This window comes from Bacillus sp. ILBB4 (assembly GCF_035064545.1).
GTDB lineage: Bacteria > Bacillota > Bacilli > Bacillales > Bacillaceae_H > Priestia.
This window is the reverse complement of the sequence record NZ_JAIQVD010000003.1, coordinates 1-56,877: the sequence shown is the minus strand read 5'-3', so window position 1 is coordinate 56,877 and position 56,877 is coordinate 1. Positions and strand designations below refer to the sequence as shown.

General features: G+C 37.1%; 59 protein-coding genes, 6 tRNA genes, 1 rRNA gene, 2 other RNA genes and 4 pseudogenes. 20 read left to right on the top strand and 52 right to left on the bottom strand.

All coding sequences use genetic code 11. The annotated features are described in order from the left end of the window. Window positions 1-101 precede the first annotated feature (101 nt). Entirely contained in the window at window positions 102-449 is a 348-nt protein-coding gene (locus LAV82_RS12150; protein ID WP_013058251.1) for a DUF6054 family protein, read from the bottom strand. A gap of 143 nt (window positions 450-592) precedes the next feature. Between LAV82_RS12150 and LAV82_RS12145 the strand changes: the two genes are divergently transcribed. Further along, window positions 593-1,012, top strand: coding sequence for a MarR family winged helix-turn-helix transcriptional regulator (locus LAV82_RS12145; protein ID WP_013058252.1), 420 nt, complete (start codon window positions 593-595; stop codon window positions 1,010-1,012). A 45-nt stretch (window positions 1,013-1,057) separates the two neighbouring features. Here LAV82_RS12145 and LAV82_RS12140 read toward each other — a convergent pair whose 3' ends face one another. Further along, window positions 1,058-2,221: a DUF5643 domain-containing protein gene (locus LAV82_RS12140; RefSeq protein WP_499716163.1), complete on the bottom strand. Its 1,164-nt coding sequence runs from the start codon at window positions 2,219-2,221 to the stop codon at window positions 1,058-1,060. 19 nt (window positions 2,222-2,240) lie between these two features. Then, window positions 2,241-2,753 (bottom strand): sigma-70 family RNA polymerase sigma factor, encoded by a 513-nt coding sequence (locus LAV82_RS12135; protein WP_098196793.1) that lies wholly within the window; start codon window positions 2,751-2,753, stop codon window positions 2,241-2,243. A 148-nt stretch (window positions 2,754-2,901) separates the two neighbouring features. On the opposite strand from LAV82_RS12135, the gene LAV82_RS12130 reads away from it, so the two are divergent. Both LAV82_RS12130 and LAV82_RS12125 read left to right on the top strand, forming a co-directional pair. Next, window positions 2,902-3,915 carry a S66 family peptidase gene (locus LAV82_RS12130; RefSeq protein ID WP_499716162.1) on the top strand — a complete coding sequence of 338 codons (1,014 nt, stop codon included), beginning with the start codon at window positions 2,902-2,904 and terminating at the stop codon, window positions 3,913-3,915. Window positions 3,916-4,057: 142 nt separating this feature from the next. Next, a complete protein-coding gene (locus LAV82_RS12125) occupies window positions 4,058-4,240 on the top strand; it encodes a hypothetical protein (RefSeq protein ID WP_499716160.1) in 183 nt (60 codons plus the stop codon). On the opposite strand, the gene LAV82_RS12120 is transcribed toward LAV82_RS12125, so the two are convergent. Next, complete coding sequence (locus LAV82_RS12120) at window positions 4,215-4,568, bottom strand: DUF4181 domain-containing protein (protein WP_499716159.1); 354 nt, start codon at window positions 4,566-4,568, stop codon at window positions 4,215-4,217. The two genes, LAV82_RS12125 and LAV82_RS12120, sit on opposite strands and share 26 nt — an antisense overlap. A 193-nt stretch (window positions 4,569-4,761) precedes the next feature. Here LAV82_RS12120 and LAV82_RS12115 point away from each other — a divergent pair, with 193 nt between their 5' ends. Both LAV82_RS12115 and LAV82_RS12110 read left to right on the top strand, forming a co-directional pair. Then, window positions 4,762-5,412, top strand: a complete 651-nt coding sequence (locus LAV82_RS12115; protein WP_013058258.1) for a DUF975 family protein — start codon at window positions 4,762-4,764, stop codon at window positions 5,410-5,412. Window positions 5,413-5,847: 435 nt separating this feature from the next. Beyond that, a complete protein-coding gene (locus LAV82_RS12110; RefSeq protein ID WP_211077654.1) occupies window positions 5,848-6,690 on the top strand; it encodes a C40 family peptidase in 843 nt (280 codons plus the stop codon). A 57-nt stretch (window positions 6,691-6,747) separates the two neighbouring features. Here LAV82_RS12110 and LAV82_RS12105 read toward each other — a convergent pair whose 3' ends face one another. Further along, entirely contained in the window at window positions 6,748-7,413 is a 666-nt protein-coding gene (locus tag LAV82_RS12105; RefSeq protein ID WP_499716158.1) for an MOSC domain-containing protein, read from the bottom strand. Between the two features lie 435 nt (window positions 7,414-7,848). On the opposite strand from LAV82_RS12105, the gene LAV82_RS12100 reads away from it, so the two are divergent. After that, window positions 7,849-9,024 (top strand): NupC/NupG family nucleoside CNT transporter, encoded by a 1,176-nt coding sequence (locus LAV82_RS12100; protein ID WP_013058262.1) that lies wholly within the window; start codon window positions 7,849-7,851, stop codon window positions 9,022-9,024. 342 nt (window positions 9,025-9,366) lie between these two features. Here the strand turns inward: LAV82_RS12100 and LAV82_RS12095 are convergent. From LAV82_RS12095 to LAV82_RS12040, 12 genes are all read right to left on the bottom strand, one after another. Further along, window positions 9,367-9,457, bottom strand: a tRNA-Ser gene (locus tag LAV82_RS12095). A gap of 114 nt (window positions 9,458-9,571) precedes the next feature. Further along, window positions 9,572-9,648: transfer RNA gene (locus LAV82_RS12090), tRNA-Arg, on the bottom strand. Window positions 9,649-9,657: 9 nt separating this feature from the next. After that, window positions 9,658-9,742: transfer RNA gene (locus LAV82_RS12085), tRNA-Leu, on the bottom strand. 10 nt (window positions 9,743-9,752) lie between these two features. Beyond that, a tRNA-Met gene (locus LAV82_RS12080) sits at window positions 9,753-9,829 on the bottom strand. An 18-nt stretch (window positions 9,830-9,847) separates the two neighbouring features. Further along, window positions 9,848-9,940: transfer RNA gene (locus LAV82_RS12075), tRNA-Ser, on the bottom strand. Window positions 9,941-9,955: 15 nt separating this feature from the next. Continuing rightward, window positions 9,956-10,032, bottom strand: a tRNA-Ile gene (locus tag LAV82_RS12070). Window positions 10,033-10,372: 340 nt separating this feature from the next. After that, complete coding sequence (locus LAV82_RS12065; protein WP_211077652.1) at window positions 10,373-11,224, bottom strand: tyrosine-type recombinase/integrase; 852 nt, start codon at window positions 11,222-11,224, stop codon at window positions 10,373-10,375. 123 nt (window positions 11,225-11,347) lie between these two features. Then, window positions 11,348-11,463: ribosomal RNA gene (rrf, locus tag LAV82_RS12060) — 5S ribosomal RNA — on the bottom strand. 52 nt (window positions 11,464-11,515) lie between these two features. Beyond that, window positions 11,516-11,780, bottom strand: an RNA gene (gene ffs, locus LAV82_RS12055) — signal recognition particle sRNA large type. A gap of 13 nt (window positions 11,781-11,793) precedes the next feature. After that, window positions 11,794-11,982, bottom strand: a non-coding RNA gene (gene ssrS, locus LAV82_RS12050) — 6S RNA. Between the two features lie 344 nt (window positions 11,983-12,326). Then, window positions 12,327-12,506, bottom strand: a complete 180-nt coding sequence (locus LAV82_RS12045; RefSeq protein WP_013058264.1) for a small acid-soluble spore protein H — start codon at window positions 12,504-12,506, stop codon at window positions 12,327-12,329. Between the two features lie 526 nt (window positions 12,507-13,032). After that, window positions 13,033-13,293, bottom strand: a complete 261-nt coding sequence (locus tag LAV82_RS12040) for an Rpn/YhgA-type helix-turn-helix domain-containing protein (RefSeq protein WP_211077650.1) — start codon at window positions 13,291-13,293, stop codon at window positions 13,033-13,035. A gap of 355 nt (window positions 13,294-13,648) precedes the next feature. Here LAV82_RS12040 and LAV82_RS12035 point away from each other — a divergent pair, with 355 nt between their 5' ends. Then, window positions 13,649-13,804, top strand: a complete 156-nt coding sequence (locus LAV82_RS12035) for a hypothetical protein (protein ID WP_013058266.1) — start codon at window positions 13,649-13,651, stop codon at window positions 13,802-13,804. Window positions 13,805-14,127: 323 nt separating this feature from the next. Here LAV82_RS12035 and LAV82_RS12030 read toward each other — a convergent pair whose 3' ends face one another. Further along, window positions 14,128-14,742, bottom strand: a complete 615-nt coding sequence (locus tag LAV82_RS12030; RefSeq protein WP_013058267.1) for a TetR/AcrR family transcriptional regulator — start codon at window positions 14,740-14,742, stop codon at window positions 14,128-14,130. A gap of 189 nt (window positions 14,743-14,931) precedes the next feature. Between LAV82_RS12030 and kynU the strand changes: the two genes are divergently transcribed. From kynU to kynB, 4 genes are all read left to right on the top strand, one after another. Then, the gene (gene kynU / locus LAV82_RS12025) at window positions 14,932-16,218 is read left to right on the top strand and encodes a kynureninase (protein ID WP_499716156.1); all 1,287 of its coding nucleotides are present in this window, start codon (window positions 14,932-14,934) and stop codon (window positions 16,216-16,218) included. Window positions 16,219-16,331: 113 nt separating this feature from the next. Continuing rightward, window positions 16,332-17,774: an amino acid permease gene (locus tag LAV82_RS12020; protein ID WP_098399936.1), complete on the top strand. Its 1,443-nt coding sequence runs from the start codon at window positions 16,332-16,334 to the stop codon at window positions 17,772-17,774. 39 nt (window positions 17,775-17,813) lie between these two features. Then, window positions 17,814-18,668, top strand: coding sequence for a tryptophan 2,3-dioxygenase (gene kynA / locus LAV82_RS12015; RefSeq protein WP_060745112.1), 855 nt, complete (start codon window positions 17,814-17,816; stop codon window positions 18,666-18,668). Window positions 18,669-18,700: 32 nt separating this feature from the next. After that, window positions 18,701-19,327: an arylformamidase gene (gene kynB / locus LAV82_RS12010; protein WP_013058271.1), complete on the top strand. Its 627-nt coding sequence runs from the start codon at window positions 18,701-18,703 to the stop codon at window positions 19,325-19,327. Window positions 19,328-19,434: 107 nt separating this feature from the next. Here kynB and LAV82_RS12005 read toward each other — a convergent pair whose 3' ends face one another. From LAV82_RS12005 to LAV82_RS11950, 12 genes are all read right to left on the bottom strand, one after another. Next, complete coding sequence (locus LAV82_RS12005; RefSeq protein WP_013058272.1) at window positions 19,435-19,638, bottom strand: 4-oxalocrotonate tautomerase; 204 nt, start codon at window positions 19,636-19,638, stop codon at window positions 19,435-19,437. Between the two features lie 78 nt (window positions 19,639-19,716). Next, window positions 19,717-20,505: a 2-keto-4-pentenoate hydratase gene (locus tag LAV82_RS12000; RefSeq protein WP_013058273.1), complete on the bottom strand. Its 789-nt coding sequence runs from the start codon at window positions 20,503-20,505 to the stop codon at window positions 19,717-19,719. A gap of 2 nt (window positions 20,506-20,507) precedes the next feature. Further along, complete coding sequence (gene dmpG, locus LAV82_RS11995; protein ID WP_013058274.1) at window positions 20,508-21,533, bottom strand: 4-hydroxy-2-oxovalerate aldolase; 1,026 nt, start codon at window positions 21,531-21,533, stop codon at window positions 20,508-20,510. Continuing rightward, the gene (locus LAV82_RS11990) at window positions 21,523-22,440 is read right to left on the bottom strand and encodes an acetaldehyde dehydrogenase (acetylating) (RefSeq protein ID WP_013058275.1); all 918 of its coding nucleotides are present in this window, start codon (window positions 22,438-22,440) and stop codon (window positions 21,523-21,525) included. Before LAV82_RS11990 ends, dmpG begins: the two co-directional genes overlap by 11 nt. 23 nt (window positions 22,441-22,463) lie before the next feature. Continuing rightward, window positions 22,464-23,243 carry a 2-keto-4-pentenoate hydratase gene (locus tag LAV82_RS11985; RefSeq protein WP_013058276.1) on the bottom strand — a complete coding sequence of 260 codons (780 nt, stop codon included), beginning with the start codon at window positions 23,241-23,243 and terminating at the stop codon, window positions 22,464-22,466. 24 nt (window positions 23,244-23,267) lie between these two features. Beyond that, a complete protein-coding gene (locus LAV82_RS11980) occupies window positions 23,268-24,737 on the bottom strand; it encodes an aldehyde dehydrogenase (protein WP_097812746.1) in 1,470 nt (489 codons plus the stop codon). Further along, a complete protein-coding gene (locus LAV82_RS11975) occupies window positions 24,734-25,207 on the bottom strand; it encodes a RidA family protein (RefSeq protein WP_499716154.1) in 474 nt (157 codons plus the stop codon). Before LAV82_RS11975 ends, LAV82_RS11980 begins: the two co-directional genes overlap by 4 nt. Next, complete coding sequence (locus tag LAV82_RS11970) at window positions 25,179-26,222, bottom strand: amidohydrolase family protein (protein ID WP_098449964.1); 1,044 nt, start codon at window positions 26,220-26,222, stop codon at window positions 25,179-25,181. Before LAV82_RS11970 ends, LAV82_RS11975 begins: the two co-directional genes overlap by 29 nt. Further along, window positions 26,207-26,755, bottom strand: coding sequence for a 3-hydroxyanthranilate 3,4-dioxygenase (locus LAV82_RS11965; RefSeq protein ID WP_013058280.1), 549 nt, complete (start codon window positions 26,753-26,755; stop codon window positions 26,207-26,209). The genes LAV82_RS11970 and LAV82_RS11965 overlap by 16 nt, the downstream gene beginning before the upstream one ends. A gap of 89 nt (window positions 26,756-26,844) precedes the next feature. Beyond that, complete coding sequence (locus LAV82_RS11960) at window positions 26,845-27,402, bottom strand: NADPH-dependent FMN reductase (RefSeq protein WP_075421902.1); 558 nt, start codon at window positions 27,400-27,402, stop codon at window positions 26,845-26,847. Window positions 27,403-27,457: 55 nt separating this feature from the next. Next, window positions 27,458-28,003, bottom strand: a complete 546-nt coding sequence (locus LAV82_RS11955; protein ID WP_499716151.1) for an FAD synthetase — start codon at window positions 28,001-28,003, stop codon at window positions 27,458-27,460. Window positions 28,004-28,090: 87 nt separating this feature from the next. After that, a complete protein-coding gene (locus LAV82_RS11950) occupies window positions 28,091-29,569 on the bottom strand; it encodes a 4-hydroxyphenylacetate 3-hydroxylase family protein (RefSeq protein WP_499716149.1) in 1,479 nt (492 codons plus the stop codon). Between the two features lie 375 nt (window positions 29,570-29,944). Between LAV82_RS11950 and LAV82_RS11945 the strand changes: the two genes are divergently transcribed. Beyond that, entirely contained in the window at window positions 29,945-30,577 is a 633-nt protein-coding gene (locus LAV82_RS11945; protein ID WP_499716148.1) for a Crp/Fnr family transcriptional regulator, read from the top strand. Between the two features lie 93 nt (window positions 30,578-30,670). Then, complete coding sequence (locus LAV82_RS11940; RefSeq protein WP_499716147.1) at window positions 30,671-31,330, top strand: Crp/Fnr family transcriptional regulator; 660 nt, start codon at window positions 30,671-30,673, stop codon at window positions 31,328-31,330. 265 nt (window positions 31,331-31,595) lie between these two features. Here LAV82_RS11940 and LAV82_RS11935 read toward each other — a convergent pair whose 3' ends face one another. Next, window positions 31,596-31,985 (bottom strand): carboxymuconolactone decarboxylase family protein, encoded by a 390-nt coding sequence (locus LAV82_RS11935; protein ID WP_061859386.1) that lies wholly within the window; start codon window positions 31,983-31,985, stop codon window positions 31,596-31,598. Window positions 31,986-32,093: 108 nt separating this feature from the next. Here LAV82_RS11935 and LAV82_RS11930 point away from each other — a divergent pair. Further along, a pseudogene (locus LAV82_RS11930) lies at window positions 32,094-32,477 on the top strand (MerR family transcriptional regulator). A gap of 368 nt (window positions 32,478-32,845) precedes the next feature. Here the strand turns inward: LAV82_RS11930 and LAV82_RS11925 are convergent. Together LAV82_RS11925 and LAV82_RS11920 are read right to left on the bottom strand one after the other, a co-directional pair. Continuing rightward, window positions 32,846-33,694, bottom strand: a complete 849-nt coding sequence (locus LAV82_RS11925; protein ID WP_211077648.1) for a sialate O-acetylesterase — start codon at window positions 33,692-33,694, stop codon at window positions 32,846-32,848. Window positions 33,695-33,932: 238 nt separating this feature from the next. After that, window positions 33,933-34,160, bottom strand: coding sequence for a hypothetical protein (locus tag LAV82_RS11920; RefSeq protein ID WP_013058290.1), 228 nt, complete (start codon window positions 34,158-34,160; stop codon window positions 33,933-33,935). Window positions 34,161-34,671: 511 nt separating this feature from the next. On the opposite strand from LAV82_RS11920, the gene LAV82_RS11915 reads away from it, so the two are divergent. Beyond that, a complete protein-coding gene (locus tag LAV82_RS11915; protein WP_013058291.1) occupies window positions 34,672-34,860 on the top strand; it encodes a hypothetical protein in 189 nt (62 codons plus the stop codon). 265 nt (window positions 34,861-35,125) lie between these two features. Here the strand turns inward: LAV82_RS11915 and LAV82_RS11910 are convergent, their stop codons facing one another. From LAV82_RS11910 to LAV82_RS11890, 5 genes are all read right to left on the bottom strand, one after another. Beyond that, on the bottom strand, window positions 35,126-35,611 hold the full coding sequence (locus LAV82_RS11910; RefSeq protein WP_499716146.1) for a tetratricopeptide repeat protein: 486 nt from the start codon (window positions 35,609-35,611) through the stop codon (window positions 35,126-35,128). Window positions 35,612-35,734: 123 nt separating this feature from the next. Further along, window positions 35,735-36,028 carry an RNA polymerase alpha subunit C-terminal domain-containing protein gene (locus LAV82_RS11905; RefSeq protein WP_035439088.1) on the bottom strand — a complete coding sequence of 98 codons (294 nt, stop codon included), beginning with the start codon at window positions 36,026-36,028 and terminating at the stop codon, window positions 35,735-35,737. A 163-nt stretch (window positions 36,029-36,191) separates the two neighbouring features. Further along, the gene (locus LAV82_RS11900; RefSeq protein ID WP_499716145.1) at window positions 36,192-36,899 is read right to left on the bottom strand and encodes a DNA alkylation repair protein; all 708 of its coding nucleotides are present in this window, start codon (window positions 36,897-36,899) and stop codon (window positions 36,192-36,194) included. 40 nt (window positions 36,900-36,939) lie between these two features. Continuing rightward, complete coding sequence (locus tag LAV82_RS11895) at window positions 36,940-37,311, bottom strand: iron chaperone (RefSeq protein ID WP_211077644.1); 372 nt, start codon at window positions 37,309-37,311, stop codon at window positions 36,940-36,942. Between the two features lie 142 nt (window positions 37,312-37,453). Continuing rightward, window positions 37,454-38,047: a YdeI/OmpD-associated family protein gene (locus tag LAV82_RS11890; RefSeq protein ID WP_499716144.1), complete on the bottom strand. Its 594-nt coding sequence runs from the start codon at window positions 38,045-38,047 to the stop codon at window positions 37,454-37,456. Between the two features lie 462 nt (window positions 38,048-38,509). On the opposite strand from LAV82_RS11890, the gene LAV82_RS11885 reads away from it, so the two are divergent. Then, window positions 38,510-39,418, top strand: a complete 909-nt coding sequence (locus LAV82_RS11885) for a DMT family transporter (protein ID WP_057273720.1) — start codon at window positions 38,510-38,512, stop codon at window positions 39,416-39,418. A 253-nt stretch (window positions 39,419-39,671) separates the two neighbouring features. On the opposite strand, the gene LAV82_RS11880 is transcribed toward LAV82_RS11885, so the two are convergent. The 3 genes and pseudogenes from LAV82_RS11880 to LAV82_RS11870 form a co-directional block, all read right to left on the bottom strand. Further along, window positions 39,672-40,463 carry an amidohydrolase family protein gene (locus LAV82_RS11880; RefSeq protein WP_499716143.1) on the bottom strand — a complete coding sequence of 264 codons (792 nt, stop codon included), beginning with the start codon at window positions 40,461-40,463 and terminating at the stop codon, window positions 39,672-39,674. Next, window positions 40,453-40,860, bottom strand: a complete 408-nt coding sequence (locus tag LAV82_RS11875; RefSeq protein ID WP_211077640.1) for a carboxymuconolactone decarboxylase family protein — start codon at window positions 40,858-40,860, stop codon at window positions 40,453-40,455. The genes LAV82_RS11880 and LAV82_RS11875 overlap by 11 nt, the downstream gene beginning before the upstream one ends. After that, window positions 40,860-42,086, bottom strand: a pseudogene (locus tag LAV82_RS11870) (MFS transporter). The gene LAV82_RS11875 and the pseudogene LAV82_RS11870 overlap by 1 nt, the downstream one beginning before the upstream one ends. A 104-nt stretch (window positions 42,087-42,190) precedes the next feature. Between LAV82_RS11870 and LAV82_RS11865 the strand changes: the two are divergent. The 3 genes from LAV82_RS11865 (at window position 42,191) to LAV82_RS11855 (ending at window position 46,199) form a co-directional block, all read left to right on the top strand. Further along, window positions 42,191-43,024: a helix-turn-helix transcriptional regulator gene (locus LAV82_RS11865; protein ID WP_211077638.1), complete on the top strand. Its 834-nt coding sequence runs from the start codon at window positions 42,191-42,193 to the stop codon at window positions 43,022-43,024. A 770-nt stretch (window positions 43,025-43,794) separates the two neighbouring features. Further along, entirely contained in the window at window positions 43,795-45,000 is a 1,206-nt protein-coding gene (locus LAV82_RS11860) for an MFS transporter (protein ID WP_499716142.1), read from the top strand. 305 nt (window positions 45,001-45,305) lie between these two features. Then, on the top strand, window positions 45,306-46,199 hold the full coding sequence (locus LAV82_RS11855) for a LysR family transcriptional regulator (protein ID WP_057234497.1): 894 nt from the start codon (window positions 45,306-45,308) through the stop codon (window positions 46,197-46,199). A 482-nt stretch (window positions 46,200-46,681) separates the two neighbouring features. Here LAV82_RS11855 and LAV82_RS11850 read toward each other — a convergent pair whose 3' ends face one another. The 10 genes and pseudogenes from LAV82_RS11850 to LAV82_RS11805 form a co-directional block, all read right to left on the bottom strand. Further along, window positions 46,682-47,572: an aldo/keto reductase gene (locus tag LAV82_RS11850; protein WP_499716141.1), complete on the bottom strand. Its 891-nt coding sequence runs from the start codon at window positions 47,570-47,572 to the stop codon at window positions 46,682-46,684. A 257-nt stretch (window positions 47,573-47,829) separates the two neighbouring features. Next, a complete protein-coding gene (locus LAV82_RS11845; RefSeq protein WP_499716140.1) occupies window positions 47,830-48,549 on the bottom strand; it encodes an SDR family oxidoreductase in 720 nt (239 codons plus the stop codon). Window positions 48,550-48,648: 99 nt separating this feature from the next. Further along, window positions 48,649-48,885 (bottom strand): annotated as a pseudogene (gene yraA, locus LAV82_RS11840) (cysteine protease YraA); the annotation flags it as partial. Between the two features lie 22 nt (window positions 48,886-48,907). Next, window positions 48,908-50,041, bottom strand: a complete 1,134-nt coding sequence (locus LAV82_RS11835) for a bifunctional cystathionine gamma-lyase/homocysteine desulfhydrase (protein WP_057234490.1) — start codon at window positions 50,039-50,041, stop codon at window positions 48,908-48,910. A gap of 1 nt (window position 50,042) precedes the next feature. Beyond that, entirely contained in the window at window positions 50,043-50,966 is a 924-nt protein-coding gene (locus LAV82_RS11830) for a PLP-dependent cysteine synthase family protein (protein WP_499716139.1), read from the bottom strand. 519 nt (window positions 50,967-51,485) lie between these two features. Beyond that, the gene (locus LAV82_RS11825; RefSeq protein ID WP_098548468.1) at window positions 51,486-51,821 is read right to left on the bottom strand and encodes an IDEAL domain-containing protein; all 336 of its coding nucleotides are present in this window, start codon (window positions 51,819-51,821) and stop codon (window positions 51,486-51,488) included. A 179-nt stretch (window positions 51,822-52,000) separates the two neighbouring features. Further along, window positions 52,001-52,414 carry an RrF2 family transcriptional regulator gene (locus LAV82_RS11820; protein ID WP_211077633.1) on the bottom strand — a complete coding sequence of 138 codons (414 nt, stop codon included), beginning with the start codon at window positions 52,412-52,414 and terminating at the stop codon, window positions 52,001-52,003. Window positions 52,415-52,583: 169 nt separating this feature from the next. Then, complete coding sequence (locus LAV82_RS11815; RefSeq protein WP_098548470.1) at window positions 52,584-52,718, bottom strand: BA3454 family stress response protein; 135 nt, start codon at window positions 52,716-52,718, stop codon at window positions 52,584-52,586. A 32-nt stretch (window positions 52,719-52,750) separates the two neighbouring features. Then, window positions 52,751-53,146, bottom strand: a complete 396-nt coding sequence (gene spxA, locus LAV82_RS11810) for a transcriptional regulator SpxA (protein ID WP_057234483.1) — start codon at window positions 53,144-53,146, stop codon at window positions 52,751-52,753. Between the two features lie 365 nt (window positions 53,147-53,511). After that, window positions 53,512-54,399 carry a YitT family protein gene (locus LAV82_RS11805; protein WP_016766672.1) on the bottom strand — a complete coding sequence of 296 codons (888 nt, stop codon included), beginning with the start codon at window positions 54,397-54,399 and terminating at the stop codon, window positions 53,512-53,514. A 1,088-nt stretch (window positions 54,400-55,487) separates the two neighbouring features. Between LAV82_RS11805 and LAV82_RS11800 the strand changes: the two genes are divergently transcribed. Further along, entirely contained in the window at window positions 55,488-55,910 is a 423-nt protein-coding gene (locus LAV82_RS11800) for an OsmC family protein (protein ID WP_057234481.1), read from the top strand. A gap of 874 nt (window positions 55,911-56,784) precedes the next feature. Here the strand turns inward: LAV82_RS11800 and LAV82_RS11795 are convergent. Then, window positions 56,785-56,877 (bottom strand): annotated as a pseudogene (locus LAV82_RS11795) (DUF3231 family protein); the annotation flags it as partial.

The window sequence follows — 56,877 nt, the reverse complement described above, 5'->3', positions numbered from 1 at the left end:
TTCTTATTTCTACAGTAGCTTTTGCATCTTTTCATTTCTCTACTCGCCCTTCGCTTCACAAAAAAAGCTGAAGAAGCTCATTGCCTTCTCCAGCTTTGCCTTTATCTTTGCGGTTCTTCTAACGTGTACGATGAGAGGGCGTTTTCTACCCATCTCACAAAATCCTTGCTTGCTCCCCAATCAATATTTAATATCCCTTCTGCGCTTCCTGAAGGAATACACTTTACTTTGTTTGGACCGGACACATTTTCTAAAATAATCGTTAGTGATCCCCTGCCGCCGGTGCGGAAAAAATAGCGTTCAAACACAAGCGTACAGATCTGCTTGCCGTCTCCGAGATCATAATATTCCTTGTATAATAAGTCACTTTCCGAATTATTTGCATTCACAAGCTTTTTTGCTCCATCAAAAGGAAGCAGCGTCGTTTTAAATTCAATTATCTTGTCCATCACTCAAGCCCCTTTCTATCGCAACAGATAGATACTACTTCTCTTTTTCTCTTTAAAAAACCTGCCCATTATCTTTATAAACAATATGGTACAATAGAAAAGAAAAGAAATTGTTTGAACGGAAAAAGGAGCACACAACCTCAATGAATACACGAGATGAACTTATCCAAAATGTGGTTTCAACGATGCGAAACCAAACGAAAAAAATGCAGCTATCGGTTATCCCTACTTTAAAATCATATATTCCTTTAAATGAATTTTTAGCGCTTCACATGCTGTATAAAGAAGGGAATCATATCGTTTCTGAGATTGCCGAGCATATGCACATCTCAAACAGTAGCATGACGTGCATCAGCGACCGATTAATGGAAAGAGAATTTGTTACGCGCGTACGCAGTCAAAAAGACCGTCGCGTTGTCTACTTATCGATTACGGATAAAGGAAAAGAGTTTGCAGAAGAAATGGAAAAAGTGCTCACCAAAGAATATGGTGAAAAGCTTGGACATTTTACGGATGAAGAATTACAGACGTTTCTTCGCTTGTTAAATAAAATGGATATCTAATAAAAAACCAGATGCTCGCTAAGCAGGCATCTGGTTTTTAGTTTGTTATTTGTTATTTACCTTCAAATTAAAGGCGTCCGAAGTTAAATCTTTTGAACTGTCGTTTTCGTAATCACTTACATACGGAACAAATCGAAGCATAACCACTCCTTTGTCGTTTCGGTACTCTTCGTCCATTTCTAGCACTCTGTCTGTTCCTCCTCCACTGCCGCTTTCAGAAAGATCTCTTCCATTTTGATCTTTTATTTTTACGCCCACGTTCGTTCCGTTTCGAATGCTTCCTGTTGACGATGTAAACGTATAGTGTAGCTTAATCGAAACAGGCGATACGCGAACTTCTTTGATGGACAATACGCCTTTTATTCCTTTTTCGTTAATCGGAATTTCTTTATTCAACGGATACACTTTTGTATCAGCGATGATTTTTGAGCCATTTACGCTTGTATGAACCGTCCAATTTCCTTTAATTTCCCCGTAGGAATCCCGGTAGTTCCCGCTTTTCGTCTGGCTAGGATTCTTTTCAAAATCAAGGCTCGTGAACTGAGCGCTGATTTGATAATTTTTATTTGGATCAATATGATCTAGCACATTGTAGCCTTCCACATCGATTTTCCCGTCTCCGTCCGTGTCCGCTTGCGTTAGTTTTAAAGCGTACAGATAGCTCCAGCTTCCGTCTTTGTTTTTGATTGGTTCCTCTCTAATACTCGAAGCCGAATCAAAAAACGACATATTGCCAATTTTCACGCGCAGCTCTCCTGGTCGAGTTGGCGTGTTTTTGTTAAGACCTAGTCCCGTTTTTCTAAATTCATCTGCGCTAATCGTTAACCCAAGCAGCAACTGTCCGTCATCAAGCATCAGCTCATTTACTTTTACTTGAATGCCTTGGTCCGTTGCCGTTTCATTTACCGTTTTTTTATAGCTGCTCAAGCTGCCTTCAGGCTTGTTCATAAGCAGCTCGATTTGCTGGCCAATTTGCTGACTGATTCGCACAGCCGATGCCCATACCGTTTCGTTTTGCATCATTACAGGCGTCACAGCAAGCAGCAGCACCGCAGCGGCAATCAGCGGACGCGCTTTTTTTCGCGCCGGCTTTATTTCACGTTTTAAGCGTTTTTTCATTCGCTTTTTCTCGCTTGCCGTTAGCTCAATTTCTTCATATTCATCAAAATCTACAGAAGATCCGTTTAATAAGTCATATTGATTTTTCATCTTTGTCCCTCCTTATTTCTCATTTAAAAATCGCTTTTAATTTTTTTCGTCCGCGCGACAGCCGGTTATATAAATTGCTGATGGTGGTCTGCTGTTTTTCAGCAATTTGCTTCAGCTCGACTTCCTGTAAGTAATACGCTTTAAACAGCTCGCGGTCTCCTTCACTTAAGTGGCCTAAAAGTTCTTCCACGTCGTCTGTTTGAATGTTATGAACTTCTGATGTTTCACCCACTCCCGCTTCGCTAAGCGATTCGTGCTGCGTTTTTATGTATTTGCGCTGATAGTCAATGGCTTTGTACTTAGCAATAGCCGCAACCCAATTTTTAAACGTGTTTTTCTCCGAATCAAAGCGATCAATATGATGCCACACCGCTAATAACACGTCGTTTACACACTCTTCTTCATAACTTTTCAGCATGCCTAGATGCTTGCGTACAATGGCCGTAATTAACCCTCCGTACTGATCGATTAACAGCTCTAATCCTTTTTCTTTTTTTCGCGTTATACACGCAACAATCCAGTCATCTTCCATGACATTGCTCCTTTCCGCTTGCTTTTACATCTATTAATACGGATTCTTTTTACAAAACCTATCAATCTTCCTAAATTAAATGAAAAATAAGCTTGTTCAGTATTTCTCTCGCTGGTAAAATAAGCTAAAACCTTTGAAGGAGGCCGCTATGATTACCTATCCTTTTCTTACATCCAACCCAAACATCGGCATAACCGCACCTTCTTCTGGTGTACCTCAAGCTCTTCATTCCATGTTTTCTTTATCGTGTGAACGCATGAAGGAAAAAGGCTTTTCTGTTATACCGGGAGAAACCGTGTGGACGCAGCATAAAGCAAAATCCGCTTCTCCTAAAAAACGTGCAAATGAACTTCAAGCCATGATTGCTGATGAAAACATTGATATCATTATGCCTCCTTGGGGAGGCGAGCTGCTGATTGAAATTCTTGAACATCTCGACTTTACGAAATGGACAGCAAAATGGGTGCTTGGCTATTCTGACACCAGCGTTCTTTTGCTGACTATTACACTTAATACTGGGATTGCAACGGCTCATGGAACCAACTTTGTGGACTTGCGAGGAGAATACTGGGACCCAACAACTGCGATGTGGCAGCAGGTGCTGACGACTAAAAAAGGAGAAAGCGTGGTTCAAGTTTCTTCTGATCGCTATCAAAAAGAATGGCAGCATGACAACCCGTCACCATGTGTGTTTCATTTAACGGAACAAACCGCTTGGAAGCATACAGAGTTAAGCGACGTGCACATCGAAGGGCGTCTGCTTGGAGGATGTATTGACGTAATCAGGCACTTAGTAGGAACTCCTTTTGGAGACGTAAAAGCTTTTCGAGAAAAACATATTCCTGCTGAGCCCGTCATTTGGTACTTTGACAACTGTGAACTGACGACGGCTGACCTTCGCCGTTCACTTCTTCAGCTTAAGCTAGCGGGCTGGTTTGATAACTGCTCGGGTATTTTATTTGGCAGAAGCAGCGCTAATAAACCCGTTGATTCCTACACCGCTGAAGATGTGTATCGCGACCTTGCCTCTGACTTACATATTCCAGTTATCTATGACATCGACTGCGGCCACCTCCCTCCTCAGCTCACGCTTATTAACGGCGCGTATGCTCGTGTTAACGTAGAGAAGAACAAAGGCACAGTCGTTCAATACTTTACGTAAAAAAAGAAGCTTGTATAAAAGTAGTTTGATTGAAGGGAGATCCGAACGAACTTGATTCTTGATGGAGAATCCAATTCGTTCGGATTTTTTCATGGGTATGGTGAACGTAGGCTTGTTTCATATATATAGGTGCTTCTAGTGATTGATTGGAGAGCAAGACGAAGACTCCTGCGGGAAAAGCGGAACAGATGAGACCCCGCAGGAGCACACGCGACGAGGAGGCTCACCGGCCGCCCGCGGAAAGCGAAGTCTTGCACGGAAATCAACAGCGGTTCATTTCGTTATGTCTCAATCTTGTTTTACATATCTGTCATCAGTAATATAAACGTCCCAAATAAGAAAAAAGTTGCACCAAACCACGAGTGGTAGTGCTCTTTTTGCTTTCTTTCAAACTTCCATTCTTCGAAACCTCGAAGCACGTACAGGAGAAACAAGAAAAGAAACATAGAAACGGAGGTGTAGGCTGGAGGTATAACAAAGATCAGCACTAAAAACGAAGCAAGCATCACCATTTCAATTGTAATAAACAGCGGAAGCCTTCCTTTAAAGCTTCTCCAATAACTTTTTGTCATCTTTGTATGCAGCTTTTTTCGCAGGCAAAAATCTAGAAAGACATAGACGACTGCCAGAATCAGCAAATACACAAGCGTCATTTTCATTCCTCCTTCCCACCGAAAATATCCTTATACTTCCATTTTAAAGGACTTTCCACAAATTTCAAGCGTCTAAAAAATCTTTACACAACTTATTAGTGCAAGCATTCATATATTCAAAAATCGCTAATATATTGACTAATGTACAGGTTAAATTCTCTGTATAAACTCACCTAGAGGGGGACATCAAGTTATGAGAATAAAAGAAGTGAAGCAAGGTGCACTCGCAGCGTTGAAAAACCGCTGGGGATTTGCCGTACTGCTTACGTTCGTTACGTATCTAATTGCTGCCGGTATTCCAGGACTTATTGACTTTTTAATCAACGGATTTCCAAGCGGGTCTGAAACCGAATACTCTCAGTCTACATTAGCTAATATTGTATCCCTGCTGCTCGTACCGCTCTTTTTCTCTTACTACTGGGTACTATTGCGTCTGGTGCGAGGAGAAAGTGTACGTGTAGGAAACGTGTTTGATTCGTTTTCATCTGCGGGATTATATTTTAGAACCCTCGGACTTTACTTGCTAACGATTATTTATACCGTGCTATGGAGCATTTTATTAATCATTCCTGGCATCATCAAAAGCCTTGCCTATTCACAGGCTTACTACGTATTCCGCGATAACCCAGATTATTCAGTCAATCAGTCTATTACTGAGAGCAGACGGTTAATGAACGGCTACAAGTGGACCTACTTTTTACTTGTTTTAAGCTTTATCGGCTGGGGAATTTTAAGTATCATCACGCTTGGCATTGGGTTATTATGGCTTGTTCCGTATGTAACGACTTCGCTTGGGGTATTTTATGAAAAGCTAAAGGCAAATGAAACTGAAGTCGCTGAATAAACGAAAAACCGTATTCGAGTTGCGAATACGGTTTTTTTATTTAGTTTTGGTATTCTCTATATACATTAGCTGAAATTTGTAACCTGTTATTTACTAAATGAGCTAGTAAATTATATTACCATCGAACTATATCTCCTAGAAACAGCAGCTAAACAGCCGCTGTCTTTTTAATTCCCTCTCTTTTTTAACATAAAAATAGAAAAGTTCCATAACCTTTACATATTTTCTAATAAATCTATGAACCTCCTAAACATTTCTACCTGGATAAATTTTCAGAATTATTACAGAGAAGGTGACAATTCTACTTATATCGCTCTTTAATATTAAAACTATGTTACAAAATGTCGTAATTTGGAATTAGATGTTTACTTTTCCTGTCAGGATTGATAGACTCACAGTTGTGAATAAAACAAGTTATGGAAAGGGAGAAAGAACATGCTAAAGAAAGCAAATCGTACAGTTATGAATATGGGGTTAGCAGCATTACTTGTTCCCGCTGCCCTAACATTTAGCACAACTTCAGCAAGTGCTAATGACGGAGGCGCTGCACCAGCACCCGTACAAGAAAAGGTAACGCCAAGCGTACCTCAACAACAAGCAACTACTACTACTACTAATCAAAAAGTCATCGTAAACGTGAGTGCGTTAAATATTCGTCAAGGAGCTAGCTTTTCATCTCCAGTCGTTGGAACTGCAACACAAGGTCAAGAGTTTGCTATTTTAAAAGAAGCAAACGGCTTAGTTGAAATTGCACCAAACAAATGGGTTTCAAAAAGCTCAAGCTACGTAACAATTGCATCGGGTAAACCAAGCGCAAGCCAAGTAAAAGGTGTAAGCACATCAACTCCTTCTACTTCTACAGCATCTGCATCTGCAGCAAAAGAAACTAGCACACCAGCACCTGCTCCAACAACAAGCACGGCTTCTGGAAGCACAGTAAATGTTGCACGTAGTTTAGTAGGATCACCTTACCAATGGGCAGGAAACACACCAAGCGGATTTGACTGCTCAGGCTTTATCGCATACGTGTTCAACCATAGCGGTCACAGCATTTCACGTACAAGCGTAGCAAACTACTGGAACATGGCGACAAAAGTTTCGTCTCCACAACCAGGAGATCTAGTATTCTTCCAAAACACATACACAAGCGGCCCATCTCACATGGGAATCTACATCGGAAACGGCCAAATGATTCATGCTGGTTCACACGGTGTAGCTGTAGCTGACCTAGATGTTTCTTACTACCAAGATCATTTCTTAGGATACGGACGCTTCTAAGAAAAAAATGCCCTCTAATCGTTAGATACGTTCTAACGATTAGAGGGCATTTACTTTTTATCGCTGCGCGACGGAAAGCGCCTTTTCAATACACGTTTGAAATTTATGCTTCCAGTCTTCAGCTAGCTCAGCCACTTCTAAAGCCCGCTTCATCCCTTCTACATCTTTTGAACGATGGAAATATAAATCAAGCGTAAACCAAACGGATACTTGGTTTGGATGAGCTTCAATCAATTTCACTTCTGCACCTTGCGTAATCGTACCTTCTTTCAGCACGCGGCAAAGGTATCCGGTATAGCTTGTCTCAATCATTCGTTTTAAAATCCCTTTAACGCCCGTTCGCTTTGTAATTGTGTCGCATGGATTTCGCCCTTGAGTCACTTGAATAACGGCGTCTCCTACTTGATAAATGTCTCCAATGCATACTTCTTTTTCAAGCATGCCTGCAACAACAAGATTTTCTCCAAACGCAGACATTGGCAGCTCCGTATCAAACTCTTCGTTCCATTTTTTGTAGTGCTCATACGGATACACGCACACCGCACGATCCGGACCGCCGTGATACTTTAAATTCGCTACGCCGTCGCCTTGAAACCCTTCTTTTGCTAAAAACGTTTCGTCTACTTGCTTCTTGCATATGCCTGTGCGCATTTCTTTGTCAGGACTGTATGCCATTTGTTCAGGCATGCCGGTTGCTAAATGAATTATTTTACGTTGATTCATTCGTGCCTCTCCCTTCCCCGTTTTCCCTTACTAATTACGTCATATTTTACCACATTTTAAAGATGGCGCTCTTATTTTTTTGTGTATTCCACTAAAATCTTGGCAATATCATGAAAGTTTAAAAAATATTTCACAATTATATTAAAAATATCTTCATTTCCTCTTTTTCTTTTGTTCGAAATGATTTAAGATAGTAGAGGTTGTCGAAATATAAGTTATTATGTCAGTTCTGCATGTTTTTTTACATATTAGCACATAGTAAATATTATTTTACCATTACGTCATTTTTTACAATGGCCTAAAAAATTTTGCCCATTTTTACTAAAACTAGCGTGAAAGTCCTGATTTTTATATAAAATAGAGGCCGATTTACATAGTCATTTCTATGCACGTCCCTCTTTTATAAATATAGAGTACATGTAAGGAGAAAAGTAAATGTCAATTTTAATGGGAATTATCGGAATTGTAATTGTCTTAGCAGTTGCGTTCCTCATGTCAAACGACAAGAAACTTATCAACTACAAAGGCATCGCAGTTATGCTGGTTATTCAGCTCGCTATCTCTGCTTTTATGATGAATACATCGATTGGTCGCAAGGTGCTTGACTTTATTACGAGTGTATTTACAAAGATCTTATCATTTGGTAACGACGGAATTTCGTTCGTGTTTGGAGATCTTGCAGGAAAAGGCATTTTCTTTATCCAAACGTTAGTTATGATTGTATTCGTTTCAGCATTATTAAGTATTTTAAACTACTCTCGTATTTTACCCTTTGGGATCAAATATATCGGAGGACTTGTTTCAAAAATTACCGGGCTTCCCCAAATTGAAAGCTTCACAGCCGTGAACGCAATGATTTTTGGTGATACAACGGCGCTAATTGCGGTGAAAAACCACATCGGAGGTTTAACACCAAACCGTTTATTTATCGTTACAACAACGTCTTTAGTATCCGTTTCTTGTTCAATTCTAGGCGCATACATGCAGATGATTCCGGCGGAATACGTATTAATTGCCCTTCCGCTAAACGTATTCTCTGGCTTAATCGTTTCTTCTATCGTTGCACCTGTAAAAGTAGAAGATGAAAACGAAGTCGATATTAAAGCGCCTGCTAAGCAAGGCACGCTGTTTGAAGCAATCGGTGACGGAGCACTAGACGGCGGACGCGTTGCGTTAATCGTAGCAGCGATGCTTGTAACGTACGTTGGTCTTTTAGCATTAGTGAACTACGTATTAAACGGCGTAATCGGATTAACTGTTCAAGACATTTTAGGCTATATCTTCTATCCAATTGCCTTTATTATGGGTATTCCGGCAGATGAACTAATGAGAGCCGGCGGCGTAATGGGAACAAAAGTAGTAGCAAACGAATTCGTTGCCATGCTTGACTTCCAAAAAATGATGCCTCACCTTTCTGAAAAAACGGTCGGGATCGTATCAGCTTACTTAATCTCATTTGCAAACTTCAGCTCAATTGGTATCGTTCTTGGTACGATCCAAGCAATCAACGGCGAACAAGCTTCAAGGGTTGCCAAGTTCGGCTTAAAGATGCTGTTAGTCGCTACAATGGGGTCGATTTTAACAGGTATTATGGTTGGATTATTTATTTAATGGAAAAGCACTCACTTGTGGTGAGTGCTTTTTTTGTTTGGTTGTTCTTTTTGGGTTATAGCTGGAGCGTTTCTACAGTGTTGAAATTTATTAAATATCTCTGTTGACATACTCCGAGTTATCGGCACTATTATCAAATGCTTTTTATCTTCATTCTAATAACATTTAAATTAGTTTTACATAATGGATTAAAGCAATATCTCTTATCCAATAAAAAGACAGCTTGCTTTATCAGCAAACTGCCTTTTTTGTAATGACCCGTCCGGGATTCGAACCCGTGTTACCTTTTTAAAAGGATAATTTCTTGACCACTTGGCCAACGGACCAGATAAAATTATAAAATGGCAGAGAAGAAGGGATTCGAACCCTCGCACCGCGTTAACGATCTACTCCCTTAGCAGGGGAGCCCCTTGAGCCACTTGGGTACTTATCTGTATGGATCTTCCATTGAAATACTGTGGAATAATAGTAGGCCTAAGTGGACTTGAACCACCGACCTCACGCTTATCAGACTTAGGCTCTACCAAAATGAGCTACTTCCCGTTTATGGCGCGCCCGAGAGGAGTCGAACCCCTAACCTTTTGATCCGTAGTCAAACGCTCTATCCAATTGAGCTACGGGCGCTTCCTAAAATGGTGCGGATGAAGGGACTTGAACCCCCACGTCATAAGACACTAGATCCTAAGTCTAGCGCGTCTGCCAATTCCGCCACATCCGCATGTGAAAAATGGTTGCGGGGACAGGATTTGAACCTGCGACCTTCGGGTTATGAGCCCGACGAGCTACCGAACTGCTCCACCCCGCGATAATAACAAAGATATAATGGAAGAGGAAGAGGGATTCGAACCCCCGCGGGCTTTGACACCCCTGTCGGTTTTCAAGACCGATCCCTTCAGCCAGACTTGGGTATTCCTCCATATTTCAGGTTCAATGGTGGACCTTGTAGGACTCGAACCTACGACCGGACGGTTATGAGCCGTCTGCTCTAACCAACTGAGCTAAAGGTCCTTTCTAAGCTCTCTATTAGAATGTGGAGCCGGCAATCGGATTTGAACCGGTGATAAAGGTATTGCAGACCTTGACTATGCCACCAATAAGTATGGAAATTATTTATAGTCAGTCACATTTATCCGTATGTTACCCCTTCATATGAAACATGGACTAGTAATTTAATAATTAATATCTGTTTCGCTACCAACAAAAATTATTTTATCTTATAATTTCGTAGAAGTCAACATCTATGTAAGTTTTGTTTTAATACTTAATTTTGCAATTATTAAGTAGGAACATACACCTAAATAAAAAAACTCTGTAACAAGAATCATGATTCTTGTTACAGAGCTTATTTTTATAAAAAGGTTTGCGTAATCGCATTTTCTAAATCTCTTGTAGAAGATTTTAGGTATCGTTTTGTAACATTCACATCAGAATGGCCTGCTAATTCGGCAACTGTTGCAATATCTATCCCTTTCTTAACTAACTCATGACAGAAAGTATGGCGTAATTTATGAGGATTTACATTATATTTCTTTAACATGTACTGAACCGTACGTGGAGACATTCTTCTATCAAAATTAGAGACAAATAAAGCTTCATGATTAGAATCAAGTGAATCAATATATTTCTTTAAACTATTCCTTGCTTCTGTAGAAAGAGGAACAAATCGCTTTTTATATCCTTTAGCATTACGGATAATTAAAAAACCGTCAGATTTGTTAATCTCTACGTCTTTATGATTCAAAGCACAAATTTCTGATACTCGAACCCCTGTATGTAATAAAGTGTATACAATAGCAATATCACGAAGGTTTCCTTGTTGCTTTACTTCAGATAAAAGAAGGTCAAGCTCACTTGCTTCTAATGACTGTGGTACAGCCTCGTTGTTTTTCTCTTTTCGTTTACGTTCAATATTTTGAACAATTTCTGGTTTTTCAAGAAAGCGTGCAAAAACGCTAATTGTGACAAAAGCTTTTTCTATAGTCGACGCACTTTTATTATTAGATTCAAGGTTAATCATATAAGTTTGGACATTATTTTTTGTTACTTGATCTAAGTTTCTACCTTCACTTAGAAGCCATTCATGAAATTGGTTTAGCACTGCTCGATAGGTTTTAATCGTATTATCAGATTTGCCTGATTCTATTAACCATTGGCTAAAGTCATCAATCAACGGAATAACTTCTAGGCTATTTTTTTTCACTCTAAATCCTCCTACATGTACTAATAAATTACATAAAACATAACATTTAATTTCGTAGAAATCAATTTAAACGAAATTAATATACAAAAAACAGCCCATCATTGATATGATGAGCTGTTTTTTGCCTGACAACGTCCTACTCTCACAAGGACAAAGTCCCCACTACCATTGGCGCTAGAGAACTTAACTTCCGTGTTCGATATGGGAACGGGTGTGACCTCTCTGCTATCGCCACCAGACCTATTAAAGATAGTTTTCTTAACACTAAATAAAAATTGCTAAGTAAAAACACCGTGCACCCGTCATTGACATGATCAAATAAGCGTTACTTGTACAGTTAGCTCGACCGGGTTGTGCTGCAACACACAGAAGAATCTACTTATGGCTGCTTCCTTCCGGATCTGACCATGTTCATAGGTTTCTGTTGTGCAGGACCTAGTTGTCAACACCACTTGTCCAAGTCAGACCTTACCTGACTCATACCTCTGTTAGGAATTAAACCCTGCTAAGGCGGATTGCAGGTTACAGGGCACCGCCATCTCCCCGTCTAGCACGGTATGTATAGTTAAGGGATTCCCACCTATGTCGTCCTCCCAATCTGTTTTGTGAACCCGCGATCTCGCAGGTGGGTTTCCGCATATTAACGTTCCAGCGATCCTGTGTCAAAGACAGGCATGGCATCAGTCAACAAATGTAGGAATCCCAAATAAACAGTACGGTTCAAAACAAATAGGGCATAACGTGCATCGTAGGATAAGTATTTAATGTGTTTATTGATGATATAGATTATCCTACAATAAAATTTCGTAGAAGTCAACATAAACGAAAAAATAACTTCTAACCCTCAACGTTTTCTTATTTGCTTGATTTACTGTTGTTGGGAAGGGATTTCTTTGAAAGATGGAAGTTATAAGGAGTCGTGTTTCATTATATTGAGTCCTCCATTTAAAAGTGAAGTTCATTACGGTTAGATTTTTATACATCCTTGATCTAACACTACTTTTCTAATGTGGTTATTTTTTCTTCTTATTCTCTCTCCATAAAAATAAGAGAAAAATAAAAAAAAGCCTAAATAAAATGGCTTTTTTATTCTAAGAGTAAATTATTGTTCTGTTAGTTCAGATATAGAAACACTTTGCTTATTATTTGGTTCATCCAGGTTATGAATTGTAGCTACCCCATTTTGTTGGTCTACATGCTCAATGTAAATGCTTTTCCCGTTATATATTACATTGGCCATGTCCACTGAATCGGCAATTTCTTGTGCTCTTTGTGCATCCATCTTTATCTAGCCTCCTTTTTATTTATGACAGTGAAAGTATTTGTTTTTAATTAATTTTTATGCATTTAATTCCTCTATATAAAATCAATTTTAATTTTTCAAATGAGACATAAAGCAGTAAAAAAACTATCTCCTTTATTATTTGAGATAGCTTTTCATTTTATTATTCAGTTTAATCTTCCTCTGGAATCTTAATTAAAATGGCTATAGCTATTGTTGCCAAAAATATAACTCCTAAAGTTAGCAATAGACTCGTACTCATATGCCTCATCTACCCTTCTCTCTTCATCCCTATGATTCCATTTTAGCAGAGGAAATTAGGTAATAAAACTGGAAATGATAGCGTTTTACTAAAAATTTTATACATGTTAAAATAATGTAGTTGTTTTAACTCAACCAATGTATTCAATTTTTTGCTTGAGTAGAGCAAGCTACCTCTTTCCTATTTTGGGGTAGCCCTTTTTTTATCGTGATAAAATAAAATTTTGTTTTGGATATATTCCTTCCTACCCTCGGTTTACATTCGTTATTTACGAATCTGTTCAATCTCTTCTTCTGTAAGCTCAGTTAATTCAGATATTGTTTGATTATCCATACCTTTTTGTAGCATTCTTAACGCTACTCTCTTAATAGCTCTTTTTTTCCCTTGTTTTTCAGCTTTTTTTAATGTCAATGTTTCATCTACTTGGAATTCCTGGTTTACTTCATACGTCATTAACATTTCTGGCTCTTCAGTTACACGTGCCCATTCATTCATCGCATTTTTCAAAGTTTGATCTTTCTCCATTACAACTTCCTCCAAAAATGAGTAAAATCTTCATTTCCTGACATATTAAACAACAGTAATTGTTTTACTAATTATGCGTCCTTTTTACGATACTATTCTCACTTATTCCAAAATCAAATTAATCCCATAAAGCTTGTCCGTCCACCCTAAAACTAAAAAAGAATAATTACTGCATTAGGTAAGACGTAGGTAGTAATGTAAAATGTGCTCGGTTGTTTATATGCTAGGGTTGGCCTAGTGACAAATAGGGCTTCAATTCAGAAACAACTAACAAATTTTTTATTTAATTTATATGTTTTTCTTATAGTTGCACATATTAAAAACAATACTAGATGAAAGCGAGATGAGATAAGTAATGTCAAAACAAGGGATACAGAAAAAGAATCAGACAAGAGAGCAAGTAGAGAAGCAAGATAAAAGAAATGATGTTGAATTAGGCAATGAATTTCAAACTGGCAACACAAGTTCCCAGAGCCAGAAAAAAAGTGGACGCCAAGTAAATAAAAAATAAATTTAACCTTTCGAGGATAATAAGAAACCTCAGTTCAAATGTATGACTTGAACTGAGGTTTCTATTATAGATTGAGGAAGACTTATGTGCAAAAGAGGCACCAAGCTAAAGAGAATTTGAATTCTATTATGAAAACAGAATTCAAATAAAAAGAAAGTATCTCACATTAGATAATCGTTAAGTAATGAGGAAATATTTTTTTGGAACCCTCTGTCCAAAATCAAGTCAAATTCATTCATCGACTATTTGGATTAGCTTTATAGAGTTGAATATTAACGGGATATTATATACTATTTCAAACAAGTGCAATTTACGCACCGAAATTATAAATAGAGTCCTTTAATATAAATAGATGCGATATTCTTAGCAATTTGTTCGACAGGATGCTCATATTCATTACGAACAATTTCCCAAAGGTACATTTCATTAGTGAAAAACCACCCTCTTGCTACTAACTCGTTATGTACATCTTTACGTGCTAATCCATTGCGCTGCGCATAGGCAATGTCTTCTGAAATTCGTTGAATAAACTTTTCCCGAATGTTCTTCCATTTCTCTGAAACGAGAGGAGAAATACCAATAGCCTGCTCAAACACTTGCAGCATTTTTTGTTCATCCTCAGCCATTTTTAAAAACTCGTTCGTTTGTTTATGAATCATTTCTTCTGCTTCATTTACAGATGCGGGTAAAAATGCAGCCTCGGCAATTTCATAAAATTTCTCCATAACATTCTCCATTAATACAACTAAAAAGTCTTCTTTTCCTTCAAAATGAACGTATGCAGTACCATACCCAACCCTTGCCTTTTTTATTATTTGAGTGATAGTTGCTTTGTGAAAACCTTCTTGTATAAATACTTCTCTTGCAGCTTCTAATAATTTTTGTCGAGTCTTTATTGAACGTAAATGCCGTTTATCTTCAATATTATTTTCATTCATTAAGGCTCCTTCCTCCCTATCCGTTTTACTCTCTAGGATATAGAAGTTTTCACAAAACGAAAAGTAATAAAGAGAATTTATTACAAAAATTATTTTTTTAATTTTCAAAATTATATTATTGACACTGTGTCATATTCTTTGTTACGATTCTTCTAGGATACATATTAAGTAATGCAGAGGAGGAAAATTATGCAATTAAATACCTTTAAACCCACATTAGAGTATGCCAAACAGTTGGATCAAGAAGACTCCCTTTCAAGTTTTCGTGACGAATTTTATTTAAAGCCTGATTCCATATATATGGATGGAAACTCATTGGGGCTCCTTTCTAAAAGAGCTGAACGCAGACTTATAGAAGTATTAAATGATTGGAAAGAACAAGGAATTGATGGATGGACTCAGGGGAAACACCCATGGTTCTCCTTGTCCGAAAAATTAGGTGAAATGAGTGCGCCGTTAGTTGGGGCTTCTAGCGAAGAAGTCATTGTAACTGGTTCGACAACAGTTAACCTTCATCAGCTTGTAGCTACTTTCTACAATCCAAAAGGAACGCGCACAAAGATTTTAGCTGATGAATTGACCTTTCCATCTGATATTTATGCGCTTCAAAGTCAGCTGCGAACCCACGGATACAGTCCAGATACTCACCTTATACGTGTAAAAAGCCGCGATGGCCGTTTTTTAGAAGAAGATGACATTATTGAGGCTATGACCGATGAGATTGCTTTAATTATCTTACCAACTGTACTCTATCGCAGCGGCCAAATATTAGATATGGAACGATTGACGGCTGAAGCACACAAACGTGGAATTTTGATTGGATTTGATGGCTGCCACTCTATTGGTGCAATTCCTCACTCATTTAGTAAATGGGATGTGGACTTTGCATATTGGTGTAATTATAAGCACTTAAACGGTGGACCTGGCTGTGTAGGCGGTTTATATGTAAATAAAAAACATTTTGGAACAGCACCTGGTTTAGCAGGCTGGTTTAGTTCAAAAAAAGAAAAGCAGTTTGATATGGAGCACACATTAACACCTGCTGATTCAGCCGGTGCTTATCAAATTGGAACACCCCACGTTTTAAGTCTTGCTCCTTTAATTGGATCGCTAGAAATTTTCACTGAGGCTGGTATAGATAATATTCGAGCTAAATCTCTTAAAATCAATCATTATTTAATGTATTTATTAGAAAAAGAGCTGAGTGACTTCAATTTTACCCTTGGAAGCCCTAGAGAAGATAAAAAGCGCGGAGGGCACGTAAGTCTTGAACATAAGGAAGCAGCGCGCATTTGTAAAGCATTAAAAGAGAATGGTATCATTCCAGATTTCCGCGCTCCGAATATTATTCGTCTGGCTCCTGTTGCTCTTTACACTTCTTATACAGAAGTCTGGAAAGTAGTACAAACTTTGAAAAAAATTATGAACGATAAAGAATATGAAAAATTTAAAAATGAACGTGAAGTAGTGGCGTAAAAGCTAAACTACTTGTTTTTTTAACGAGAAAAGTAAGCGCTCTCTAAATCTTAAGGAAGCTATTGTAGATATGCAGCAAAACCATTATTTTGAAACTATGAAGGAGATGAAATATGAAAACCCACAATACTCAATTGCCAAACAAAGATGACGCAGAAAAGGGATTAAAACGAAATCTAAAAACAAGTCAATTGACAATGATTTCGATGGGCTGTGCAATTGGAACTGGACTATTCTTAGGCAGTGGACTTGCGATTCAAACAGCTGGACCTAGTGTATTGGTTAGTTATGCCTTAGGAGCTTTTGTTGTATTACTCTTAATGGGGTGTTTGGCAGAAATGACAGTGGCCCACCCTACCTCTGGATCGTTTGGAACAATTTCTGAAAAATATGTACATCCCCTGGCAGGGTTTTTGGTTCGCTATTCATATTGGATAGCCAACGTTCTCGCCGTTGGAGTAGAAGTAAGTGCAATAGCCGTGTATATGAAGTACTGGTTTCCAAGCGTTCCGGGTATTGTCTGGATTTTAGTGTTTGCTGCTATACTAATCTATGTAAACGCAACTAGTGTTAATACGTTTGCTACTTTTGAGTATTGGTTTTCTATGATAAAAATCAGTGCAATTGTGGGCTTTATTCTTTTAGGGTCCTATGTTCTATTTGGAACAGATGCACGCCCTAATATGGGTACAGATAATTTTGTAAATGATGGTGGATTCCTTCCTTTCGGGTGGTGGGGAATGTGGGTAGCTGTCTTTATTTCCCTCTTTAGTTTCTTAGGAACCGAAATGATTGCAGTTACAGCTGGAGAAGCAAAAGAGCCTGATATAGCCGTTCCGAAGGCTTTAAAAGCAACTGTGTTTCGTTTAACTACTTTTTACGTTTTGACTATAGGCATCATGTTAATGATTGTTCCATGGAAGTCAGCTCAAGTTGATAAAAGTCCATTTGTGAAAGTAATGGAAATTCTGAATATCCCGGCTGCCTCTGGAATTATGAATTTCATTATTTTAACGGCTGCCCTATCAGCTATGAACAGTCAGTTATATGCTTCTACACGTATGATGTTCTCTCTCTCTCAAAGTAAACATGCACCAGCTTTTTTAGGGAGACTAAGTAAAAAAGGTGTACCGCTATGGGCCCTTGCTGTATCAACCCTGGGCATTTTTCTTGCGGCAGCAGTTAATGGACTGCTCCCAAGCTCTTCATATGCCTTTATGATGGGTATTTCAATGTTCGGAGCTATGTTCACATGGCTTATGATATTTGTTTCTCACCTCTACTTCCGAAAAAAATGGGAGAAATCTGGTGGAAGAAAATTACCGGTAAGAATGCTTGGCTTCCCCTATTTTACGATTTTAGGAGCCATCTTATTACTCGGTTTAATGATTACCACTTGGTTTACAGATTTTAAAATTATGCTTCAGTTTGGAATTCCTTGGTTAGCATTCTTATCCATTGCTTATTTTATCTCTAAGAAAAGAAAAGTTAACCATCATTTTGCAGAAGATATGGCTAATAGCAGCTTGAAAGAGGAATTAGAGGAATTACGTTAACGTTCAAGTTATTTTACATAAAAACAAGGGGGATACAACATGAAAACGACAAATAACAAGGCACCAAATGCAGTTGAACTAGAGAAAGAACTTCAAACGGACTTTCAGAAAGCTATGTCATATGGAGATTACCTGCACCTTGATAAAATATTATCTAGTCAGCATAGACTTTCTAATCACCATGATGAAATGCTGTTTATTGTCATCCATCAAGCTAGTGAACTATGGATGAAACTAATTCTACATGAGGTAACAGCTGCTATTCAGTGCATCCGTGCTAATAACCTGGAACCTTCATTTAAAATGTTATCACGCGTTTCAAGAATTCAGCAGCAGCTAATTCAATCTTGGAGTGTTCTCTCTACCTTAACACCGGCAGAGTACATGGAATTTAGAGATAAATTAGGTCAATCTTCTGGCTTTCAATCTTATCAAAATCGCCTGATAGAATTTGCTTTAGGAAATAAAAATGTCCATACACTATCTGTTTACCAGCATGACGCGGATTTATATCAAAAAATGCAAACGGCTCTTCATGAGCCTAGTATCTATGATGCTGCTATTCATGCTCTTATGAAACGCGGGTTGCCAATAGATCAAGAAGTTTTACAAAGAGATTGTTCACAGCCTTACGAACCGAATGCCAGCGTAGAGGATGCATGGCTTACTGTATACCGTAACGTTGATCAGTATTGGGACTTATACGAATTAGCAGAAAAATTAGTTGATATCGGAAATCAACAGCAAATGTGGCGATTTAGTCATATGAGTACAGTAGAAAGAATTATTGGAAACAAACAAGGTACAGGAGGATCTTCTGGAGTGAATTACTTAAAGAGAGCTCTGGATCAGCACTTCTTCCCAGAACTATGGAGCCTGCGAACGAAGCTATAAATATTCTATAAAAAGATAGAGAGGTAGTAAGAATGAGCAAATGGATTGATATTTCACAGCCTCTAGACGAAAAAACAGCAGGATGGCCTGGTGATACTCCCTTTTCTTATGAAGTGAATTGGAGTAAAGAAGAGACCGGTTCTGTAAATGTTGGAAAAATAACAATGAGTATCCATACCGGCACTCATATCGATGCACCTTTTCATTTCGATGATAACGGAAAAAAGGTTATAGATTTGGACTTAGATTTATATATTGGACGTACAAAAGTTGTCCATATCCCAGCTAATAAAAGCATTGGAATAAATGAATTGTCAGATGTTACTTTAAAAGGTATTACACGCTTATTGATTCGAACAGACGCGTGGCAAGACCGAAGTGTTTTCCCGGAAACCATTCCTTACATTGAACCAAGCTTAGCTCCTTACCTTGCTAAGCTTGGCATTCGCCTGCTAGGCATTGATCTGCCTTCAGTAGATCCACTCGATAGTAAAGAACTAGCGGCTCACCATGAACTTGCATACCATAAAATTCATATTTTAGAAGGTGTTTTACTAGATAAAATCCCTTCAGGAGACTATGAACTAATCGCAGCTCCTCTTCCTTTAGTTGAAGCTGATGGAAGTCCTGTGCGCGCGCTGCTGAAAAAAATCAACTAACTTAAAGCGACTATTAAAAGAACGATTCTTTTTCCTTAGATAGTTTGCGATGTATACAAAAAAGAGCGGTATATAAATATACCGCTCTTTTATTATAGCTAATCAACTTATTTCTTCTTATTCATATCTATTTCTTTCCTTGATACTCCTGCAATTCCCCAGTGCGAAGATGGAACCTCGTTGACAATGATCCTTACTCTCTCCTTTTCAACGTGAAGGCTGTTAGAAATTGCTTCGGTTACTTCTACTAACATGTTTTTAATGTCTTTTTCTTCTCTTCCTTCCAAAAGGTGAACTTGTACAATCGGCATACTATCGACTTCCCTTAAAGTTTTCTATACAACAAAGGGCCTTTATGTTCAGATGAAATAATTATTAAAAAATTCTAGTTAGCTGCAGCTGAATGATACGCTGCCTAAATCAGCGAACTGTGCATGGATACTATCACCTGATCTAAAAGAAATTGCTTCAGATACCGCTCCAGTTAATACAATATCCCCTTTTTTCAATCCCTCTTTATGTTCACCTAGTTTATTAACCGCCCAGGCGACAGCTTTAGCAGGGTGTCCTAGCACGGCAGCACCCGCGCCTACCGTAGCAACCTCTCCGTTTTTAGACATCACCATTCCGATATTAGCTAGATTCACTTGGTCAGGCTTTATCCAATTGCTCCCTACAATAAAACGTGAAGACGAACAGTTATCAGCTACTACATCAGGAAGAGTAAATTTAAAATCCAAGTAACGGCTGTCGATAATTTCAAGAGCTGGTGCAACATATTTTACTGCTTTTAAAACATCTTCTTCAGTTAAGTTGGTTCCACAGAGGTCTTCCCCCATTAAAAAAGCAATTTCAGGCTCAGCTTTTGGGTGAATCAGCTGATTAAATACTATAGGTTCCCATTCAAGTCCCAACATGTCGCTTGTTAAGTATCCATAAATCGCTTCATGTACCCCCATCATTTCCTGCTTAGCCTTACTTGTTAAACCAAGCTTTACACCTACTCGTTTTACACCGTCTTGTACTTTTCGTTCAATCAATTGTTTTTGCAAGCTGTAAGCGTCATCAATTGTCAAATCAGGGTAGCGTTCCGTCACTTTTGTTACTTCATACCCTTCTCTTTCTGCAGATAAAAGATAGTCAACGATTTCTAAATTTGCGCTTTTCGTTAAAGGCATTATCACATTTCCACCTTTCTTTGAGCTAACTCAGCAGCCACGTCTAGAATCATATCTTCTTGACCGCCGACTGCTTTTCTTTTACCAAGTTCAAGTAAAATATCACGTGAATCCAAATTAAAACGCTTTGCAGCACGCTCTGCATGAAGTAAGAAACTAGAATACACGCCTGCATAACCCATTGCGAGGCTGCCTTTTCGAATCTCTTGAGAGCCTGGCAGGATAGGTCCTACTACTTCTTCAGCCAGATCCATTATTTTATATAAATCAATACCTACATCTATTCCTAAACGGTTTAACACGGCTATCAATGCTTCAGTTTGAGTGTTACCTGCTCCGGCTCCTAAACAACGAACACTTCCGTCTATTCTCGTGGCGCCTTCTTCAATAGCAGCAAGCGTATTTGCAACAGCTAACGAAAGGTTGTTATGAGCGTGAAAACCTACTTCAACTTGAAGAGAGTTACGCAGTGCTCTAACACGTTCACGAACTTCATGAGGCAAAAGAGCTCCTGCTGAATCAGTTATGTAAACTCCTTGTGCCCCATAGCTTTCCATTAGCTTTGCTTGCTCCACAAGCTTTTCTACGGGTGCTGAATGGGCCATCATCAGAAAACCGAAAGTTTCCATCCCTAGTTTCCGAGCATATTCAATGTGCTGTGCAGAAACATCTGCTTCCGTCACATGTGTAGCTACTCGGACTAAGCCTGCCCCAAGGCTATTTGCTTGCTTCAGCTCATGTACCGTTCCAATTCCCGGAATTAAAAGAACAGCAACGGTGGCTTGTTTCGCTTCTTCTACCGCAGCCTCAATTAATTTCATTTCGTCAACGAGAGACTTTCCGTATTGCAGAGTCGAGCCTCCTAACCCGTCTCCATGACTAACCTCGATATAGTGCATCCCTGCATCGTCCAGCGCTTTCGTGACACTTTTTACTTGGGCTTCTGTAAACTGATGTTTGACTACGTGACTTCCATCTCGGAGGCTGACCTCTGTAATCTTAATAGGCTGATCACTGTTACGTTTCATTCGTTATAGCCCTCTCTTTCTTTATTCCTCCATATAAGCTCTCTTCGATTTTATAGCGGGCATAATCTTCCGCAACCTTCGCTGCAGCAGCCGTCATAATATCTAAGTTACCGGCATAAGAAGGAAAATAATCTCCAGCTCCAGTTACCTCTAAAAAGACTGTTACTTGATCACTATCAAATAATGGTTCTTGCTTTAAATTATAGCCTGGTACATATTCTTGTACTTTTTTGACCATATCCTTGATAGCCTTTTGAATAGCTTCTTTATTCACATTTTTCACTTTACAATAAATTGTATCGCGCATTAAGATAGGTGGATCAGCCGGATTTAAGAGAATAATAGCTTTTCCGCAGTCTGCACCTCCTACCTTTTCAATAGCTTTTCTTGTGGTAACAGTAAACTCATCAATATTTGCTCGTGTTCCTGGTCCAGCGCTTAGGCTAGAAATAGTAGCCACAATTTCTCCATATGTTACATCTGCAACTTGGTTGATTGCATAAATGATAGGAATCGTTGCTTGACCGCCGCATGTAATCATGTTTACATTTTCTGATTCAAGATTTTCTCCAAGGTTAACAGGAGGACACACAAAAGGTCCTTTGGCAGCAGGAGTTAAGTCGATAACCATTTTTCCTAAGTCTTTTAAAATCTTTGAATGTCTAACGTGAGCCTTAGCCGATGTAGCATCAAACACAATTTCTGCCAGATCTGGATTTTCAGCAAGGGCTTTTATTCCATTGCTGTATGTTTGATATCCTGCTTCTCTCGCTCTTTTTAGACCATCTGAATCCGGATCAATTCCAAGAACAGCTGTTAACTCGATAAATTCGCTGCGCTGAAGCTTATACATCAAATCGGTCCCAATATTTCCTGAGCCAATAATTGCGGCTTTTACTTTTTCCACTACTCTTCACCTTCTTTCCGGTATTATTCAAAACGTACGGATACTGAACCAAGAGAACCGAATTCTGCTTTTACTACATCCCCGCTCGCAACTGGTACTGCTGAAGATAGAGCCCCTGGTAAGATTAATTCGCCGGCTTTTAAACAAATATCGAAATCAGATAGCTTATTTGCCAGCCATGCAACCGCATGTGCCGGATGTCCAAGGGCAGCTGCTCCAGCTCCTGTTGCGACGAGCTCTTTGTTTTTATAGAGAAGCATACTAGTCGTACGTAAATCGGCTTGTTCAATTGTGGAATATTTATTCCCTACCACTACTTTGGCAGAAGAGCCATTGTCTGCAACCGTATCCACTAATTTGATTTTCCAATCGGCAATACGGCTATCGATTACTTCGATGGTCGGCACGACGTATTTCGTTGCCATTAAGACATCTAAATAGGTAACGTTTGGCCCTTTTAAATCTTCTTCTAGAATAAATCCAATTTCCGCTTCAATTTTTGGAGCCACCATTGAATGAATGTTGATTATTTCATTATCCGTTACTTTCATATCATCAAATAAGTGTCCATAATCAGGCTCACTAACTCCTAACATATCTTGCATTGCTTTACTGGTTAGACCAACTTTTTTACCAATAATTTTTTTTCCTTCTTCCAGCTTTCTTTTTACAATCTCTAATTGAATATGGTAAGAATCAGCTACTGATAAAGCAGCATGTCGTTCTGTAATAGGAGAAATTGGCTGATTCGTCTTTTCTGCTTCTAAAAGTTCTTCTGCAAGCTCACTAATAAGTGTACGCATCCGTTAATCACCTCTTTTATAGAGTTAAAGTTTCATCGTAATTGTTTTGGCTTCGGTATAAAATTCAAAGCTGTGCCGACCGCCTTCACGACCAATTCCACTTGCTTTTGCTCCACCAAATGGCGTTCTTAAATCACGAATATACCAGCAGTTGATCCAAAGTAATCCAGCAGTAACTCCAGAAGCAACGCGTTGTGCTCTTCGTAAATCATTTGTCCAGACAACCCCTGCTAATCCATAAATAGAATCATTGGCAATTTGAATTGCTTCCTCTTCTGTTTTAAACGGAATGACAACAAGTACAGGACCAAAAATTTCTTCTTGAGCTACACGCATTTTGTTATCTACATCGTAAAGAACAGTCGGCTCATAAAAATTTCCTGTTTCTAAACCTTCTACTCTTTTTCCTCCGCATGCCAGCTTAGCTCCTTCCGCCAAACCAATTCGAACATATTCATCGACCGTTTCTAAGTGACTTTGTGATACAAGTGCTCCCATGTTTGTCTCTTCACTCAGAGGATCGCCTACTTTAATCTTTCTTACCTCCGCTGTGAACTTTTCAAGAAACTGCTTATAAATGCTTTCTTGTACAAGTAAACGAGAACCTGCTAAGCATATCTCTCCTTGATTTCGATAGATTGCTTCGATAGATCCTTTTACTGCTTCATCCAAATCCGCGTCTTCAAATACAATATTGGCTGATTTGCCTCCAAGCTCCAGCGAAACAGGAATCAGGTTTTCCGCTGCATTTCGCATGACCGTTTTTCCTGTATTACTTTCTCCTACAAACGAAATACGACGAACGGATGGGTGAGTGGACATAGTAGCCCCTACCGTATTCCCTGGCCCCGTAATAATATTCAACACACCAGGAGGTAATCCAGCCTCGTTAGCAATTTCTCCAAGCATCACTGCACTTAATGGTGTATAAGAAGCAGGCTTAATAACCACTGTATTACCGGATGCCAAAGCAGCGGAAGCTTTCCATGTCATCTGCATAAACGGTAGATTCCAAGGGATAATGAGGCTTGTAACTCCCGCTGGTGAATACTTGGCATAGGACATTACATTATGCTTTTCGTAATGCTCATGCACCATATATTTAGCCATCTCAGCAAAAAAGCGGAAGTTTTGAGCTGCTCGTGGAATATCAAACTCTCGACTTTCTTTAATAGGTTTGCCTACATCTAGCGTTTCTAAATAAGCTAGTTCATCTACTTTCTCCATAATTAAGTCAGCCATTTTACAAAGGATGGCAGAGCGCTCTTCAACAGGCATCTTGCTCCAAATACCGCTTTCAAATGCACGTTGAGCTGCGTCGATAGCGCGCTTTGCATCTTCTGTGCCGCCATTAGCTACAGAAGCTAATTTCTCATTCGTTGCTGGATTAAAGGTATCAAAGGTTTGACCGGATAGGGCATCTACGTATTCTCCATTAATAAAAAGCTTTGCGTCTTTTACCGTCATTTTTTCAATAACTGCCTCTTTACTCATCGGATATCCTCCTCATCCTCAATCTCTAAAATCATTTCAATTTCTACAGCTGTGTTATTGGGGAGCTGGGCCATCCCTACAGCTGAACGGCCGTGTTTCCCTTTATCCCCAAATACTTTTACGAGTAAGTCTGAAGCGCCATCCATTACTTTAGGCTGGTCCGTAAAGTCCTCTGTACTATTTACAAAACCAAGAATTTTAACGACACGCTTCACTTTGCTTAACCCGTCTAACTCATAACTTACCGCACTCAATACATTCAGCATGGATTGCTGAGCGGCCTTATATCCATCTTCAATTGTTAAATCCTTGCCTAACTTGCCGTGATATTGATCTACACCTTGGCCAGCAGTAAACAATAAATTACCTGTTCGTACACAGCTGACGTAGTTTCCTACTGAAGGACGAACCTTTGACAGCGTTAAGCCAAGTTCTTGTAATCTATTCTCTGGTGTTTGTACTGTTGGCATAAATGTCACTCCTTTTTTCTTGCCCAATGTTTAGAAACTTCGCGGCATTTCCACCTAGCATATCTAACCTTTGTTGTTCCGTTATATCCAGCGTTTCATCCAGAACTTTTCCGGGAACAACTTCACGCAGTAAAAATGGATAATCCGATCCCATAAAGATTTTTTCATGTCCAAAACGTTCAATCATGTACTTTATGTTCAGTGGATCGTAGTTTAACGAATCAAAATAAAATTGCTTTGCATAGTAACTAGGAGGATGTGTTGTCAGCCTGAGGTGCGGCCATACTTCCCACCCTTTATCTAATCTAGGAAGAATATAAGGGAAAGATCCTCCTCCATGTGCAAAACAGACTTTTAATGTAGGAAATTTCTCCATAATGCCGCTCCATAGAAGAGTTGCAGCCGCTAGTGCTGTTTCACTTGGCATTCCTACCGTATACATAAAGTTATGGTTTGGCATTCGATCGCGGCCTAACGTTTCCCACGGGTGAATAAAAATGGGCACTTCCCACCTTTCAGCCATTTGAAAAAACTCAATGAAAGACGGATGGTCTAAATTTTGACCATTGACGTTTGTCCCAATTTCAATTCCATGCAGTTTTAATTCATTCATGCACCGTTCCATTTCTTTAACAGCCGTAGGTCCGTCTTGCATAGGAACCGTCCCTAACCCAACAAAGCGGTCAGGGTACTTAGCAACTGTTTCTGCAATAAAATCATTTTGGATTTTAGCCATTTCTAATGCATGTTCGGGCTGAGCCCAATAAGAGAACGTAACAGGGATAGGAGATAACACTTGAATATCTACTCCTTCTTTATCCATGTCAGCTATACGTTTTTCAGGGCTCCATACTTGGTCCGTTACGTCTCTGAAATTTTTCCCTCCAACCATAATTGATGCGCCGCATGTGCATGTGCGTTCTAGCACAGGCCAGCGCTCACCGCCATATTTTTGAGCAAAATCAGGGAAACTTTCCGGAATGATATGTGTATGAAAATCTATTCGCATTTCCATTCACTCGCTTCCGGTGCCATGACATGATTACACTTTTTACATGTGCGTAATTCTAAGCTGCTGTTGAACTCCTGAATGGCTTCTTTTACTTGAACTTCAATATTGGTTAGCTGAACTTTCACACGATGCATCTCCGCATCACATTCATCACAGAACCATACAAAGTCTTCTAACTCCCCTTCACTTCTGTTTCGCTCGATAACGATACCGATTGTGTCTGCTACACGATGTGGAGAATGCGGAACGTTTGGAGGAAGTAAATACACTTCTCCTTCTTTCACCGTTACAACTTCACGCTTGCCTTCTTCATTAATGATTTCAACATAGCAATCACCTTTTAATTGATAAAAGATCTCTTCAGAAGGATCTACGTGGAAGTCACGGCGTTTATTGGGTCCTCCCAAAACCATAAACATCAATTCTGAGTCTTTCCATACCACTTTATTGTTTACAGGTGGTTTTAACTGGTCTTTATGCTCTTCGATAAACTTCCAAAGATTTAATGGTTTAGATGATTGAATAGTATTTGTCATTGAGATAATCTCCTTTTAATAAATTTTAATTTTCAAAAAATAAAAGTTATTTTGACTACACTTGAAAATATTAAAATCTTAAAATGTGATTAATTCAGGATTTCCAGCTCGCTTACTTTTAGTTTTTTCTGCATGTAGACGACTTCATTTGCTAAATTCTTAATGCGACCTAACACTTCCGGATCGGCTACTTCATTCTTTTGATTAAAGTGAGTCGTATGAGCGTATACATAACTCGGTGCCACAAAAGCACGAAAGTAACCCGCAATAGGCTTTAACTGATTTTCAATGACTAGATAATGCTGATAAGTCCCGCCTGTGGCGATGAACCCTATTACTTTATTTCGAAAAACCTGGGGATGTATTAAATCAAATACATTCTTAAGAGCACCGGTGATTGACCCTTGGAAGATAGGTGAACCAATTATATAAAAATCAGCGCTAGAAATAATTTCAATGACTTTTTTAGTATCTTCTGAATAAGCAGAGGGATCGCGGCCATCACAAAATTGGATAGTGTAATCTCGTAAATCTAAAAATTCAATTTCGATGTCTGGATGCTGCAATTTAGCTTCTTCAAGCACTTGTTGAACAACAGCACCTGTTTTAGAACCTATAATCGTGCCTGATATGCCTAGTAATTTCATTTTCACTTTCCTCCTTCTAAAGAAGTCTCATACTTATCTTCAAACACTCATTTTTTTATACATATTCCTTTTGTAAAGACCAGCCTAATAAATCATTTGATTGGTCAATTGCACCTTGCTGGAGTAACTGACGAATTCTAGTAGAAGAGATTCTTGTTCCTTCTGAACAACAGACAGGCGGGATGATATCTACTAGGAAGTGCTTTGCCAGCAGCTTGATATCTCCTTCTCTATTTCGGCCGAAACGAAAATCGTTGCCTACTATGATCTCCAATGGATTAAGCTTTTTTAAGTTGCTGATAAAATCAATTGATGGGCGCTTAGCGTATAACTCATCAAAATGGATAATAACTGCGTAGTCTACTCCTAACTCAGCTATCAGATGTACCTTTTGGTCAATAGGCGTTAACACTTGATCACTTTGAAAATGAAAGCGAGGAGGAGGATCAAATGTATAAACAACGCTAGGTACCTTTAACGCTTTGCTTCGATTTACAGCTCGCTTAATTACTGCTTGATGTCCTTGATGCACGCCATCAAATGCACCTATAGCTATTACTGATGCTGGTAAAGTTAGTATTCCATCCTCATACCTTTGCATCTTTACACCTCCCTTATTAAGAACGTAATCAACCTAGGCTCTGTATCTATTAACAAAGTTTATTTTTATATAAAAGGATTATGGGTATCAGCTGTTTGTTACTTCTTTCTTTTTAGCTTCTGTATTTAATGCAGCATCCACCATCGCAAATGAATGGCTGCGCTTATAACTATTGTAGAAAATAGCTCTTTTACGGATTGGATCTCCTGTATAGTATCGCTCGTATTGTAGTAACCTTTGGCCAAATGCTTCTCCACATAGATCCCACGCTAATTTAAATAAGTGAACACGGTCTATAGCAGGTACTCCTTCTCGGCCTCCATAATAACGATTTAAATCCTCTCTTAATTCAAGATTTTCAAAATCCGCTCCTGTAGGAGACATAAGCAAACCGCCTGCACCAATTGTTTGCATAACTTCAATAGCACGAGGGTACATTTTAGGAAGCAATCCACGAATTGTTTCTAAAGCCGTTTCATTTGGAAGAGCTTCTCCTTTTTCATTAATCGTATACTCATACTCTGATGTCCGAAGCAAAGCTCTAATAGATTCTACTGACTGTACCAATTCCCCTAAGCTCTCTTGAACGTTTAGATATCCGTCTACACCGATTGCATCCGCTACTTTACAAGCTACTTCCGTTGCAAATTGGAGTTTAACTAATCCTCTTACGCCAGATTGATGTGCCGGTTGCTGGGCGATTCCTGTTTTAGGATAAAGAAGATTTGCAGCTTCAATATTGTTATATAAAAACACTCGGTTCCAAGGAATCAGCACATCATTAAAAATCAATACCGCATCCATCTCTTCAAATCGAGAGGCTAGTGGATGATCAAACACTGATCTTGTTCCGTCTTGCATAGCTTCCCGGCAAAGAATTCGAAGTCCCGGTGTATCGATTGGCAGCGCAAAAGCAAGTGCATAACGTTCATCTCCAGGTTTAAATCCTGGGAACGAATAAACAATAACTTCATCGGTAATAGGTGAAAGTGTAGCTAGCATTTTAGCTCCTTTTACAACAAGTCCATCTGGTGTTTCTTTTACAGCACCTAAATGAGTGAAGAGATCTTGTTGTTCATGTGAGGCTTTGCTTCGGTCGTTCTGCGGGTTGATAATAGCATGAGTTAAAAACAAGTCATTATCACGAATATAACGGTAATAATCTCTTATATTTTTGCCCCACTGTTCATTGTAATGATCTAGAAAACTAGCATTATGAAATAAAGAAGTGACTACAACATTTAAGAAATCCGGTGTTCTTCCCATCAGTCCAAAGGTAGCTTTTGCAAATGCTTCAAACACTTCTCGGCGAGCTACTAAATCTTCGTAACTTTTAGGAATTAAGAAGGCATTTGATATTCTCTCTCCTGTTTCTTCGCAAATATGAGTGATTTTCTCTTGGTAAGCCGGGTCATGCTGCATATCGTACAACTTCGCAATTTCTAAAATAGGCTGTTGAAACACCTTTTCTTCAAATACATTTGTAATTTTTCTGCCCCCTAACCAAATTTCTGGCTGGCGTGATTTTAATGCATCAATATATTGAGCACCTGTACGGATCCCCATATTTGTTCATCCCCTTAAGGTTTAATAGTAATTAATTGAATTATAGTATTTGATTTTTTTCAGGGGTGTAGTCTCGTTAACATTTTTTTGGAGTTTTTTATTTTTGGAATAGACGGAGTAGCTCAAATAAGAAATTTATATTATTGCATTTACGCATTTTTCGCTTTAAGATATTGTAGAAAGCGTAACGTTTTTATAAAAATATTGGCTTATTAAAAAAGAGAAGAAATAAAGCGCATATTGTTGTAAGCGCTTACTTATTTTTGTTTTTATAGCAAAGCAAATAAAATGCCCTACCCTATAGTGTGTTACTTGATCTTACAATTGTCTTTTCAATTTTTTAGGCGTATCTTATATTTTGGTTAAGGAGTGAGTATGATGGCTATTCTCTTCAATCACGAAAATAATTTCAAAAACTACTTAATGTACGGAAAAAGGCAATATATGAAACAAAAAAATGTGGTATATGAACAAGGAGACATAGGAGAAGGATTTTATTACTTGGACAGTGGATTAATTAAAGTCCATACCTCTACCCCATTAGGAAAAGAACGCGTGTTAAACATTGTATTGCCAGGTCAATTATTGGGAGTTCAAGCAATGGACCAACAAGCTCATTTCACTACTGCTACTACAGTAAAAGATTCCGTACTATATTATTTTAGTTATGACGATTTCAAAACACTTATAACTCTCCACCCGCCCATACTAAGCCTTATTACAAAGAGTATTATTCAAAAAATGCATATCCTAGCTGAACAAATTAATTTACATACATTAACTACCGAACAGCAAATCGCCGCTGTGCTCTTAAACATCTATCATGACTTTAAAAACTATGAAATTCCTTTAACACAAAAGGACTTAGCAACGTGTACCGGTTTAACAAGGATTACGGTTTATAAAACGTTAAAAAAATGGAAAGAAAAAAAACTAATAGATAGTAAAAATAAAAGATTTTTAATTAAGAACCCGGATCTGTTAAAAAATTATCTCTTTCATTCATAAACGCTTTGGTCACATTATTAAAGTAAAGAATAATGCTTCATGTATGAAATGTTTCTATACGTTTAAAATATACTTTTATAGAAAGGTGATTGAATGGTAAACCTTCGATACATATGGCGTCCCTTTTTAAAGTATGGACAGATGATAAAATTAGAAGAAAACACCACGATTTATTATCAAGGAGAAGTTGGTAAAGGATTTTATTATTTAGATAAAGGCAGTGTAAAGATTACTCTCTTAACTGAGAAAGGAGTAGAACGTACGGTTAACTATGTACCTGAAGGCATGTTATTAGGGGAAAACGGTATTAATAAAGAGCCTTATTTAACAACTGCTGTAACCACAACTCCATCCGTTTTATATTATTTTACTAATGAAGCAATGTTAAAAATATACGAGGAGGAACCGAAAGCAGTCATTCTCTTTACAAATTCTCTTCTCTATAAGTTTAGACTGCTAGCAGAAATTATTACGTTTCTTAATCTCCCCGTTGAACAACAGATGGCTCATTATTTATTAAAGCTCGTAAAAGAAAATGAGGAATTTCCCTTTAATCAAACATCCTTTGCCCGCTACGTTGGGACTTCCCGCATTACTGTAAATAAAATCATGCAAAAATGGAGTAAAGAAAAATGGATTGAGCTGTCTAATCAAAATATCTATATTAAAAACATCAGTAAACTTAAAGAAATAAGAGATCAAAACAGCAAAAATATAGGAGATTTAGATATGCTAATGCTGCCATTAATGTGATTATAAATACACTTGTGATGTTGCTTCGCACATAGAAGGTATGGAGGAAAATACAGGGAATGTGAAAATATAATTTAATAAAAAAGAAGTTACCTTTAGGTAGCTTCTTTCACTAAAAAAGGAGTCTATTTATTCTAAGGTTAACCTCATATCACAAATCGTGTTTTTCGGAGTACTACTACGATTTATTGTGGTTTATCCTAATCAAGACGTACCTCTGTTTAAAAGTTCAATTAAAATCGACTTGCCTTATATACATATGCCTTTATTTCAAAGTTACGGTTAATTCTCTTTCTGTAAAAACTTGTTTAGCAATAAAAATAGCATTTAACACTCTAGGAAAGCCAGTGTATGGAATACAGTGAGTAATGGCTTCTACTATTTCATGTGGTGTGAGACCTACATTAAGCGCAGCGTTGATATGAACATTTAATTGTGGTTCACACCCTCCTTGTGTCGTGAGCGAGCTTATCGTAACCAGTTGTTTTTGCTGCAGGTTAAGTCCTTCTCTTGTATAAATATCTCCAAAGGCAAATTCAATGACATATTTCCCAAGGTCTGGAGCAATGTCTTTTAATGATTCAATTACTCGTTTTCCACCCTCTCCATCTACCTCCATTAACGTTTTCCAACCATTTTCGTAACGTTCATTCATCAACTGAATCTCTCCTTACAACTGAGTTATTTTATTTACAAGTTAGATATTACGCTTTAGAGCGCGCTCTAAAGCAAGCATTTTATTTCTCATGTTATAATAATTAATATGGAAAATTTATTCAGTATTCAACAAATAGCAAGTATGACCGGTCTTTCTACACATACTTTGCGTTATTACGAAAAAATTGGATTAATAAAAAATGTGCAAAGAGCCCAAACCGGATATCGGCAATATACAGATTTTGATCTAGCTTGGATTCAGTTTTTAATTCGTTTACGTGTTACAGGAATGCCTATGCTTAAAATGAAGCAGTTTTCTGATTTGCGATAGAAAGGAGATTCTACTATTACGGCAAGAAAGGAATTGTTAGAGAAACATTATAATGATGTCTTAGGCAAGATAGAGGAACTAGAGTTAAATTCGCATAGAATTGAAGAAAAGATTGCGCACTATAAAAAATTAGAGACAGTGGAAAACCAACAATCTTAATAACTATAAAAAAGACCTTGAAACACACCTTTCAAGGTCTTTCTTATAGCACCTAATATAACATTAAACAAAAAACGCTGAATTTATATATGTAGCAGATTTGAAATATTCCCACCTAACACTCTGTCTGCAACTTCTTCACTAGTTGCATTTGAAAAATTTGCGTGTCTTGAATACGGGCTTTTTGGAATTCCTGTTTAAAGGATTCTCTTTTTTTTAGTTTTAATAATTAACAAATCTATACTAACTCCACTCATTCATAATTGCCAAAAGTTCATATCCATATGAATCGGGTTTTTCTTTTAACAAACCTAAGATTAAAAGTGGAATCAATTGATCTCTCCTCATAAAATGGGATTAATTCTGCTTTACTTACTTTCATTAATAGTAGAGATATTAATAGAAAACTCTTCAAAACTTAATTGTCCCAAGGCAAACTTCATGCTTTCAACAAATATACGTTCATTTTTAGTTAGTTCACGCTTTGCTTCCTTTTCAATCCATTCATGCTCAACGTATAAAACATCTAAAACATGCTTTTGTTTTGAAAAAGCCTCATAGTATCTTAATCCAAACTTTCTTTGGGAGACGGCATCAATATGAATGCCATCTGGATTTGCTGTTAAGCCTTTTGATGTTACAAAATAACAATTTTTTTCAGTATGGGCAACTTTAGATAATATCTGGTTTATTTGTTTATATTCTACAGCGCTTTTTCCAAATCCGACGTCTCCAAGGTAATGTCCCAACTCACCGATAATAATCGGGATATCTGGTGCATTCAATTCTTCTCTCAAATGTTTAAATAATGAAAGCAATTTATCTTCATACGTCTTATAACGTTCTCCGTAACTGTCGCTTTCTCCTTGATGCCACAGAATTCCCACTAAATCACTTGTTTCCATTGCGAATTTTGCTTCAGAAATCGCGTGTCTGGTTAATAGTCCGTCAATTGTCCACTCATCAATTGAGCTTCCTCCCTCGGCACATGGTATGACCCCAATGGACTCGCCCTGATGATCCTCTGTCCAAGCTTGAGCAAAAGAGGCTGCCGGCCCAACACCAGATATGTGACGATCAAAATTAAGTGGTTCTGCCATCGTTTGCCATCTACCGTTTCGTAACATATGTATATGCTCATTATAAATCGGCGGTACATCCTCAATAAATCCTCTGCCTGCCATATTTGATTGTCCAATTAACAATACAGATTTCATAGAAACGCCTTCTTTCTTTGTTTACAATAGTCTAATTAGACTAAGTAGGTTTATCACTATAGTTTAATTAGACTATTTATGATTTAGGTCTTGATAAGATTTTATCTGGAGATTCAGCGTATTCATACACTTTAGTAAGATTTATTTCTTACTGTTCTTTCTCTTCCATGTGGATCACTTTTTTCTAATTTGCTCGTGGTTATACTTATATAGAATTAGTTACACTTTGATATATAGCTTAATTGATGGCTTCAAGGGCTTGTTTCAAATAATCCATTTCAGAGGTTATATCATCTATCTTTTGGTTTAGCTGACTTACTTTATCAAGAGTATTCCGTGCGTCTAATAAATTAATTTCTAACATCAAACGGCTTGCTTCACTCTCAAGTTCCAATCTCTTTGCAAATAATATCTCGTGCTTTTTTATAATTTCAGATTTTAAATTCTTACTATTGGTTTCTTTCATACTTCTACCTCACTAACTTATAATAACGGTATTTTATTGAGATGTAAATTTCCCTATATAATTTAATAATTACCTACAGGGAAGTTTATGACATAGTTAAAATTTCCTTTTTTACTTAAAGGAAAACCACATTTATTTCGCATTTACATAAGCTAAATAATAGAAACTAATTAAAATAAATTCCATTATTCACTTTCCTTGGATGGCGTTCATAAGTTCTTGATGTTGACATTCAGATACATACTGAGCGCTCAAAAGCTTCTCTAACTGTTAAAAACAAATGCAACATTCCAAAATGAGGGAAAATTTAAATCATTTTGTTTTTTTGCAGGAAAAGAAAGCGAAGTATATAAAGATAACAGTATGCATCAAAAAGCGTTGAGAACATTTTATTATCATTTTCTATAAGCACGAGAGCAATAATTTGAGAAAAGAGCTTATATAAGTCCGTGTCTTAAGTATGCCTATTATATAGAATGGGTTACTTAGTAAATAAGGGAAGGTGATTTATATGTTAGGGGAAGAAGATTTAAAAGTAAATTGTATATCAGCTGCTATAGGTTTACTAATCCAACATAATATCATCACTCACCAGGAACTGGACAAACTAACTAAAACGAATTATCACGTTTTTTATCATTTTCTAATGGATAAGCTAATTGAACAAGAGTTTAATAAGGAGAGAGTGGTTCAAACATAAGTGCTTCAACAAAGAAAGAAGCACACGATCCAAAGCAAAGATCTCCTATTTCAAATGTAATTCATATAGGGCTCCTTACATATTAGACATATATAATATGTAAGGACTCTCTTATTCAACAAACGCCCCCTATAGTTTAAATGTATTTCTTCACAATCTATAATTTTAAAAAGTCATTTTATCGCAGGAAGCCTGCCAGTATTGTTACAAAAAAAGTCCTCTCCTCGTTTCAGGAAAAGAACTTATATTCAGTGAATTTTATAAGCTACTTCCAAGTCTGATCCAGTTTATCTGAATAGAAATTTAAGGCTCTTTTATAACTTAGTATTTCATTGTCATTTGTCGTATTTATTAAGCACTTCAGTAACAGTTCCATCGCTTGACTATGTTCTTTTAAATTGTATAAGGTCATGGAATAAAACACTTTAATTACATGATTATCTGGGAATAATTCCATACCTTTCAAAAATGTCTCTTTTGACTTTTCATATTCCCCCAAGGCTCTATATGTGCTGCCCAATCCCAATACTGCACCTTCCATATCCTTAGAAGGTAATCCTATCTTTATGGCATTTTCGTAAAAGGGCACCGCCTTTTCTTCTTTTCCTAATATGTCAAAGCTCCAAGCACATTGATAGTTATATAAAGCATCGTCTGGAAATTCCTTAACTAATTCACTTAGCAATTCGTTAGATTCTTTGTAATTTCCATTCTTTCGTAACGCTAACGCTTTACCTAGTTTGTTATTCATTACTTAAATCTCCAATCCTTCTTTTTCCCACTATTTATCTCTTAACATCCTTCCATATCCGGAAATTCAGCGTATTCGTACACTTTATCCAGATCTAATTCTTGCTTTAACTATCCTTAATGTTTAATTTTTAAAGGCTAACCCATTGGCCTGCAAAGCTGTTCTAAGTTTAGGTAAAGAAGCCGGCCCCATACCGTGAAATTGTAATATTTCTTTTTCACTAAATTTTGATAACTGCTGCAAAGAAGTTATCCCATTGTTTTCTAATGCTCGTCTTGCTGGTGCTGATAGCATTAAAAGAAATCCATTGTCAGGTTTGCTTTCTTGCTCACAGGTTGGGCAGGTCGGACAGTTACTGCTTTTATAATATTTGTGTCCTTTATGACAGATTCTTAGATTTTCCTTTTGGATGTTCATCTTTAATCTCTCCTTTTCCCAAGATTTTTTTTAGCTTTTATCCCCTGCCACTTCTTCAACGGATGGTTTATGAAGGAACAAAACATCCTACGTATAGTAAACTAATTATTATTAAATGCTTGTTAGTCTCGTTTCCGATAGTGTAGCTCCATTACACATCATGCTAACACCTTACATGTTTGCGTTTGAAACCAAGCCGTCCTCTATCTATATCCTTTTGAATGTTTTCGGAGGCAAGAAGAATACTACTTTTTTTCTTATCCTTCTTAACTTCGACTGGACCTACTGCCTTTGCAGTTTCAAGCGCCTTCTCATGAAGTGGCAAATATGAAATACCGACTGTATAGATAAAATTATTCATAGCCGATTTCGTTCGATCTGGAGAATCGTGAATCGTGTTTTCCACTTGATTAAGCATATCTGCAATCTTGCTTGTGCTAAATTCATCGTCAGGACGATTACCCAAAAGCCAGCAGTAACAACTCCAACCTGCCGACATTTTAAGTTCTTCATCGCTTGCCACCCATCTATCAGCAACAACTTGCGCAAAATCGGTTTCTGACAAAGTTACTGAAACTACATAATCGGACAGCATGTAAAAATACGCTTTATCAATCCAACGCTCAAAATCCTCCGCAGTCATCTCTGTTGGGTCTGCAATGATACCAGCAAAATACATAGCATCGTAATTGCCAGAAGCGTAAAGCTGCTCAGCCAAAGCCTGATTTTTCTTGATTTCCTTTGCAACCGGCTTCATTTTTCCTGTTGCCACTCCAAAAAGCGGATCGCGTGCACCATTGTTTATGTAAGTCTTTTTAATTCGTTCCGTACCAAGCGCTTCAAGTTCTTTCATAACCATTTCAAAGTCCACCGTTCTGTATCCTCCTTCTTCTCCGTTCATAATCTGCTTTTTATTTCCGCCAAAAAGTTGCACAGTCTTTCTTATCTAAAATATTAAACTCGATTATGTTTTTAAGTAATTCATAGTTTACTGGCTCAGTCCATAAAATTCGAAACAGGCCTTTGGTAGCGCTGTATCCAGCCTGAGCAATGTCATGATTAAAGTGCGCAATGCCTGTTTCTTCAGGTGAAACGCTCAAATGATGTTTCGCTGAGGCAAAGCCGACGATGAATGTTCCATGATCGGTAAACATTGGCGTATTCCATTTAATTTGTGATTCCAAATTTGGGAAAGTATTAGCAATCCAAGCCAAAACCTCCTCTGTTCGGTCACGGTGGTCAGGGCTATCTATACGCGCTAAATATTCTGCAAAAACTTCCATAGAATCTTCTCCTCAAATAAAAATTTTTTTAATCTACTCTACTTTTATACAAATGGAATATCAGTCAGTTCACTTAGCTCTACTTCATTTTTAACTCAAATACATTAACAATTTATCTTAGCCATGTTTTAAATAAAATGTACTAATCATTTAATCCTTTTCCAGTAAGAATGTTCGGAATGCATTTTTCAATCCTTGATTCCCGAGTCTTAGATTGTTTGGCCCCAGAAAAATAAAGAATATATGCTCTTTGCCGTCCTGGAGTCAATGTAGTAAAAGCATTTTTTAAAGCAGGTATTTCATCAAATTTGTGCTGTAGCTCTTCAGGAATAATGAGTTCTTCAGGCTTTTTAGCTTTGACTTTTAATCCGGCTTTTTCCACCTCAATGCCCTCATAAATATAAGCTTTTAAGATGGCTTCCTTTTCAACTATTTCTTGCACATTGGTAAACCGAATTTGTCGCGCCCCTTGTACATTCTCCGTTTGTTGGATTAGAATACCATGAGAATCTTGTAACAGAGAACCTTTAGGAAACAGCAGTGCACAATATTCTTTAAATCCATGCATTAAAACAACGTTTTTTTTCTCAAACGTGTAACAAGGGTTCATCCATTTAAAATCTTCGGTCAACTCACAGTCAAGAACAATCTTTCTCAACGTCTCATATTCTTCTTTCCACTTTTTAGCTTCACTTAAAAATTCATCAACCTTAGGATTCATTTTACTGTTTGTCATCAAGGAACACTCCTATTCAATTTTTTAATCTGTGGCTCTAGTAATCATACAGTCAACCTTCAATTCATTTAATGGTGTTACTATTCTTCAAATGTAGGAAATGCCCTTCTTCAACGTTTGCATTTAATATAGAAAAAACAAAGCAAGGACTGCCTGCATGTCGATACATATAATGAATCTATTTGGTAGCTACTCATAATCGATCGAAAGAATCTTTCAAAAAAGAACATTCGTTCTCTATATTATACAAGAACGAATGTTCCGTTTTCAATAAAAACTCTAAAGCTTTCCGAATTATTCCTATGAGTAACGTCGAATTTATTATTAAAAAAGAAATACTTTATATACCTAAAGAAAGATATTGAGATAATAAAAATTATGAGAAAATGTTCTACAAAGCAAAATTTCGGAATGAAATAATCAACAAAATTTGCCATAATAAGTGAAGTAAGGAGGTGTATTATGTTTCGATTGTATGGAGCCTTAATTGGGCTTAGTTTAATTTGGGGTTTATCTTTTGTATTTATGAAGTGGCTGCTTCCCTCAGCTGGAATATGGGGAATTGTATTTTTTCGTTGTCTAGCAGGTGCTATCATCTTGCTCCCGTTTCTATGGTGGAAGCGTAGAAAAGTTAAAGAGAAACTACCCTGGAAGGCATTGATTGTTGTTGGTATATTTAACTGTGGTTTGGCGTGGGGATTAATTTCCTTAAGCGAAACTGAGATAAACAGTACAACTGCCTCTATTCTGAATGCGACCACTCCGATCTGGACAGGTCTTATCGGATTTATTCTTTTTTCTTATCGACTTACCGGACGTCAGTGGATCGGTATTCTTATCGGTTTTTTCGGGATACTCGTCCTTATGAATTTTCAATTTGGTCAGATTTTCGGGAAAGGGTTTGTTGGGATTGGAACAATGCTTGTTGCTTGTATCTGCTATGGGCTTGCTGGGCAGTTAACAAAACGGTTTCTGTCTGAGGTGAGCGTACTAACTATAACAACTTTCACCTTACTAACAGGTGCTATCATCGGTTTAGTTGGGATGCTGATTACCGAACCATTCAAATTAGATTTGTTGATTCATCCACTTCCGATTCTTGCAATTGTGGGTCTCGGCTGTTTTGGCTCAGGATTGGGTCAGTTAATCTACTTTTATATCAATAAAAATGGTGGCCCTGAATTAGCAGCAACGGTTACTTACCTGATCCCTGCCTCGGCCATGGTATGGGGTTATTTACTACTGGGAGAGACAATTACTCCAAACGTAGTCATTGGACTACTTATTATCTTTACTGGCGTTTATCTTTCATCTAGGAAATCAAAAGGTAAAACTCCGCATGTCACTCTTGTTAGCAATAAACAAAATTAAGTAAGTAGATTTTATAATGTGAGTCTTTAAAGTTATCTACGAGAGAGGAATTAAGAAACTGAAGGACTACAAAATATGATATATTTCAAATGAAATTCATCATATGTAACAATAAAACGTAATTCTAGTTGTCCAATTTTGTTTAAAAGGCAGCCCTCTATTTGGCTGCCTTTTTTATTTCAAGGCAGAAAATAATTTTAAAATTCACTGCTAGTTATCCCATACAACACAACATCAAACAAAAACGCTGAATTTATATATGAAGCAGATTCGAGATATTCCCACCTACCACTCTGTCTGCAACTTCTTGACTAGATGTATGACGCTTAACAGCCTGTAAATTTAAATATGGATCTCCATATGGAAAATCTGAACTAAATAACGTTCTTTCAGGTATTTCTTTTATAGCCAAAGACAAGGCGTATGTTGTATAAAATGCAGATATATCTAAGTAAGCATTTTTAGTGTCTTTTATCATTTCTATCGTTTGTAGCCAATGAATTCCGCCCATATGCCCGTATATAACCGGCACATTTTCATATTTTTGAGTGAGAAGAAATAACTCCTGAATATCCTTTAAGTTCAAAGGATGAAAAGTATGTACCCAGATAGGCAAAGACGTATAGTCACTTGCTGCTTTAAATACAGGTTCTAACAATGGAATTTGACCTGGACCAAGAGTAAATTCTCCGAGACCTTTCATCTTTTGCCCTTTGACAAGTTTCTCTACCCAGTCGTTTAAGGTGACATCACCCGGAGAATAAGAAAGAGGAACTGAACCAAACCCTACAAACCTATTTGGATATTGCTTAAGCGCACCGCTTACTTCTTCTAGCGCATTTAAGCGTGCCTCTACGGGATTCACCTCGTTATTTAGAATTTGATTTAATCTATTCATTTCGGTTGTAAATTCTTTAACGTTGCTGCTTTTTTCTGGATGAACAAGAGTAGAAAACAATACGGTTTTATCTATTCCACTTTCATCCATCATTTTAATATGTTTCTCTATTGGTAAAACCACATGTGCATGACTATCAATAATCATTTTGTTTCTCCTTTTCATTTCTTTCGTAAAAGACTTCATTAGCAACTGTCAAAATTGTATTTAAAGCTACAGGAAATCCAGCATAAATGACCATTTGTAAAATTGCCTCTAAAATTTCTTCCTGTGTCCACCCAATATTCAAAGCCCCGTTTATATAAAATCTCAGCTGTTCCGTATTACCTAATGCAGTTAGGCCAGCCACTGCAGCAAGAAGCCGTGACTTTAAGTCTAACCCTGGTCTAGAGAAAACTTGTCCGTAATTAAACTCTACAGCTAGCATTCCTAAATCAGGGAGAGCTGACTGTTCAAAGCCTGCCATTATATCCTCGTAATTCTCTGGATCAATCTTAGCTAATATATCTAATCCTCGTTGAAAGTTATCTGTATGTGTTCCCATTACATATTACTTCCTTTCTTATTCATTAAATTTCCTATTGTTTTTTTAGGGATTTTCATGGGAATTAAAGAACAACAACTAATGGCTAACATCAGTATGGCTATGGCACAGACTCCATACCACTGCCATTTACTCCATGCAAGTAAACCCACATAAGATCCTAGGGACCCGCCTAAAAATGTGGAAACCATATATAATCCATTTAATCGACTTCTTTTCTCTTCTCCTAATTGGAAAATAGTAAACTGACAGGCAACTTGGTTTGCTTGAGTCCCTACCGTTATAAGGAGAGCTCCTAAAATTAATCCAGGTAACCAGTACCCTCCTCGTATAAGACCTATAAAAGCAAGTAAAGATATGGACATACACAAAAGACTTGCAAACTTTTCCCCTTTTGTATCAATTAAACGTCCGATAATCGGCGTAGCAAACGCTCCCGCTATTCCGACTAACCCTATTACCCCCACCATGTCACTTCCATACGAATAGGGATGTGTATGTAATAAAAAGACAAGCGTGGTCCAAAATGCGCTAAAAGAAGCAAACATCATCCTCTGACTTACACATGCTTTTTGCAGGGCTCTTTCTTTTATAAATAGCGGACCTAACGACATGAGCAAGTGTTTATAACTGGTGGCATTTCCTCCTTTACTTCTTGGAAAATAGACGTAAACTAGAAAAATCATAAAAAGTGTAGCCACAGCAGACGTCCAACACACCATTCACCATCCAAAATGAACATCAATAAAACCACTAACAAGCCGAGCGCCTAAAATACCACAAACTAATCCAATGACGACATTCCCTAAAACTTTTCCTCTATTATGATCTGAAGCGATATTCGCAGCCAATGGAACAATAATTTGAGGAACAACCGTTACGATTCCTAATGCTAAGCTTGTAACCATCATCCACGTTTTGTTAATAGATAAAGCGTTTAAAGCGAGAACGATACATATAGCGAATAATAAAAACAAAATCAATTTTTTTCGTTCGAAGATGTCTCCTAACGGTACTAAAAGGAGATTTCCTAGTGCATATCCAATTTGAGCTAAGGCAGCTATAATGCCTATGCTGGCTGCAGAAATGTGAAAAGTAGCGGACATGCTTACTAAAAGAGTTTGGTTCAAGTAGACGTTAGCCACTGTAAACCCGCAAACCGTAGCCATTAAAAGAACTAATCCTTTTGATATATCAGACGTCTTTTCGCTATCTTTTACTATCATCTGTTTCACCTCCCTTACCTAGATCATAAAATAAGGATTATAATGGTAATAGGAGTCTAGTTATACTAGTAGTAAAAGTACTACCTACAAAAAGGAGTAAAATCATGGTAAGCGATAAAGAAAGAAGAAAAGAACTAGGGGATTTTCTAAAGATAAGACGAGAACGATTGTCTCCAAAAGATTTTAATTTGCCTATTGGACCGAGGAGAAGAGCTAAAGGATTACGCAGAGAAGAAGTGTCTCAACTAGCAGGAGTCGGAATAACTTGGTATACGTGGCTAGAACAAGGACGAGATATACAAGTATCTTCTGAAGTATTAGAAGCCATATCTCGTATTTTTAAATTAAACAAAGAAGAAATGGAGCATTTATTTTTATTAGGCAATCAGCCGCTTCCATCTGCAACCGTACAGAATGAAAGAGAAAATATAGATCGCGTTGTAAAAAATCTATTAAGCCAATTAGGTCATTGCCCTGCCTATGTAACAGACGAAAAACTTAATATCGTAGACTGGAATAAAGCTGCTGTGATGGTATTTGGGGACTTTCATGAAATGGACGAACGAAATCGCAATGCAGTGTGGCGCTGCTTTACTTCCAAAGAATATCAAAACCTTTTTCAAAATTGGGAAGATCATGCTCAACGATTAATTGCTCAATTTCGTTTAGCTTACACACGTTTCGTAGGAGATGATTGGTTTAAAACTATGATCAGTGAGCTTAGCGACAAAAGCCCTCAGTTTTATGAATGGTGGTCTAATCATGAAGTTTTAGGAACGCCGTGTGGAAAAAAGACTATTATTCACCCTGTGGCAGGAAAAATGATTATGGATCATATTACGCTCCAAGTTTATGATGCACCCCAATTAAAAGTAACCGTTTATCAGACTCGTCAGGAGAATGGGACAGAAGAAAAGATGAAGCATTTACTGAGATAATAATATTAGTACTATATATATATATCATTAATGTTAATTACTAGAAGCCTATATAATTCTAATAAATACATAGGCTTCTTTGCGTTTTCCCTTCTAACTTATTTCATCAAAAACGTTCGTATAAGTATGTGTGTTTTAGAATACGTTCGTAATTGATTTACGAACTTAAATGAACGGTAAAAAGATAGTTTTATTATCTAAATGAAAAGTCCGTAAACGTATACTTTTACGTACTATGAATTTAATTTTGTTTCAAAACGCTAAAGGGATAAAATCAATTATCTTTCTTTTAACTTACTTTTCACCTGAAGCAAGTTTTTTTGTTTATCCTACTAAAAGACTTAAGAAAATCATATAGGTTATACCGTATCAACCTATTCTATCCCTCTTCCCTCTAATTTCTACGTAATATTGACTGACTGGAATAAAACAAGTAACAAGCTCGATTAAGTAACCATCTTAGAGTCATAATTTGTTCATTAAATGAAAGATCCACTATTTTTATGGAGAAAAACACCAAATTTATATATCTAATATGCAGAGAAATACGCTTTGAAGGAATTAACTTTAGTTTTACATACAACGAATCATTCAATACAAATTTCAACACTTTAAAAACTTTTTATTTTCTTTTTATCTGTCCAAAAACGACTTAACATTTATCATCAAAAATAATGAATGTTATCATCAATTACCTTCACTGTTATTGATGGTAATGCAATGTTATTCTATATAAGAAATCAATCAAACACATCTTAGGAGGTATTTACATGAGTGGACATGAACATTCACTACCGAAGTCAAAGGGAAACACATTTGCACTATTTGCTTTGGCCGCAACATTCTTTGGTGTAGGAGTCACAGAATTCATAAGCGTAGGTGTCCTTCCTGCTGTCGCCAAGGAATTTACTATATCAACATCGACAGCTGGATTAATTGTTTCCATTTATGCCCTAGGAGTTGCTATAGGAGGTCCTATTTTAACTTCTCTGACGGCTAAAATTTCACGAAAAAAAGTGTTATTATCCGTTATCGTTCTGTTTATTATAGGGCATATTATAACGGCTATCGCTCCTACTTTCAGTATTGTACTAACAGGACGTATACTATCAGCATTCGCACATGGCGTGTTTTTTGCTATAGGTTCAACGGTTGCTGCAAGTCTTGTTCCTAAAAACCGTCAAGCAAGTGCCATTGCATTTGTATTTGGAGGATTCACGTTGGCCACTGCCATTGGTGCTCCTATAGGGACCTACATCAGTGATATTTTCGGTTGGAGATTTCCTTTTTACGGAATTGCATTTATTGGTGTAATTGCTCTTATTCTTAACGCTATTGCAATTCCAAGTCAACAATTAAAAACAGAAACACCTCCATCTTATAAAGATCAATTAAAGTTAGTAAGAAACGGAAGAATCTTGTTGGTTTTAGCAGTTACTGTTCTAGGATACGGTGGTACATTTGTAACCTTTACGTATCTTTCGCCAATTCTTCAGGAAATCATGGGTATTGATGCTAAGAACGTAAGTATTATCTTATTTATATACGGTATAGCTATTGCAATTGGAAATGCTATCGGGGGACGTTTCGGAGATCAAAAACCACTTAAAGCTTTACTTTATATGTTCATTGTACAAGCTATTATTTTATTGATTTTCACATTTACTGCGCCGTTTAAAGTAGTTGGTCTTATTACAGTTGTAGCTATGGGACTGTTAGCATTTATGAGTGTTCCTGTATTACAATCATACGTATTAACCCTAGCTCAACGTTATGTGCCAAGCGCTGTAGATGTTGCTTCATCTCTTAATATTGCTTCATTTAATGGAGGAATTGCATTAGGCTCATATGTAGGTGGACTTACTACGGATATCATGGGGTTAAATCACACACCTTGGGTTGCCTCTATTATGGTTTTATTAGGTGTTCTTCTTACTTTCGTAACGATAGGGTTGGAAAAGAAAGAAGATGAATAATAAAGTTTGAAAGATAAAAATTAGTTATTGAAATGTCATCAAAGGTTCTTATAAATAGAATTTCTTACAAGAAATAAAATGCTTTAAAAGGGAATTATATAAAAAAAATTGGCAAGGTGGTTATAGACGAAGTATGAATCTATAGCCTTCTTGCTTTATTTTTTCAACCACAAAATTGATATAGAATAGGCTCAACCTTATTCGTATTTTTATCTAAAATTGTTAATAAAATGTAATCATGAGATGATGAAGTACATGTAAAAAAATGAACGAATGATTGGGTATTTTCGAAAGGAGTAAAACAGATGGAGTTACGTCAACTAGTGACTTTTCGAATGGTTGCTCTAACACTGAATTTTAGTCGAGCTGCAGAGGCTTTAAACTATGTTCCCTCAAATGTTTCCATGCAAATTCAATCCTTGGAGGAAGAGTTGGGGGTAAAACTGTTTGATCGTTTAAACAAACAAATTATATTAACAGATGCTGGCGAACGTTTCTATAAGTATGTAGAAAGGATTTTAAATGATGTTGAGGAAGCAAAAAATAATGTGAATGATAGTGAAAATATGACTGGCACCATTACCATTAGTGCAAATGAAATTTTATGTGTTTATTTGCTTCCAGCCATTTTGCATGAATTCAGGAAACAATATCCTAACGTACGTGTGATTTTCCGTCCAACACCTTCTAACGACCTAAAACAATCTATTTATGAAGGGAAAACGGACGTTGTATTTATACTAGAGGAGCCTGTAAATTCAAATGGATTAAATATTGAGCTTCTTCGTGAAGAGAGCTTTCGTCTCCTAGTTGCTCCTAACCATCCCCTTGCAAGTCAGAGCAAAGTTGATTTTGATGACATTCAAGGAGAGTTTTTCTTATTAAATGAAAAAGGATGCACATATCATACAACATTTGATCGACTACTTGTTCGTGAGGGAGCTAATGACTTTACAACCCTTGAATTTGATAGTGTGGAAGCCATCAAACAGTGTGCCATGCTTGGAATGGGAATTGCTTTTCTTCCTGAAATCTCTGTTGCTTCCGAGCTTGAACAAGGTAAGTTAGTTTCTTTATCTTTAGATCTAACAGAAATTAATTTTGTTTCTCAGATGATTTGGCATAAAGGAAAGTGGATATCCCCTGTCATTCAAGTATTCCTTGATATTGCAAGAAGTTCATATCAACATAAAAATTAACTATTTCTTTTATGAAGTTACTATCATCGCTTTTATGGAACCGAATTGGGCTATTTTTATAGGGACGAGGATATGTATAAAACATGCGCTTTTTATACATTTTTTCTCGTTCGTCTCCTAATAAAGCGTTAGTATGCCAAAGATGTATAAGAAGCTACATATCCGATAAAAGTCATCCTACTCCGAACCCTTGTCCTGCATGGGTTCATTTTTTGCTTGGTTCCTTTAAGAGACATTATAGTGCGACAAGAAGTCGCTTTCTTACAGTGTAGCTGACATATATTTGTATGTCCCTTTTCTCTTTTTAACGATTAACATTAAACAAAAACTAACTAAATAGGGTTTTGATGCGAGAATAATTCGATAAGGATATTAAATTCCCCCGATAAAAAAACTGTATGGAATAAATTCTACACAGTTTTTTTGAAATTCCTATTAGATTGTCAGCAACTCCAACAAGAGTCCTTTTTTAAAGTGAATTTTCAAATAACATCCAATGGCATTTTCCTAGTGGGTTTAGGAAATACTTGATCAATTCTACTGAGATCTTCTTCAGTAAACTCAATTGTTGCTGCTTCAGCATTTGCTAAAACATGTTCATCTTGAACCGCTTTTGGAATAGCGATGACGTTATTCGAACGGATGGTCCAGGCAAGAGCGATTTGTAATGGTTGGACATTGTATTTGTCAGCAATATCATGAATAGTTGGATCGTTTAAAAGCTGTCTTCTTAAAGAGCCTCCTTGAGCAAGGGGACTGTAGGCCATGATTGGCATGTTATGTTCACGCTGCCATAGTAAGAGATCGAAGTCGATTCCTCTTGAACCTAAATGGTATAGCACTTGGTTCGTCACACAATTTTTCCCGTTCGTAGTGTTCCATAGCTCTTCCATATCAACCGTGTCAAAATTAGAGACGCCCCATCTTAAAATTTTCCCTTCTTCACGTAGTTTTTCCATTCCTTCAATTGTTTCCTCTAATGGAACACGTCCTCTCCAGTGAAGAAGATATAAGTCCAAGTGGTCTGTTCCGAGTCGTTTTAAGCTGTTTTCACATGCTTTTGAAATCATATCTAAATCTGCATGATGGGGATACACTTTTGAGACTAAAAAGACTTCATTTCTGCGTCCTTTAATGGCTTCGCCAACTAAGCGTTCAGAATCGCCATTTCCGTACATTTCAGCAGTGTCAATAAGTGTCATGCCCAATTCTACGCCGAGCTGCAAGGCTTTTATTTCTTTGTCTCTCACTTGGGGATTTTCCCCCATGTACCATGTTCCTTGTCCTACACTAGGTAAAGAAGTGCCGTCAGGTAGGGTTACCACGTGTTTGGCTAATGCATTTTTAATTTCCGCTCTTTTCTTTTCATCCATTAGGCTCGACCCTTTCTTTTATGTATCTGGTTATCATAGAAGTAGACTGTTAACGTCTCTACGTATAAAGTACGCATATATTTAGAATTCCCTTAACCAACAACTCCATTCTTTATTGCATGATATGGCCATTTCTGCTTCCGTCTGTGCAAAAAAACAAAGAAAGTGAGGATGGCCTATGAGTGTCTGACACTCATAGGCCATCCTCACCACTTCTATTCTAAACCAATTTATCAATCGACTTTGATATCAATGGATTAGATCAGATGAGCTCCTCCATCGATAAGAACCGATGTGCCAGTTGTAAACCCATTTTTCGCTAGGTAAACATAGGTGTCAGCTATATCTTTAGGTTGAGCAACACGTCCGACAGGTAATTGCTTAGCAATCCCATGGTACATAACTTGTCTTTGATCTTCTGACATTCCCCCATAAAGAGGAGTGTCAACAATACCAGGTGATACCACGTTTACTCTGATAGGTGCCAGGTCTACTGAAAGTCCTCGTACTAATCCATCGATTGCTGAATTAATGGAAGCTAGAGTCGTTGCACCTTGAGGAGGACGCACACCATATACACCCGAAGTTAATGTAATAGAACTTTCATTATTCAAGTATGGAAGAGCAGCACGAACCGAAATATACTGCCCCCAGAACTTACTATCAAAAGCCTCTCTTACTGTTGCAACAGGCAGTTCGCTAAAGTGACCCATTGCGCCTTCACCTGCAGTCACCACTAGGTGATCAAATTTTCCAACCTTCTTGAAAAAGTCAGCAACCTTTTCCTCGCTGCGAAAGTCGATTTCATAGCCCTCTACGTTACCACCAATCTTCACTTTTGCGTCAGATAATTTTGAAGTAGAACGGCTAGCAATAATGACTTGAGCGGATTCATCGAAAAACCCCTTAGCAGCGGCTAAACCAATACCAGATGTACCTCCTAAAACAACCACTCTTTTTCCTTTTAATGATGACAATGAAATACCTCCTTTATTCATACGTTTGTTTAATCAACTTGCGGATTCTGATTAAAGAATCCGCAAGTTAAAAATATTTAAGTTTTTACATCACCATTGTTATTTAGCTAAAAGTTTTAGTGATTCACGATTGAATGCTGGAATATCTTTTGATTCTCGACTTGTTACAATATTTTTGTTAATGACAACTTCTTCGTCTTTATAATTTGTACCAGCATTTTTCGAATCGTTGCCAATGGATTTATAGCCAGTGATGTCGATACCTTTTAAAAGGTCTGTATCGATTAACACTTGTGGTCCATGACAAATGGCAAAAACAGTTTTTTTGTCTTGGACTGCTTTTAAAATAATTGGTTGTTTACTCAAGCGCCTTTCGAAGATCCTCAATTAAATCTTCTACATCCTCTAGCCCTACCGAAATGCGAACCAAACCTTCAGTAATGCCGAGCTCTGCTCTTCGCTCCACTGGAATGGATGCATGTGTCATGCGGGCCGGCACGGATATTAAACTTTCAACCGCACCAAGACTCTCAGCTAAAGTGAAGTAATGAATTTTACTTAATAGATGATCTGCTTTTTCCCCACTGCCCACATCAAATGACACCATTCCTCCAAAACCTCTGGCCTGTTTTTTGGCAATTTCATGGTTTGGATGGTTCTCAAGGCCAGGATAAAATACCTTTTTGACAGAAGGATGCTGAGTCAGGAAATTTACAATAGCTGCAGTATTTTCCTCTGTCTCTTCCATTCTGATACCCAAGGTTTTGATCCCCCTCATTAATAGCCATGAATCCTGAGGTCCCAGTACACCACCTGTAGAATTTTGCACAAAGTGGAGATCCTGTGCAAGCTTCTCGGTGTTTACAACCACAAGACCTGCTACCACATCGCTATGTCCTCCAATATATTTGGTGGCACTGTGCAATACAATATCTGCACCAAGTTCAATTGGATTTTGCCAGTAAGGGGTGGAGAAAGTATTATCAACAATGGTTAACAGACCGTTTTCTTTTGCCAAACTGGAAGCTGCCTCAATATCTGTAATTTTTAAAAGCGGATTGGTTGGTGTTTCTAAATAAAGAGCTTTAGTATTTTCACGTATCTCACTGTGGATATTTTTCAGGTTGCTTGTATCTACAAAGGTAGATTCAATTCCAAATCGATTCAGCACTTTGCTCATCACCCGGAATGTTCCGCCATATACATCATCTGTCATGATGACATGATCTCCTTTATTAAACAGCATCATGACTGCTGTAATAGCAGCCATTCCCGAACCAAAAGCAAAGCCGGCAGTGCCGCCTTCAATATCTTTTATTAATTCTTCAAGAGCCTGCCTTGTTGGATTACCGGTACGTGAATATTCAAAACCTTTATGTCCCCCTACACCTTCCTGTTTGTAGGTACTGACCTGGTAGATTGGCACTGAAACTGCACCAGTATGCGGGTCACTGCTGATCCCTCCATGAATAAGCTTTGTCTTCCTTTTCATCTTAAATCCCACCTTCATAAATATTCTTACTTAAGTATCTATCACTTCCATCTGGAAAAATAACAACAATATTCGTTCCCGTAGCCGCATGTTCAGCTTCAATAAGAGCAGCCTTAAAAGCTGCACCCGATGAACTTCCAACCAATAGTCCTTCTTTTAATGCCAGTTCACTTACAAGACTGAAGGCATCCTGATCAGAAATAGTATGGATGTAGTCAAAATAAGACGGGTCCATGAAATCAGGCAGCGATTCCATTCCAATCCCTTCTGTTTTATGAGGTGCTGGCTGCCCGCCATTGATAATTGAACCCTCAGGTTCAACAATTGCCGTTTTGATCTCCTTATTTTTTTCTTTTAAAAATTTAGCCGTACCCATGAAGGTCCCGCCAGATCCAGCTCCAGCAACGAATATATTCACTTTTCCATCCATCTGGTCCCAGATTTCAGGACCAAGGGTTTTATAATACGTTTGAGGATTGGCAGGATTGGAAAATTGCTGAGGACAGAAGGAACCAGGGATTTCTTCCACCAGCTCTGCAGCTTTTTCAATAGCTCCCTTCATACCCTTTTCAGTAGGGGTGTGAACGATTTCTGCTCCTAACGCCTTCATAATTAGCTGCTTTTCTGTACTGAATTTCTCAGGAACACAAAAGATCACATTTATATCTTGGTTTAGCGCAGCAAGGGCTATACCAATCCCAGTATTTCCAGCGGTTGGTTCAATTATAGTTCCGCCTCTTTTTAACCTTCCGCTTTCAATTGCATCTCTTAGAAGCTCCTGACCTAATCGGTCTTTCACACTTCCTCCTGGATTCATAAATTCAAGCTTGGCAAAAATATGGACACCTTCCGGCAAAGAAAAGCTGTTTATTTCTACAATTGGAGTATTTCCGATTATTGAATGGATATCTTTAAATACCTTCATAAAAACACCCTTTCCGGGCTATTGATTTATTTCTTTTTATTATTTTGCCACTTCTATCATCAGAAATAACTGGAAAAGGTTTATAATTTAACACCCTCCATAATCCAGACAAAATCATTACATCGAAAAAAAGATACTAAAAAACCAGCCATCGGTTAGCTGTATAATCTATAGGTCTTTTTTAGACTGTCCATTTTATAGGGCATAGTTCAACCCTAAGGCTTTTTGTTTTTCTTTTATTAAATATTTTTTTCCACTATTCCTTTTTTTCTAGGCTATCTTTTAATGTAGTCAAACTAGTTTCATAGGTACTAAATACTTCCTTTAAAGAATAAATGGCATCTTTTTTCATCGTTGAAGACATTTGAATCATATTGTGTAATATCAGGTGTATGTTTCTATACTGAACAATCGATGGATCCAACAGAGTAAAACTACAGGTTCTTTTGCAGATTATTATCTCCCTCTTCAAGTGTAATACTAAAATTTACAGTTAGTATCTAAAAAGAATTTCTATCATTAATTTACCCCATTAACAAGCTGCTTAATTGAATTCAACTTGGAAGAAAGTTCAATAAACCAGTCCTCATCCCCTGTTGATAATGCCAAGTCTATTAAAAATAGAATTTGTTCCTTGTTTATCACATTTGAAACGGGCAGACTCTTAACCTGATTACTTAAAATAGGAATGGTTTTACCAACGGTTTCTTGATTGTCACTTGTGATAACATTCACCTTAAATACTCCTTGAGAAATATTTAGTGATTCAATATAACCAATTATTAATTCTCCTTTCCGTGATTTACCCTTAATCCAATCACCTGTTTTTAAAACGGAGCTACTGTTTGACAACATTCCCTTCACCTTCTTGTATTAGTTTAGTATCTAAAATATAGGAAGAGTGTTTCAACTGCTGAGAAATTTTCTTCCTTTACGTTATAACCATCATATTTTAAATTTAGCTAAAACTGTAATTTATTTTATTACAATTTAATTATAAAAGAGTAGTCAATCATATTATTCTTCGAAATTTCTTACTGTTTTTCATTAATAAGATCGACTACTTCTTTCAGTGTATATTTCTTTAAATATTCACCCAAATGTTCTTCACCACCCAAGAAAATTGAAAATAGGACTCTTTGCATGTTTGCTCCCACAATACAATGTTCATTTGATTCAGGGCATTTAGGCTGAAGTGAACCTTCAGAGGTTATCTTATAAATATCCCATAGATTAACTTCAATTAGATCCGAAGCAAATTTAAATCCACCGCCAACTCCCTCTTTTGATTTTATAAAGCCATGTTTTTTCAACAAACTTAGGACTTTACGAATTCGTACTGGGTGAACACAGGCACTTTCTGAAATAGCATCGCTAGTTGCCATCCGATCCGGCTGTAGCGCAAGAAAAATTAAACTGTGAATGGCAAGTGTAAAATCACTATTCATGTCCGGCCTCCTAAAATAAAAACAACTAATCATTTTTTTACTAATTTCTGTATTTCTAGTATGTTTTTAAATACTTATCAACATACTGTAATGATAAATATTACAAATTAGATTGTCAAGTATTTGTTCTAAGTAGATTTCTTCATCGTTTCACAATGGAATTATAAATTTAAATATCCCATTGCTTTTTTACTTGTTCTTCTGCTAACTGTTTAATTTTTTCCCAAGTAAGTTCTTTTTTGACAAGGACATTGGTTTGATAATTTCTATCTTTATAATTAACTGTAACGAATACTTGAATCATCTCTTTTTTCCTCCTTTCAAAAACTTAAATTATTAATTAGCCACTTTTTGTAATTGGGTGTTCAAAGAATTGCGAACCTTGCGAGGCAAAAATCTACGTATTTCCTCCTCGCTATATCCAACCTGTAATCTTTTTTCGTCCTGTATAATCGGCCGGCGCAACATTTGGGGGTACTTCATTATTAAGTTATAGAATTCATTAAGCGAAAGAGATTCAACATTTATATTTAATTCCTGAAAGATTTTTGATTGGGTTGAAATAATATCGTTAGTCCCATCCTCTGTCAAGCGAAGAATAGATTTAATTTCATTGACTGTAAGAGGATCAGATATTATGTTTCTTTCAATATAGTCAATATGATGTTTCTCAAGCCAAGCTTTTGCTTTACGGCAAGAAGTACAGCTTGGTGTCAAATACAGATTTACCATACTTTTGCACACTCCTTTTAAAATATTTTGGCAAATATGCGCTTAGGTGAACTATTATTAGTTGATAAAACTTCGTTTTAATTATTATTCTGCTGAATACTTGTTCCTTCAGGGTTTAAATGAAATAAAAAAAATTACAGTTTAGCATTAAATATTTACAGTGTTTTTCCTCCCCTATTACCTACTGGCTGTACTGTAATTTTAATCATTACAGTTGGTTTTATCAACTGTAAAATAATGTATTTTAGTCATAATCACTTGTTTCACGATCTCCTTATCAAGAACATCCTTTGCCTTTTCCCACTTTTTGAGCTTCAGACAGGCATCGCCCAATAAACTTGAAGGGAAATAGGAATTCTGAGATATTAATGAATATCTTTTTTCTTAAATCGACCACCATGAACTGAAGCTATATCCGAAGTAATGATAAATGCTTGAGGGTCTAACTCTCTAATAATATCTTTTAGCTTTGTTTCCTCTAGCCTTGTAAAAACACATAAAATAACACGCCTATCTATGCCACAATAAGAACCCTCTCCATGTAAATAAGTTACTCCCCGACCTAATTGCTCTGTAATAGCCTCCGCAATCTCAGTATTATTATCACTTATGATATACACGGATTTCATACCTTCCAAACCTTTTTCTACAACGTCAATGGTCTTAAAGGCAATATAATAAGTAAGCATAGAAAATAAAGCATTTTCTAATCCGAACACAAAGACTGCAATTGAGAAGATAATTACATTAACAAACATGATGATCTCACCAACAGAAAATGGTGCCCTCTTCTCAATTAAAATCGCTAATGTTTCTGTACCATCTAAAACGCCACCATTTTTAATTGTCAAACCGACACCGAATCCTAATGCCAAACCTCCAAAAACAACCGCCAGCAACTTATCATGTACAATAGAGTCAACATCATGCATGAAAGAAGTAGCTATAGAAAGAGCGACTATTCCATATAACATACTAAAAGCAAAGATACGTCCAATTTGCTTATATCCCAGGAAAAAGAAAGGTAAGTTTAAAATTATTAGAAAGATACTAAGGTTGATGGGTGTTATATGACTTAATATCATGGACAAGCCCGTTACGCCACCATCAATAATTTGATTTGGAATTAAGATAGCCTCTAACCCGTAAGCCATAATAAGTGAACCAATAGTAATGAAAAAAGCTCTTTTGACAATATTTTTAACTGTTAATTTTTTACGGTTTATTTTCTTTTTTTCTTCCCATGTATTCATAATAATATAGTGGGTTCATGAAGCAATGAACTTTCCTCCCTGAAGATATAATAGAGATAAAATTACTAGCAATATTATAGTGTCATTATTCTCACTTTAACATTCTTCCATTCAACAGAGACGTTCGTTCCGTAAAAAAAGACTGCCACGATTTTTAGAAGTCTCTATTTAAAGAAGCACTGACTTGTAAAACATACCTACTTAAGAGTAAATTTGTATTTTATCTCTAGTTTTAAACGTATGACTAGATGGAAACCTGAGCAAATTACTCAAGATACTGATATGAGTATCAAAATAAAATAGAATTTCAAAAGAGAAAAGCCACTTATATACGCCCGTGGTTTTTCTCTTTTTAAGTTGTATAGAGTATACATATGTCGCTTAGATAAAATGAGGAAAGAATTGATATAAAAAATCACCCACCGAGCAAAATACCTGACGGGTAATTTTTATGAAAAATGATCTGTTAATCAAAGTGTTAAAATGGTTCGTTATCTGCTTCGCTTTATTCTCGCTAATTCTAATGTTTTGATTATAAAAACAACACGACAGTAAGCTGTTCGCTCAATGTCCAGAGCCTTTTAGCCTCCTCTTTGTCTGCTGCCCATGGACAGACGCCCGGAGTACCCGGTTTGCCGCCATCTGGGGGCGATAGAGGCGCGATGTCAATGTTTTGACAGTATACACCCCGCCTAATCCATCTAACTGGCTACTAACAGCGCTCCAAACGATTGTAGCGGCACCTTCTTGCGGTGTTTTGCGTTCGTCAGTTAATTCTGCGAATGTCATTTCCCCATCGATCTTGATAGCACCAGAAGCCCTGATTTCTTCGGCAGACATGTGTCTGGATAGGTCTGTCAATATAGTGCCGGGGTGCACCGAATAAGCTCTAGTATTATGCTCTTTTCCTTTTATACATTTTACTCTTTCCTGACAAGCTGAACAGACTTTTATCGGTCTGTTTTTTTCTTTTTATGAACAAAGAGTTTAAAGTCAAAGCAAATTGGGGACGTTATTAGGTGAATTGGACTAAAATTACAAATGACTACATATTAATATTTATTTAGAAAAATGAGGGGGTTCAACCAATGAAGACAAAAATAGATTGGATAGGAAAAATGGCATTTTCGAGTACAACACCATCCGGGCATGAAATCAAAATGGATGCTGCCGAAGAAGTAGGAGGAACGAATAGTGGGGCAAGACCGACTGAATTACTCCTTAATGCGGTTGCGGGCTGCACGGGAATTGATATTATCTCTATTTTGACAAAAATGCGGTTGAATCCTACTAAATTCTACATAGATGTGCAAGGGCAGCGAGCAGACGACCATCCGAAAAAGTTTACAGAAATCCATATTCATTATGCATTAGAAGGAGATCTTCCTGAAGAGAAGGTCATTCGTGCCATCCAGCTTTCCATGGATAAATATTGTTCAGTATCCCATTCATTAACCTCCTCCATCCATGCGAGTTATTCGATTAATGACGGAGAAATAAAAGGCATTTAAATGATTTGAAAAGGAAAATGACGTTCACATAGAAACCCAATCTATTCACAAAAAAAATCAAAATTATGTAAAGGTTCCTTCCAGATAATGTCATAAATCTATTTTCTTTCCCCTGCAATACATTCTCTTATATATAGTTATTTTCCTTCAACCACTACCCTGCATTCATTTAACAAATAAAAACTATACATTTTTACATTAGAAAAAATATTCTTGTTTATTTAAAGAGCTTTTTTGTTCCTGTAAGAGGTATTATGTTAACTACCTTTGTATATCATATACAGCCTAAAAACAGAAAAAACTCCACAGGCGGAAGGGAGTTTTTTCTGTTAAGTATTAGAGTGATGCAAATGAGATAAAAAATAAGTTGATGCCTCACGGCGTCTTGAGTAGTTTGCTCAAAATACTATTCATTATCCAGTAAGAGTATAAATTACTTTCTACTAGTTATCCGAACTAAATAATCGGTAAAAAAGATAATAACAAAGGGAAGAATAGAAACAACGAAGAATGGAATAAATACTTTACGTAATTTATGATTCATTTATATTAAATCCATCTTTATATACTAAAATGAGTATTGAAGGGTTTCTTAAATAGAATGTTCAATTAAAGAAGAATTCATGCATATCAAAAAGCAGGCTTGAGCCGATGTGTCTTGAAAGGGACTGGCACGGTTCTTAGGGGAGGCAGGGGCAGTGATGCCCCTAACTTACCCGACTTAGCTAAGGGTGTATATCTTATACACTTTAAAAACAGAAAAAACCTATCTCTTCCCACTCAAAAGAGGTAGGTTTTTTCTGCTACATTAATTTCATTAAAGGATGGAAATTTTACAGCTTCTTGAGTAGTTCGCTCAAAATATTAGATTTTATTATTTTTCTTTTGCTATTTCTTTTCTGTTAGGAGCAAGTGGTGGTTGTTCTAACCATTTATTTTTCACCATAATGTTAAACCATTTTTTTGT

Coding starts and splice junctions, on each gene's coding strand:
- LAV82_RS12135 (WP_098196793.1), bottom strand. CDS start 2,753: ATGGAAGATGACTGGATTGTTGCGTGTATAACGCGAAAAAAAGAAAAA.
- LAV82_RS12150 (WP_013058251.1), bottom strand. CDS start 449: ATGGACAAGATAATTGAATTTAAAACGACGCTGCTTCCTTTTGATGGA.
- LAV82_RS11875 (WP_211077640.1), bottom strand. CDS start 40,860: ATGGGAACACATACAGATAACTTTCAACGAGGATTAGATATATTAGCT.
- LAV82_RS11970 (WP_098449964.1), bottom strand. CDS start 26,222: ATGGAAATGCGAATAGATTTTCATACACATATCATTCCGGAAAGTTTC.
- LAV82_RS11960 (WP_075421902.1), bottom strand. CDS start 27,402: ATGAAATTACTAGGCATATCAGGCACGATTATAGGTTCTAAAACAGGT.
- LAV82_RS11895 (WP_211077644.1), bottom strand. CDS start 37,311: ATGGAAGTTTTTGCAGAATATTTAGCGCGTATAGATAGCCCTGACCAC.
- kynU (WP_499716156.1), top strand. CDS start 14,932: ATGCAATTAAATACCTTTAAACCCACATTAGAGTATGCCAAACAGTTG.
- LAV82_RS11965 (WP_013058280.1), bottom strand. CDS start 26,755: ATGACAAATACTATTCAATCATCTAAACCATTAAATCTTTGGAAGTTT.
- LAV82_RS11955 (WP_499716151.1), bottom strand. CDS start 28,003: ATGCAAAGGTATGAGGATGGAATACTAACTTTACCAGCATCAGTAATA.
- LAV82_RS11975 (WP_499716154.1), bottom strand. CDS start 25,207: ATGCCAACAGTACAAACACCAGAGAATAGATTACAAGAACTTGGCTTA.
- LAV82_RS12040 (WP_211077650.1), bottom strand. CDS start 13,293: ATGGAGAAAGATCAAACTTTGAAAAATGCGATGAATGAATGGGCACGT.
- LAV82_RS12100 (WP_013058262.1), top strand. CDS start 7,849: ATGTCAATTTTAATGGGAATTATCGGAATTGTAATTGTCTTAGCAGTT.
- LAV82_RS11860 (WP_499716142.1), top strand. CDS start 43,795: ATGAGTGGACATGAACATTCACTACCGAAGTCAAAGGGAAACACATTT.
- spxA (WP_057234483.1), bottom strand. CDS start 53,146: ATGGTAAATCTGTATTTGACACCAAGCTGTACTTCTTGCCGTAAAGCA.
- LAV82_RS11850 (WP_499716141.1), bottom strand. CDS start 47,572: ATGGATGAAAAGAAAAGAGCGGAAATTAAAAATGCATTAGCCAAACAC.
- LAV82_RS12145 (WP_013058252.1), top strand. CDS start 593: ATGAATACACGAGATGAACTTATCCAAAATGTGGTTTCAACGATGCGA.
- LAV82_RS11805 (WP_016766672.1), bottom strand. CDS start 54,399: ATGAATACATGGGAAGAAAAAAAGAAAATAAACCGTAAAAAATTAACA.
- LAV82_RS11905 (WP_035439088.1), bottom strand. CDS start 36,028: ATGAACATCCAAAAGGAAAATCTAAGAATCTGTCATAAAGGACACAAA.
- LAV82_RS12130 (WP_499716162.1), top strand. CDS start 2,902: ATGATTACCTATCCTTTTCTTACATCCAACCCAAACATCGGCATAACC.
- LAV82_RS11885 (WP_057273720.1), top strand. CDS start 38,510: ATGTTTCGATTGTATGGAGCCTTAATTGGGCTTAGTTTAATTTGGGGT.
- kynA (WP_060745112.1), top strand. CDS start 17,814: ATGAAAACGACAAATAACAAGGCACCAAATGCAGTTGAACTAGAGAAA.
- LAV82_RS12045 (WP_013058264.1), bottom strand. CDS start 12,506: ATGGATGCACAAAGAGCACAAGAAATTGCCGATTCAGTGGACATGGCC.
- LAV82_RS11800 (WP_057234481.1), top strand. CDS start 55,488: ATGAAGACAAAAATAGATTGGATAGGAAAAATGGCATTTTCGAGTACA.
- LAV82_RS12115 (WP_013058258.1), top strand. CDS start 4,762: ATGAGAATAAAAGAAGTGAAGCAAGGTGCACTCGCAGCGTTGAAAAAC.
- LAV82_RS12030 (WP_013058267.1), bottom strand. CDS start 14,742: ATGAATGAAAATAATATTGAAGATAAACGGCATTTACGTTCAATAAAG.
- LAV82_RS11815 (WP_098548470.1), bottom strand. CDS start 52,718: ATGATTCAAGTATTCGTTACAGTTAATTATAAAGATAGAAATTATCAA.
- LAV82_RS11920 (WP_013058290.1), bottom strand. CDS start 34,160: ATGAAAGAAACCAATAGTAAGAATTTAAAATCTGAAATTATAAAAAAG.
- LAV82_RS11935 (WP_061859386.1), bottom strand. CDS start 31,985: ATGAATGAACGTTACGAAAATGGTTGGAAAACGTTAATGGAGGTAGAT.
- dmpG (WP_013058274.1), bottom strand. CDS start 21,533: ATGAAACGTAACAGTGATCAGCCTATTAAGATTACAGAGGTCAGCCTC.
- LAV82_RS11825 (WP_098548468.1), bottom strand. CDS start 51,821: ATGTTGTCAAACAGTAGCTCCGTTTTAAAAACAGGTGATTGGATTAAG.
- LAV82_RS12005 (WP_013058272.1), bottom strand. CDS start 19,638: ATGCCGATTGTACAAGTTCACCTTTTGGAAGGAAGAGAAGAAAAAGAC.
- LAV82_RS11855 (WP_057234497.1), top strand. CDS start 45,306: ATGGAGTTACGTCAACTAGTGACTTTTCGAATGGTTGCTCTAACACTG.
- LAV82_RS11980 (WP_097812746.1), bottom strand. CDS start 24,737: ATGAGTAAAGAGGCAGTTATTGAAAAAATGACGGTAAAAGACGCAAAG.
- LAV82_RS11985 (WP_013058276.1), bottom strand. CDS start 23,243: ATGCGTACACTTATTAGTGAGCTTGCAGAAGAACTTTTAGAAGCAGAA.
- LAV82_RS11820 (WP_211077633.1), bottom strand. CDS start 52,414: ATGAATAGTGATTTTACACTTGCCATTCACAGTTTAATTTTTCTTGCG.
- LAV82_RS11865 (WP_211077638.1), top strand. CDS start 42,191: ATGGTAAGCGATAAAGAAAGAAGAAAAGAACTAGGGGATTTTCTAAAG.
- LAV82_RS12140 (WP_499716163.1), bottom strand. CDS start 2,221: ATGAAAAATCAATATGACTTATTAAACGGATCTTCTGTAGATTTTGAT.
- LAV82_RS11925 (WP_211077648.1), bottom strand. CDS start 33,694: ATGAAATCTGTATTGTTAATTGGACAATCAAATATGGCAGGCAGAGGA.
- LAV82_RS11915 (WP_013058291.1), top strand. CDS start 34,672: ATGTTAGGGGAAGAAGATTTAAAAGTAAATTGTATATCAGCTGCTATA.
- LAV82_RS12120 (WP_499716159.1), bottom strand. CDS start 4,568: ATGACGCTTGTGTATTTGCTGATTCTGGCAGTCGTCTATGTCTTTCTA.
- LAV82_RS12020 (WP_098399936.1), top strand. CDS start 16,332: ATGAAAACCCACAATACTCAATTGCCAAACAAAGATGACGCAGAAAAG.
- LAV82_RS12000 (WP_013058273.1), bottom strand. CDS start 20,505: ATGCCTTTAACGAAAAGCGCAAATTTAGAAATCGTTGACTATCTTTTA.
- LAV82_RS11830 (WP_499716139.1), bottom strand. CDS start 50,966: ATGAAGGTATTTAAAGATATCCATTCAATAATCGGAAATACTCCAATT.
- LAV82_RS11835 (WP_057234490.1), bottom strand. CDS start 50,041: ATGAAAAGGAAGACAAAGCTTATTCATGGAGGGATCAGCAGTGACCCG.
- kynB (WP_013058271.1), top strand. CDS start 18,701: ATGAGCAAATGGATTGATATTTCACAGCCTCTAGACGAAAAAACAGCA.
- LAV82_RS12110 (WP_211077654.1), top strand. CDS start 5,848: ATGCTAAAGAAAGCAAATCGTACAGTTATGAATATGGGGTTAGCAGCA.
- LAV82_RS11945 (WP_499716148.1), top strand. CDS start 29,945: ATGATGGCTATTCTCTTCAATCACGAAAATAATTTCAAAAACTACTTA.
- LAV82_RS11890 (WP_499716144.1), bottom strand. CDS start 38,047: ATGACAAACAGTAAAATGAATCCTAAGGTTGATGAATTTTTAAGTGAA.
- LAV82_RS11940 (WP_499716147.1), top strand. CDS start 30,671: ATGGTAAACCTTCGATACATATGGCGTCCCTTTTTAAAGTATGGACAG.
- LAV82_RS12105 (WP_499716158.1), bottom strand. CDS start 7,413: ATGAATCAACGTAAAATAATTCATTTAGCAACCGGCATGCCTGAACAA.
- LAV82_RS12035 (WP_013058266.1), top strand. CDS start 13,649: ATGTCAAAACAAGGGATACAGAAAAAGAATCAGACAAGAGAGCAAGTA.
- LAV82_RS11910 (WP_499716146.1), bottom strand. CDS start 35,611: ATGAATAACAAACTAGGTAAAGCGTTAGCGTTACGAAAGAATGGAAAT.
- LAV82_RS11950 (WP_499716149.1), bottom strand. CDS start 29,569: ATGGGGATCCGTACAGGTGCTCAATATATTGATGCATTAAAATCACGC.
- LAV82_RS11880 (WP_499716143.1), bottom strand. CDS start 40,463: ATGATTATTGATAGTCATGCACATGTGGTTTTACCAATAGAGAAACAT.